Origin of the sequence: Actinoplanes sp. NPDC051861 (assembly GCF_040681145.1) — a bacterium.
Classification (GTDB): domain Bacteria; phylum Actinomycetota; class Actinomycetes; order Mycobacteriales; family Micromonosporaceae; genus Actinoplanes.
Window position 1 is genome coordinate 221,380 of sequence record NZ_JBFAYE010000001.1, and the last position, 55,815, is coordinate 277,194.

Here is a 55,815-nt window from a genome sequence, read left to right on the forward strand (position 1 = left end):
CACGAGGACCTGTGGGCCTGGCTGCTGCGGCGCAACGCCCGGATGTACGGCGTCGGGTTCTCCATCGACGCGGCCGGCGACGTGTACCTGACCGGGCGCGTCTCGCTCAAGGGCCTGGACGAGGACGAGCTCGACCGGCTGCTCGGTTCGGTGCTCACGTACGCCGACGAGTCGTTCGACACGATGCTGGAGATCGGCTTCGGCACGTCGATCCGCCGCGAGTGGGAGTGGCGGGTCAAGCGCGGCGAGTCACTGGCCAACCTGCAGGCCTTCAAGCACCTGGCTAGCGACGGTAAGTCCGCGTGACGCCGTAGCGGACGTTGCCCGCCCGGTCATACGCCCGGACCCGCACGGTGAACTTCTTGCCGTACTTCTTCGGGTTCACCGTGAACGAGTACGCCGCCGTCGCGTCGGTCGCCACCACCTTGCCGTTGACCAGCAGCTGAACCTTGGCAACGCCGTACGGGTCGCTCGCCTTCGCGGTGACCGTGAACTTCTTGGTCACCTTCGCCCTGTTCTTCGGCGCCTTCGTCAGCGAGACGGCCGGTGCGTGATTGTCGACGGTCACCGCCCGGGTCACCACGGTCGTGTTGCCGGCCGCGTCGGTGGTGCGCCAGCCGAGCGTGTAACGGCCGTCCGGGACCTGCGTGGTCTCGGCCACCACGCTGCGGGTGGCGTCGGCGTGGTCGAACCCGTAGTACTGCCGGGAGTTGACCAGCGTGCCCTGGAAGTCGCTCAGGGCGGTGGCGTCCCGGTAACCGGTCAGCGTGAGGGTGACCCGGCCGCGAAGGTACGCGCCCTGGCTCGCGCCGACGGTGACGACCGGGCGGTCGTTGTCGACGGTCACCGTGCGCCGCACCTCGGTGACGTTGCCGGCCTGGTCGCTGACCCGGATCGTGATCGGCACCGGCCCGTTCGCGAGGCGGGTGTCCCAGCGCAGGTCGAGCCGCCCGGTGGAGGCGATGTCGTTCCTGCTGATCACCTGGCCGCCGACGACCAGCTCGGAACCCCAGACCGAGAGGTCGTCGGTGGCGTCCACGCTGAGCAGCCCGCCCTGGCCGATGTAGCCGTCGGTCGCCGGGTATCCGACGGTGACCTTCGTGGGTGCCAGCTTGTCGACCGTGACCAGGGTCTCGGTGACCTGCACGTTGCCCACGGCGTCGTACACGTAGGCCCACAGCTCGACCAGCCCGCTGTGCGCGGTGGTGTCCCAGTCGACGGTCCAGGGCGCGGCGCCGGTCACACCGACGAACTCGCCGTTGGCGTAGTAGTAGACGTACTCCACATCCGACATATCCGCATTCGCCCACGGTTGGACCGTGAGCGGGACGATGCCGTTGCGGACGTAGTGCGCCGGCATGCGCAGTCCCACCCGGGGTGCGACGTTGTCGACGTGCACGGTGACCGTGGCCGCCGAGCTGTTGCCGGCCGCGTCGAAAGCGGTCAGCGTGACCGGGACGTCGGCCTCGCCCGCCGGAGTGAGCCAGTAGGGCCGCCAGGGCGCCTCGGTGCGGACGACGGTCTCGAAGCCGGGCCCGCTGAGCTCGAGGCGGGTCACGGCGGTGTCGTCGGAGACCTCGGGGGTGAGCAGGACGCCCTTGCGGACCCGCTGGCCCTCGGTCAGGCCGACGCTCGTGATGACCGGCGCGGTGGTGTCTTCCGCTCGGGCTGCCTGGGCCGGTGCGGGTGCGAGCGCGGCGGTCAACGTCAACGCCGAGATCAGTGCGGCGTGACGGAGTGCGAGAGCCATGACTTCCCCCATGATCGATGCGATCGCACTCTATATGATCCGCACCCGGGGTCCGATGTGGACGACGTCGCGGGAAACGGTTTTCACGGCCGGGATCGGGCAATCGGCGTAGTAATTTTTTCCGACCCGGGAAGCCCGGACGAGTGATTGGCGGATCAGCCGATCGGTTGGTTGTTGGGCAATGTGACCGTCGGAACAGATGTCGACACGGAATCGGGTTGTGAGGCTTGACTGCCCCAACTAGCGTGGTCGATGGACGCCGAACCGTAAGTTCGGGGAACGGGTCGATCGGCAACGATCGCCGCGGATCGGCGTTTGGGGACGGGTGGCATGAGCCGTTGGGGGACGGCGCGACCCGAGACCGGCGGTTAGTGCGGGCGGCGCCTATGGGGATGGGTGTCGTCCGCCGCCGCCGGCGCTTTTGTTTCTAGCTTGTTTCGTGCGCCGTTAACCGGATGATCATCCCGTAATTGGCGTCATATTTGATTGATGCGTTTCCATCTCGGCGGCTCGGCGCTGCTGCTCGGCCCTTCTCGCCCGAGCCGGACCGGCCAGCAGTTGCCCCACCGCGGCGATCGCGCACAGAGCGAAGCAGCCGCCCCAGAGCGCCGCGTCGCCCGCCTTCTGCAGCGCCAGGCCGCCGAGGATCGGTGCCAGTGCCGTCCCGAGTGACCAGATCAGCGAGTGCAGACCCTGGTAACGGCCGCGCAGTGCGGGCGGGGACAGGGCCGCGACGGTGGCCGCGTTGCTGGGTGACTGGAGCATCTCGCCGAGCGTCCAGATGATCACGGTGAGCACGTACATCCACGCGGACTCGGCGAGCGCCACCAGCCCGAACCCGGCGCCGATGATCAGCGTGGCCAGCGACAGCACCCGGGCGCTGTCACGTCCGCCGATGATCCGGGGCACGAAGAGCTGCCCGGCCACGATCAGCACGCCGTTGACGGCGATCACCAGGCCGAACGTGGACGCCGGGAAACCGTCGGCCAGCATCGCGATCGGCAGCGTCGACATGTGCTGCATGACCACCAGCACCGAGGCGAGGCTCAGCAGCAGGTAGACCAGGAACACCCGGTCCTTCAGGGCCGCGCCCATGCCCGGCGCGCGCACCGCGCTCCCGGTGCCGGTGCTGTGGGTGCGGGCCGGACGGGTCTCGGCCAGGAAGATCGCCGTGATGGTCGCGGTGATCACCGTCGTGCCCGCGTCGACCACGAACAGCAGCAGGTAGTCGAACTGCGCCGCGAAACCCGCCGCCACCGCGGACAGCGCGAACCCGAGGTTGATCGCCCAGTAGTTCAGCGAGAACGCGCGGACCCGGTCCTTCTCCGGGACGACGTCGACCATCATCGCCGAGAAGGCCGGGCGGACCGCCTCGGAGAAGAGGCCGAGCAGCAGGGTTGTCACGGCGATCTGCGCGTACGAGTGGGCGAACCCGAGCGCCAGCATCAGCGCCGCCGCGCCGAACTGGGCGGTCAGCATGGTCGGCCGGCGGCCCCACCGGTCGGCCAGGACGCCGCCGGTCATCGTGCCGACCGCGCCGCCAACGCCGTACAGCCCCAGGACCAGGCCGGCCTGGCTCTGCGTGAAGTGGCGGTCGCTGGTCAGGTAGATGCTGAGGAAGATCACCACGAACGCGCCGAGGCGGTTGATCAGGGTGCCGGTCCAGAGGAACCAGAACTGCCGCGGCAGCCCACCCGCCGCCTGACGCAGCCAACCCCGCACGACACCCTCCCCGTAAGTGCTGATCATCCCTGCTTTCCTTACAACCTAGGGCCGGGCGCAACCGGGTTTCCATGTGGCGGCGGCCACGTACCGGGTGGTCGCACGGGCACGGGCGCCACGAGGGAAGATGTGCTCATGACTGGAACCCTGGTGCTGCTGCGGCACGGCAACAGCGAGTGGAACGCCAAGAACCTCTTCACCGGCTGGGTCGACGTGGACCTGGACGCCAAGGGCGAGGACGAGGCGCGGCGCGGCGGCGAACTCCTCAAGGAGCAGGGGGTGCTGCCCGACGTGGTGCACACCAGCCTGCTGCGCCGCGCGATCCGGACCAGCGAGATCGCACTGCACATCACCGACCGCCACTGGATCCCGGTGAAGCGTCACTGGCGGCTCAACGAGCGCCACTACGGCGCCCTGCAGGGCAAGGACAAGAAGCAGACCCTTGAGACGTACGGCGAGGAGCAGTTCATGCTCTGGCGCCGGTCCTACGACGTACCGCCGCCGCCGATCGAGGACGACTCGGAGTACTCCCAGGCCGGTGACGCCCGGTACGCGGATCTGCCGCCGGAGATCCTGCCCAAGGCGGAGTGCCTCAAGGACGTGCTGGAGCGGGCCCTGCCCTACTGGTACGACGCGATCGTCCCGGACCTGCGCGCCGGCAAGACCGTGCTCGTCGCGGCGCACGGCAACTCGCTGCGCGCCATCGTCAAGCACCTCGACGGCATCTCCGACGAGGCGATCGCCAAGCTGAACATCCCGACCGGCATCCCGCTGCGCTACGACCTGGACGAGAACCTTCGCCCGATCACGGTCGGCGGCACGTACCTCGACCCGCAGGCGGCCAAGGAAGCCGCCGCCGCGGTCGCCAACCAGGGCCGCTAGCTCCTCTGTTGAAACGACGAAGGCCGGGACGCCCCCGTGGCGTCCCGGCCTTCGGATCCGCGGGCCACGACTGGCCCGGGATCGGATCAGTCGTCGGCGGCGACCGTGGTCTGCTCGCCGGTCACCAGATAGATGACGTGCTCGCCGATGTTCACCGCGTGGTCGGCGTAACGCTCGTAGAAACGGCCCAGCAGGGCGCCGTCGATGGCGGTCTCCGCACCGTACGGCCAGTCGTCGTCCAGCATGATCTTGAAGAGGTGGCGCTCGAGGTCGTCGATCGCGTCGTCCTCGCCCTCCAGTCCGGCGGCGACGGTGGTGTCCGGCTTCTGCAGCAGGCCGGTGATCTTCTCCGCCATCCGGTCCGCCACCTCCGCCATCTCCTTGAACGTCGGCCGCAGCTCGGCCGGAACAGCCGGCGACGGGTGCCGCCGCGCCGCGGTCTTCGCGACGTGCTCGGCAAGATCGCCCATCCGCTCCAGGTCGGCCGAGATGTGCAGGGCGGTGATCACCCGGCGCAGGTCACCCGCGACCGGCGCCTGCCGGGCGATGGTGTCCGCGACCTTCGCCTCGACCTGCTCATAGATCTTGTCAACCTCGACGTCACGCTCGATCACCGCTTCGGCGGCCTTGAGGTCCGCAGTCAGCAGCGCGGTCGTCGCCTTACGGAGCGCGGCGCGCACCGACTCCGCCATGGTCACCAGCAGGCGGCTCACCTCGATGAGGTCTGCCTGGTATTCCTCGCGCATGTTCTGGTCCCGGTAGCTCAGGGCCGGCCCGATCGCGGGCGTCGGCCGGTGTGTGCTGCCCACGCTAGGTCGACCCGGCAGCGCGAACATGAACAGCGGTGAACGACGCCGGGCGCGGTGGTGAACATTATTCGACGCGCGCCGGATTTGCCCCTTTGGCTCTGTGGTCCAGGTAAACAATGACCCTACGATCGCAGCGTGGAGTGGGAATATGCCGCCGGCCTCGTCACAGCTGCGCTCGCCGTCGGTGTCGGAGCGGGGCTGACCCTGGCCAGGGTCCGCCGGCCGGGCGACCAGGCTCGGCCCGGACCGCTGGAGGGGAGAGCCGCCATCGAACCGGACGACGACCGCCCGGCAGCAAAGAACAGCCTCAAAGGCCTGGGACGCAAGAGCCTCGACTCACTCCGCGTCGGCGTGGTCGTCCTCGACGCCGACGATTACCCGGTCCTCGTCAACCCGGCCGCACGAGCCATGGGCCTGCTCCGCTCCGGCGGCGCGCCCGGCACCATCGCCGCGCACCCCATCCTGCGAACCCTCGCCGGCCAGGTGCGCCGCACCGGCGTACGCCGTGAAGTTGAACTTGATCTTCCGCGCGGCCGGGCCGGCGGCGCGCAGGCACCGCTCGGCCTGCACCTGCGAGCCGTCGCCCTCAACGCCACCCACGTCGCCGTCGAAGCCGCCGACGTCACCGAGTCGCACCGGCTCGCCCGGGTCCGCCGCGACTTCGTCGCCAACGTCAGCCACGAGCTCAAAACCCCGATCGGCGCGCTCCAGCTGCTGGCCGAGGCACTCCTCGACGCCACACAGCTGCCCGACGGCACACCCGTCGCCCAGTCCGAGGACCTGCTCGCCGCCCGCCGCTTCGCCGAGCGCATCCACCACGAGTCCGCCCGGATGGGCCGGCTCGTCAACGAGCTGCTCGAACTCAGCCGGCTCCAGGGCGCCGAACCGCTGCCCAACCCCGAACCGGTCTCCGTCGACTGGGTCATCGCCGAGGTCGTCGACCGGACCCGGACCACCGCCGCGGCCAAACACATCGAGATCGTCTACGAGGGGCCCAAGGGCTCCACGGCGTACGGCAACGACAGCCAGATCGCCACCGCCGTCACCAACCTCGTCGAGAACGCCATCGCCTACTCCGGCAACGACACCAAGGTGTCGATCACGATGCGTCACAGCGAGGACTGGATCGAGGTCGACGTCACCGACCAGGGCATCGGCATCGCGCCCCAGGACGTCGACCGCATCTTCGAACGCTTCTACCGCGCCGACCAGGCACGGTCCCGCTCCACCGGTGGCACCGGCCTCGGCCTCGCCATCGTCAAACACATCGCCACCAACCACGGGGGCCGCGTCGACGTGACCAGTTCACTCGGCGACGGCTCTACGTTCACCCTGCGCCTACCGGCGCGACCCCCCGAATCCCCCTCGCCGTCACCGACGGCGATTGAGATCGAGTCCGGTGTGGCCGGGCGTTGACCCGGTTGCCGACGACGGAAGGAACTTCATTGGCCCGCGTGCTCGTGGTCGAGGACGAGGAGTCGTTCTCCGACGCCCTGTCATACATGCTGCGCAAAGAGGGATTCGAGGTCTCGGTCGCCGCGACCGGAACCTCCGCGCTCACGCAGTTCGACCGGACCGGTGCCGACATCGTGCTGCTCGACCTCATGCTGCCGGAGATGTCCGGCACCGAGGTGTGCCGCCAGTTGCGGCAACGCTCCGCCGTTCCGATCATCATGGTCACCGCCCGGGACAGCGAGATCGACAAGGTCGTCGGCCTGGAGATCGGCGCCGACGACTACGTCACCAAGCCGTACTCGCCGCGCGAACTCGTCGCCCGCATCCGCGCCGTCCTGCGCCGCCAGGGCACCGAGGCCGCCGAGGTGACCACCCCGACGCTGGCCGCCGGCCCGGTCCGGATGGACGTCGAACGCCACGTCGTCACCGTCGACGGCGCCGGAGTCCAGCTGCCCCTCAAGGAGTTCGAACTCCTAGAGCTGCTGCTGCGCAACGCCGGCCGCGTCCTCACCCGGGGCCAGCTCATCGACCGCGTCTGGGGCGCCGACTACGTAGGCGACACCAAGACCCTCGACGTCCACGTCAAGCGCCTGCGCTCCAAGGTCGAACCCGAGCCGTCCGCTCCGCGCTACATTGTCACAGTTCGCGGTCTAGGGTACAAGTTCGAGCCCTAAAATTCTATTTGTCCGTTTTTGCGAAGGCTGAGATGGACTTGCTCAACGCCTAGCTGTCGCTCGTAAGCTAGGCGCGTGATGCAGCGCTATCGATACCGGTTGTACCCGTCCGCCCAACAGGAGCAGATCCTGGCCAGGGCGTTCGGGTGCGCCCGGCGCGTCTACAACGACGGCCTGCAGGCACGGATCGAAGCCTTCGATGCGGGCCTTCCTTACGTGGACGATGCGGTGCTGTCCCGACGGGTGATCACGGAGGCCAAACGGACGGCTGAGCGCCGTTGGCTCTCGGAAGTGTCGACGGCGATGCTGCAGCAGGCACTTATCGATCTGAACACCGGCTTCCGTTACTTCTTCGCTTCCGTGGCGGGCCGGCGTCCGGGCCGGAGGTTCCATCGGCCGAGGTTCCGCTCCGCGAAGGATCGGCGGCAGCGGATCCGCTTCGCGCGGAACGCCAAGTTCCGGGTGCTGCCGAACGGGCGCCTGCGGTTGCCGAAGATCGGTGACATCGAGGTTCGCTGGTCACGTCCGCTGCCGTCGGATCCGACCTCGGTGAGCGTGATCAAGGATCGTGCGGGGCGGTATTTCGCCTCGTTCGTGGGTCCGCGTGACGGAGCAGCCGTTACCCCGGTGTGCGGGTGAGGTCGGCATCGATCTGGGGCTGACCTCGTTCGTCGCGCTGTCGGACGGCTCCAAGATCGCCGCGCCGAAATTTCTCCGTGGCGCGGAGCGGAATCTGCGGCGGCGGCACAAGACCCTCGACCGCAAGGTCAAGGGCAGCGCCAACAGGCACAAGGCCGTGGTCCGAGTGGCGCGTGCATACGCCCGCGTCGCCGACACGCGCCGGGACTGGCAGCACAAACTCTCGACGAGGATCATCCGCGAGAACCAAGCGGTGTACGTCGAGGATTTGAACGTCCACGGCCTGGGCCGTGGCCGGTCGCTGGCCAAGTCGGTACATGACGCGGCGTGGGCACAGTTCGTCCGCATGCTGGAGTACAAGGCTGCTCGTTATGGGCGGGAGTTCCGGAAGGTGGGCCGGTTCGAGCCGACCACACGCCGGTGTTCGGTCTGCGGGGTGGTGGGAGAGAAGAAGCCGCTCGAAGTTCGTTCCTGGCGGTGTGGTTGCGGTGCCGTGCACGACCGGGATCTGAACGCGGCGATGAACATCTTGGCGGCGGGGCGCGCCGACAAGTCAAACGCCTGTGGAGTGGGGGTAAGACCGGCGAAGTTGCCGGCGCCGCGCGGTGAAGCAGGAATCCCCTCGGGCGTCGTGTGATGCACGTCGCCGCGGGAGCTCCGGCGCAAGCCGGAGGAGCGCTACGGCTGCTGGGGTGGGGTGGCCGGCTCGCGGCCTCCCCGGCGGCGGGCCGGTGCCGCGTTGGCGGTGGCTGGGTGGATGGCGATCAAACCGGATTTGACGCGGGCGGCGCACAGTTCCGCCAGCTTTTCGTAGGCGGCCTGGCCGACCAGTTCGGTCAGTTCCGGGCCGTAGCTCAGGTACATCGGCTCGGTGCCGACGTGGGCTTCGGCTGAGGAGGTGCACCACCAGGCGAGGTCGTGGCCGCCCGGGCCCCAGCCTCGGCGGTCGAATTCGGTCAAAGTGGACTGGAGGAGTTTGGTGCCGTCGGGGCGGGTGATCCAGTCCTGTTCGCGGCGTACCGGTAGTTGCCAGCAGACGTCGGGTTTGTAGCGGAGTGGGTGGACGCCGTCGCGGAGGGCCTGGGCGTGCAGGGCGCATCCGCCGCCGCCGGGGAAGGTGGCGTCGTTGAGGAAGACGCAGGGGCCGTCACCGGATCGGGTGGCTGTACGCCGTGCGGGTTTCGTTCCGTCGACCGTGTCCACCGACGTGTAGTTCTTGAACCCTCGCCGGTAGTGTTGCCAGGTCTCCGGGGTCAGCTTCGCGGCGGCCGCTTTGACCCGGTTCTCGTCGTCGGCGTCGGTGAAGAAGGCGCCGTGCGAGCAGCAGCCGTCGTCGGCTCGTCCGGGGAGGATGCCGCGGCATGCGGAGCCGAACACGCAGGTCCAGCGGGAGAGCAGCCAGGTCAGGTCGGCGCGGACGAGATGTTGTTCGTCGGCTGGATCCAGGAACTCGATCCATTCCCGAGGGAAGTCGAGCGGTACTTCCCGGGGTGGCTGCGTGCGGCTCATCCGGGTCAGCGTACGCCCACCCGTGGATCATGACCGTTTAGAGCTGATATATCCGGGCGTGCCGGGCGCGGCTACCCTTGAGGCGTGAGTTCCCGCGTTCCCGTGCTTCTCTCCAGCTCCTCCGTCTTCCCGGAGCCGACGGCGGCGGCGTTCGAGATGGCGGCCACGGTCGGCTACGACGGCCTCGAGGTCATGGTGTGGACCGACGCCGTCAGTCAGGACGCCGGTGCGCTGAAAGGCCTGTCCGATCACTACGACGTGCCGGTGCTCTCGGTTCACGCGCCGTGCCTGCTGGTGACGCAGCGGGTGTGGAGCTCGGACCCGTGGGAGCGGCTGAACCGGGCGGCGCAGCTCGCCGAGACCCTGGGCGCGCCGACGGTCGTGGTGCATCCGCCCTTCACCTGGCAGCGCGACTACGCCAAGAATTTCGCCGAGGGCCTGGCCAAGGTGCAGGACCGGCATCGTGATCTGCGGTTCGCGGTGGAGAACATGTTCCCGGTGAGGATGGCCGGCCGCTGGTTCGTGCCGTACACGCCGGGATGGGATCCGACCGAGACCGGCTTCGACGCGTACACGCTGGATCTGTCGCACTGTGCCGCGTCGCGGATCGACGCGCTGGAGATGGCCGACCGGATGGGCGCGGGCCTCAAGCACGTGCACCTCGGCGACGGCACCGGTGAGGGCCGCGACGAGCATCTCGTGCCGGGCCGGGGCAACCAGCCGTGTGCCGAGCTGCTGCGGTCGCTGGCCGGCCGCGGGTTCACCGGTTCGGTGGCGCTGGAGGTGTCGACGCGCCGAGCGGCGAGCCGCCCGGCCCGTGAGGCGGACCTGCGCGAGGCCCTGGAGTTCGCCCGCCGCCACCTGACCCCGGCCGAAACCGCGATCACCCAGGCCTGAGGGGAAGCCGCGCCGGAGGAGCGAATCAGGCCGGGGTGAGGGTTGATCCCACTCCCGCAGCTCGTTTGCGGGCGCGGTGGGCCGCGACGTGCGACCGGGTCGCGCAGCGCTCCGAGCAGAAGCGGCGGCAGTTGTTGGACGACGTGTCGAGGTAGACGTTGCCGCAGCGCTCGTCGGCGCAGATGCCGAATCGGGCGCTGCCGTACTCGCACAACCACACGGCCAGGCCCCAGGTGGCGCCGGCAAGGTATTCCGCGCTGACCGAGGAGCCGCGGCTGGCGACGTGCATGTGCCAGTCGCTGGCGTCGTGCCCGGAGATGCGTGGCTGCACGGGGTGCGCCTCGAGCAGCGTGTTCAGCTCGCGGACCGCGTCGGTGTCGCGGCCGGACGTGCCGTACTCGAAGACTTCGCGAAGGCGCCGCTGGGCGCGGCGGAACACGGCGAGGTCTTTCTCCACGACCTGGTCCCGCATGTAGGCCTGTTCGCCGGAGAACAGGGCCCGTAACCCGGCGAGATCGTCCAGGCCGGCGTTGACGAGGTCGACCGCCGTCCGGGCGTACGCATCGAAGTTCACCCGACAACGGTAGCCGCACCTGGCCCCACTGGGCACGTATGTAGTGCCCGGGACAGGCGAATCGGGGCCGCGGCACAGGGTTCGGGCGGGTTACGGACGTTACGCTCGGCGCATGTTCCGTTCCCTTTTCCTCGCCGCGGCCGGCTCCTCCCGGCTTGAGCGGATGGTCGAGTCAGCGCCCGTTAGCAAGGGGATCGTCCGGCGTTTCGTCGCCGGTCGCAGCGTCGATGAGGCGCTGCGGGTGAGCCGGGAGCTGTCCGACGACGGCCTGGCCGTGAGCCTGGACCATCTGGGTGAGGACACTCGAACGGCGGACCAGGCAGCGGTCACCCGCGACGAGTACGTCGCCGCCCTGCGGCGGCTCCGGGACGCCGGGCTGACGCCGGCGGTCGAGGTGAGCGTGAAGCTTTCGGCTCTGGGGCAGAAGATCGACGAGAAGATGGCGTACGAGTACGCGCACGCGATCTGCACCGCCGCCTCGGAGACCGGTACGACGGTGACGCTGGACGCCGAGGATCACACCACCACCGACGCGACTCTGGAGACGCTGCTCGACCTGCGCAAGGACTTCCCGTCGACGGGTGCGGTGCTGCAGGCGTACCTGCGGCGGACCGAGGGTGACTGCCGTGAGCTGGCGACGGCCGGTTCGCGGGTGCGGTTGTGCAAGGGCGCGTACAACGAGCCCGAGTCGGTGGCGTTCCAGTCGGCGCTGGACGTCGACAAGTCGTACGTGCGGTGCCTGAACATCCTGATGTCGGGCGAGGGCTATCCGATGGTGGCGACGCACGATCCGCGCCTGATCGCGATCGCCGAGGACCGGGCGCGCTGGTTCGACCGTTCGACGGGGGAGTACGAGTTCCAGTTGCTCTACGGCGTGCGCCCGGAGGAGCAGGCCCGGCTGGCGGCGGTCGGCCACACCGTGCGGATCTACCTGCCGTACGGCGAGCAGTGGTACGGCTACCTGATGCGCCGTCTCGCCGAGCGCCCGGCCAACGCGGCGTTCCTCGCCCGTGCCGTCACCTCAAAGAAGTAACGCATTAGGGCGAAAACGGCCCGAACCTGGCGTGTCGTCCTTGACTTTTTGTGGTCATTTCACGGAACGTATCGCGTTGGTCACAGCCGTATCGATACCGTTCTGATGACACGCACGTCGTCCGCCGCGGCGCCACTGGGCCGGTCACGGCGGAGCGTGCCTGCGAAAGGATCGGTGCGACGCGATGACGGGTCCAGCCCAGACCGAGGAACGACTCTCCGAAGTCCGCTTCCTGACGGTTGCCGAGGTGGCGGCGCTCATGCGGGTTTCCAAGATGACCGTTTACCGGCTCGTGCACGGCGGTGACCTCACCGCGGTCCGGGTCGGCCGCTCGTTCCGTGTGCCCGAGCACGCGGTCCACGAGTATCTGCGCGGCGCCTTCTCGCAAAGCGCCTGACAACCGGGGTCGTGTTGGCCCGACAGGAGCATGCCGGTACGCTTGACCGGTTGGTTCCCGGGTCGCGCGCTGTGAGGCGCAGCCGCCCCGGGCTCCGTCCAGTTCCGGTTCCGGCCGCGCCCGCAACGGCGCGCGCCCGGTCCCTCCCAACATGGTTTCGAGAGGCATTTCGTATGGGCTCCGTGGTCAAGAAGCGCCGCAAGCGTATGGCGAAGAAGAAGCACCGTAAGCTGCTGCGCAAGACCCGCGTCCAGCGTCGCCGTCTCGGCAAGTGATGCACGGCCGGGCGCCCCGCCCGGCCTCCGTCATTTGCCGGCACCGTTGAAGGCTCCGCATCGAAAGGTGCACCCGTGGTGACCTCACCGCCAAGCGTCGTCGTGGTCACCGGAGTCAGCCGTTATCTCGGCGCTCGGGTGGCTGCACGTCTCGCCGCCGATCCCCGGATCGACCGTGTCGTCGGCCTGGATCCGCATGACCCTCCCGCGCGCCTTCTCGGCCTGCTCGACGGGGTGGAACGGATCCGGGCTGACGCGCGCGCGGCCACCGAGGCGATCTCCGAGTTGGGCGCCGAGGCGGTCGTGCACCTCGCCGTGACCAGCGTGCCCGACGCGCAGCACGGCGGACGCGCGGCCATGAAGGAACAGAACGTCATCGGCACCATGCAGGTGCTGGCCGCCGCGCAGGGTGCCGACCGGCTGCGCAAGCTCGTGGTGCGCTCCTCCACGGCTGCGTATGGTGCGTCGTTCCGCGACCCGGCCGTGTTCACGGAGGACACCGAGCCCCGCGCCGTGCCGCGTGGCCCGTTCGCCCGCGACATCCTCGACATCGAGGGGTACGTGCGCGGGTTCCGCCGCCGCCGTCCCGAGGTCGCCGCGACCGTCCTCCGGTTCGCCCCGATGATCAGTGAGTCCGCCGAGACGTCGCTGACGCGGTATTTCAACCAGCCGGTCGTGCCGACCGTGCTCGGCCGCGACGCGCGGCTGCAGTTCGTGCACGTCGAGGACGCGCTGGAGATCCTGCACCGGTCGGTGACCGAGGACCATCCGGGCACGTTCAACGTGGCCGGTGCCGGCGTGCTGATGCTGGCGCAGGCGGTCCGCCGGGCCGGGCGCATCACGCTGCCGCTGCCCGAGTCGGCGCTCTCCACCGGCGCGGCTCTGCTGCGCAATCTGGGTGTCGAGCAGATCGGCCTGGACCAGATCGATCTGTTCGTGCACGGTCGGGTGGTGGACACGACCCGGCTCATCCGTGAGTTCGGCTTCACCCCGCGCAGCACCGCGGAGGCGTTCGAGGAGTTCATCCAGGCGCACGCGGCCGGCTCCACGCTGACCGCCGACCGGCTGGCCGCCGCCGAGCGGGCCATCCTCGACGGCATCCGCAAGGTGAGGGCAGCGGCCGAGGTGGCGCCATGAGCCAGGACGAGTATCGCGAGATGCTGCCCGGGCACGCCGAGTTCCGGCTGCCCACGCCCGCCCCGGCGCAGCGGGTCAACGGGCGCCGGCCGATCCCGGAGGAACCCGTGGGACAGCAATCGGCACCGCGGCCGAACGGGCAGTCCGCGAACGACGCCCTGGACGTGTGGGACCGGCGGGTGGCGAAGGGCCTGGCGTTCCTGCGCAGGCGGCTGGCCGGGACGTACGAGGTGGACGACTTCGGGTTCGACCCGGAGCTGGCCGAGACCCTGTTCCACCCGATGCTCAAGGTCCTCTACCGCGACTGGTTCCGGACCGAGGTGCTCGGCATCGAGAACGTGCCGCTCGAGGGCGGCGGCCTGGTGGTGGGCAACCACTCCGGCACGATCGCGCTGGACGCGCTGATGCTGACCGTCGCGATGCACGACAAGCACCCGCGCCGCCGGCACCTGCGGCTGCTCGGCGCCGACCTGGTGTTCCGGGTGCCGGTGATGAGCGAGCTGGCCCGGGCGGCCGGCGCCACCGTGGCCTGCAACCCGGACGCCGAGCGCCTGATGACCGACAACCAGCTCGTCGGTGTCTTCCCGGAAGGCTTCAAGGGCATCGGCAAGCGCTTCGCCGACCGTTACAAGCTTCAGCGTTTCGGCCGCGGCGGTTTCGTCTCGGCCGCCCTGCGCACCGGCACACCGATCATCCCGGTGGCGATCGTCGGCGCCGAGGAGATCTACCCGATCCTGGCCGACCTGAAGCCGCTCGCCAGGCTGCTCGGCGTGCCGTACTTTCCGGTTACGCCGACCTTCCCGTTGCTCGGACCGCTGGGCCTGGTGCCGCTGCCGAGCAAGTGGCTGATCCAGTTCTGCCCGCCGATCCCGACCAAGCACCTCACCGAGTTCGCCGACGACCCGCTGGTCGTCTACAACCTCGCTGACCAGGTGCGCGAGACGATCCAGGCCACCCTGCACGAGCTGCTCGAGAAGCGCCCGGACCCGTTCGGGCCCTGACCGCACGACCGTGAAGGATCGGCGTGAATCACTGGAGTCACGTCCGCGGACCGTCCTATAGTGACGATTGAGGGGCGGCCCCGGAGTTACCTCCGGCACCGCCCCTCGCCACGTCGAAAGCCTCGCGGAACTAGAAGAGGTCTCCCAGCAGACCGCCCAGCGGGCCGTCCTTCTCCTCCTCGGCCGGCGCCGTCGTCGACGCCGGGACGGGAGTCGAGTCCCCGCTCGCCGGTAGCCTGATCGGCTCCCGGGACGTCCCGGTCGCCGGCTCGACCGCCTCGCCGCTCGCGCCCGGCTTCGCTCCGGTCCCGCTCCTGGCCGGCTTCGGCGCGTCGGTGGCACCGTCCTGCTTGTCCGTGCCCTTGCTGCCGTGTGCCGGCTGTGATCCGGAACCGGCGGTGGCGTCGGAGCCGTCACCGCAGCCCTTCAGCTTCGGCCCGAGCCGGTCCGACCCGGCCGGCGTGATCCGGTCGCAGCCGAGCCCCTCGCGCAGCATGGCGGTCCGCCCGGCCACGTCCTCGAGCAGCGACAGCGAGCCCAGCGCCCGCTCCCGGTTGCTCGTGGACAGCTTCTCCAGCGCCGGCCCGAAGGCCTCCCGCTGACCGGTGACGAATCCGTCCAGCGTGGTCAGCGGCTGCGGGTCCTTGTTGGACACCGCCGACGTGGTGAGCAGCCGTACGCCCTTGCGAGTGTCGGCGTCCATGTCGTCGAGCACCGCCCCGAAACTCGGGTCGGCGCCGTTCATGGCGACCGCCTCGGTCAGCCGGGTCTTCGCGAAGTCCAGCGACAGCTGACCGCGGGTCACGTCGGACCCGGCGATCGCGAGCTGTGCCCGCTCGGTGGACCGTTTGACGCTGTACAGGGCGTCGCCGGGCGACGCGCTCTCGCTCGCCGCGGAGATACCGGAGACGGCCATCGCGCCGGCGGCGACGCCGATCACGATCGCGCCGCGGGCCCGGATGCGGCGCCCGAAGATCGGCCGGCGGGCGCTGTCGGCGGTCTCGGTGACCGGTTCGAAGTCGTCGTCGGTGGCGGTCCGGCCGATGCCGTCCCGCTCGGCCGTCGCGACCAGCATGGCGCGCAGACCGACGCGGAACTCGGAGTCGACCGGCGCCCCGGGCCGCGCCGCGGAGAGGCGGTTGCCGATGGCCACCAGCCGGTCGAGCTCCGCGTCGGCGTGGCCGTGGGTGTGGTGCCGACGGGCGCCGCCGGTCTCGTCGAGTAGTTCCGCGAAGCGCTCGGCGCTCCGGCGGTCGAAGAATGCGAACTTCACCGTGGGCACCTCCCCTCGCTCGTGACTGTCTCGCCGGCCTGCGGGCCGGCTTCGGCGACCCGGCCGGAGACGGCCCGGGGTCGCATCCGGACAAACGCGCGACACGCGGCGCCGGTTACGGGTGTGCGGGGGTGCCATCGGGTATCGGAGATCGACATCCGAGAACGCTTGATCAAGACTGGAACCCTTCCGGCAGGAGCCGGTTGAGCGCGCGGACGGCCCGGTACTGCAGGGCCTTGATGGCGCCCTCGTTCTTGCCCATGGTCTGCGCGGTCTCGGCGACCGAGAAGCCCTGCAGGAACCGGAGGACGATGCACTCCTGCTGTTCCGGGTTGAGCTGCTTGACCGCGGTGAGCAGAGCGACGTTCGTGATGTGGTCGACCACCGCGGACTCCGGGCTGCCCTCGGGGCCCCGGTCCTCGCGGTCGGCGTCCAGGACGTCGCCGGTGGTCACCTCCAGGCGGTACCGGCCGGACTTGAAATGGTCGGCGACCAGGTTGCGGGCGATCGTGACCAGCCAGGCGCCGAGGTCACGGCCCTGCCAGGTGAAGCTGCCGATCCGCTTGAGCGCGCGCAGGAACGTGTCCGAGGTGAGATCCTCGGCGAGCTGGCGGTTGCCGACCCGGAAGTAGACGAACCGGAAGACGGTGTCCACGTACCGGTCGTAGATCAGGCCGAACGCCTCGGACTCGCCGGCCTGTGCCCGCTCGACCAGCGCCCACACCTCGGCCGCCGCGTCGCCGGGATCGGGCCGCGCCGGGTGTTTCGGCGGCGCCGACTCGGTCGGCGGGCCGGTGGTGCTCTGCGTGGGCAGTACCACGGTGTGGTCGGCGACCGTCTCCGCCTCGGGGAGGTTGGACCGCTGGCCCGCCGTCGGCTGTGCGGGTGTCCGCGGTGCGCCGACCCGGCCGCTGCCGAACTTGCCGTTGCCTCCGTTCGGCGTGGCGACCGCCGGCGGCCCGTTCGGCGTGCGGCGGCTGCCGGTCTGCTTCGGGCTGTCGCCGCGGATCGCGTTGACGATCATTCCGTCCAGTGACTCGCGCAGGGCGTTCATACCTCCGTTGAGCGCCAACCGGGCCGCGTACACATGAGTCACTTCGCCTCCTCAACCCGGCGGGCCTGTGACGTCCGCGAATCCGTCCCGCCAGACAGGGATTCGCCGTAATTCCGTGCTTTGTGTGGCACAGTGGCCTCCTCGGGATGAGGGTGGTCACTCACAACAAAAGGGGTGGGGCAACCCGCTGATTCGCCGGCCGACCTCACCCGTTGGTGTGGAACCCGTTACACAGACCGGAAGTATCACCGGCAACGGACACAGCGAGTCGCACACCGTGTGCGCTGCGCGCAAAGCCGCGAATCTGATCAAACGCGGCGCCCGGAGCCGTTCTCACCTTCTCCCGGATCGGTGCGCGCACATCGGACCGGCTGTCCGCCACCCCGGTGGGGGACGGTTTGTGCCAGACTCGGGCCTCGTGGAGGAACCCGCCCGTGATCCCGTCGCCGAGGCCGCCGCACGCCGTCCGGACAAGCCCGCGCTGATCGCCGGCGACATCGTCGTCACATGGGCGGAATTGGACACGCGGGTCACCGATGCCGCCCAGGCGGTGGCGTCCAGGACAGCCCCGGGCGACCGGGTCGCGCTGCTGCTCGGCAACACGGTGGAGTTCGCGGCGGCCTACTTCGGGGTGCTGCGCGCGGGGCGGGTCGCGGTGCCGCTCAATCCCGGGTACACGGCGGACGAGCGTGACCACGCGATCCGCGACTCGGGTGCGGTCCTGACTCTCGAGAGCGCTTTACCCGTACCCCCGGAAAAGACGACGCTGCCGGCGCCGGCTCCCGGAGATCTCGCGGTCCTGCTCTATACCTCGGGCACGAGCGGTCGCCCGAAGGGCGCGATGCTCACCCACGCCGCGCTGGCCGCGAACCATGACCAACTCGGCCGGATCGAGCCGCCGGTGGTCGGGCCGGACGACGTGATCCTGCTGGCCGTGCCGTTCTTCCACGCCTATGGCCTGAACACCGGGCTGGGCACGGTGGCGCATCACGCGGCGACCGGGGTGCTGGTCGAGCGGTTCGACGCCGCCGGTTCGCTGGAGCTGATCGCCCGGCACGGCGTGACCGTCACCGTCGGCGTCCCCGGCATGTATCTGGCCTGGACCAGGCTGCCGCAGGCGGGGGAGACGCTGAGCGGGCTGCGCACGGCCGTCTGCGGCGCGGCGCCGTTGGAGGCGGCCACCGCGGCGCGCTTCCGGGCCGCGACGGGCAAGAGCATCTTGATCGGGTACGGGTTGACCGAATGCGCTCCCGTCCTGACCACCACGGCGGTGAGTCACCGGGACAAGGTCGCCTCGATCGGCCGCCCGCTGCCCGGCGTCGAGTTGCTGCTGCGCACCCGCGGCGGTACCGAGCTGTGGCGTGACGGCACCCCGTCGGTCGAGGAGGATCTGGCCGAGCTGGACCTGGAGGTCGCCGTCTCGGCCGGCACCGACCCGGGCGAGATCGTGGTGCGCGGGCCGAACCTGTTCTCCGGGTACTGGCCGGACGGCAGCGGCGGCCCGGACGCGGACGGCTGGTGGCCCACCGGTGACATCGCGTACGCCGACGGGGACGGCGACCTGGTCCTGGTCGACCGGATCGGCGAGCTGATCCTGGTGAACGGCTTCAACGTCTACCCGGCCGAGATCGAGCGCGTGCTGGACGCGCATCCGCGGGTGGCCTCCTCGGCGGTGGTCGCGGTGCCCGATCCGGAGACCGGTCAGCGCCCGCACGCCTACGTGGTGGCGGCCGGCGATCCGCCGCCGAGCGCGACCGAGCTGCAGGTGTACTGCGCGACCCGGCTGGCCCGCTTCAAGCTGCCGACCGTCGAGCTGGTGGCTGGCCTGCCGCGCTCGGCGATCGGCAAGATCCGTAAGAGGGAGCTGTAGAGCGATGAACCGTCTCACCCTGATCAGCCGGGTGGGCTGTCACCTGTGCGAGGTGGCCGAGCAGACGCTGGACCGGATCGCGCCCGGCCAGTGGACGAAGGTCGACGTGGACTCCGACATCGAGCTGGAACGCGACTACGGCGACCGGGTGCCGGTGCTGCTGCTGGACGGTCGGGAACACGGGTACTGGCGTATCGAGGAGGAGCGCCTGCTGCGGGATCTGGCTCGACAGCCGGGTGAGCCCCGGCTGTAGGTTGGCTCCTCGTGACAGCAAAGCACCTGGTCTGGGACTGGAACGGAACCCTTCTCGACGATCTGCACCTGGTGGTGTCGTCGACCAACGAGGCCTTCGCCACGGTCGGCGGCCGTGCGGTCGAGGCCGACGAGCACCGGCGGGCCTTCCGGCGGCCGGTCGCCGAGTTCTACGCCGAGATGCTCGGCCGCGCGGTGGACGCCGAGGAGTTCGGCCGGCTGGACCGGATCTTCCACGACGCGTACCGGGTGGGGCTCACCGACATCTCCCTCGCGGCCGACGCGATGGCCGCGATCCGGACTTGGCCGGGCACCCAGTCGCTGCTGTCCATGTGGTTCCACAGCGAGCTGATCCCGGCCGTCGAGGGCCACGGGCTGTCCGGCGTCTTCACCCGCATCGACGGGCTGCGCACCGAGGTCGGCGGCGATCTGAAGGCCGGTCACCTCGCCAACCACCTGGCCGAACTCGGCGTGGACGGCACCGACGTCGTGCTGATCGGCGACTCGCTCGACGACGCCGCCGCGGCCGAGGCGAACGGTGGGCGGGCGGTCCTCTACACCGGTGGTTTCACCGACCCGGTCCGGCTGCGCGCCTCGGGTCTTCCGGTCGCCGACACGCTGGTCGATGCGGTAAAGAAGGCCATATCACTCTGAGTCAGGTGGCCCTGGTGCCCCGGGACCGGTAATACTCGACAGGTCGGCTCGGCTAACACAGCCGGGTCGATCTTGTCCAATTGTCCCGACAAGATCGCGATTTGTGCACGCCTTCACAAGCGCCTACTCTGTGACTCCGACGAGCCCCGCTACCACAGCCACCCCACGAGGGTTCCACCGGTATCGCACAGACAGGGCTCACCGCAGGTTCGCCTCGTCGGCACGGAGTCAGATGAGTCAGCAGCGTCACGGAAGCACGCCCGGCGATGCCGGTGGCGTCCCGGCCTTCCCGGAACTACCGGAAGCGACCATCGCGCGGCTTCCGGAGTACCTGCGTGCCCTCCACCACCTGGCCGAGACGGGCGCCGAGACGGTCTCCAGCGAGGGACTCGCGGCCGCCGCCGGGGTGAATTCCGCCAAACTTCGCAAGGACCTCTCCCACCTGGGGTCGTACGGTACTCGCGGGGTCGGGTACGACGTCTCCCTGCTCGTCGACCAGATCGAGTACATCCTCGGCCTGGACAAGAACCGGGCCGTCTGCCTGGTCGGGGTCGGCAACCTCGGGCACGCGCTGGCCGGGTACGCGGGTTTCGCCAGCCGCGGTTTCCGGGTCGTCGCGCTCTTCGACGCCGACCCGAACAAGGTCGGCGAGCGGATAAACGGTCTCACCGTGCAGCACATCGACGAGCTGGCCCGGATCGCGGCCGAGGAGTCGATCGCGATCGGGGTCATCGCCACACCGCCGGGCACCGCCCAGGCGGTGGCCGACGCCCTGGTCGCGGCCGGCGTGACCAGCATCCTGAACTTCGCGCCCGGAGTTCTCGCCGTCCCGCCGAACGTCGACGTGCGCAAGGTGGACCTGGCGATCGAGCTCCAGATCCTGTCGTTCCACGAACATCGCAAGGCGTCCCTGACCGCGCTGCCGGGTGGCCGGACCGCCAAGGCTGACAACCAGGAGGCGGTCGGCTCGTGAACCTGCTCAGCATCGGTGCCTCGTATCGCACCGCGGACGTCGCCGTCCTCGAACGGCTCGCCATCGCCGAGACGGCCGTGCCGGACCTGCTGCAGAGGCTGGTCGCCCAGCCGTACGTCGGTGAGGCCGTCGTCGTCTCCACCTGCAACCGGGTCGAGGTGTACGCGGCGGTCAGCGGCTTCCACGGCGGCCTCGGTGACATCTGCAACGTGCTCGCCGAGCACTCCGGCATCCCGGCCAGCGAGCTCGCCGGGCACCTCTACGTCCACTACGGCGAGGCGGCGGTCCGGCACTCGTTCCGGGTCTCCTCCGGCCTCGACTCGATGGTCGTCGGCGAGGCGCAGATCCTCGGGCAGCTGCGCGACGCGTACCACGCGGCGACCGAGGTCGACTCGGCCGGGCGGCTGCTGCACGAGCTGATGCAGCAGGCGCTGCGCGTCGGCAAGCGCGCGCACGCCGAGACCGGCATCGACCGGGCCGGGCAGAGCGTGGTCACGGCCGCCCTCGACGTCGCCGCCGACCACCTCGGCGGTGACCTCACCGGGCGGTCCGCGCTGGTCATCGGCGCCGGTGCGATGGGCGCGCTGTCGGTGGCGACGCTGACCCGCACCGGAGTCGGGCCGCTGCGGGTAACCAACCGCAGCCTCGAGCGGGCGGACCGGCTGGCCGAGGCGTACGGCGCGGTCGCCGTGCCGTTCGACGACCTCGCGGCGGCGCTCGCCGAGGTGGACATCGTGGTCAGCGCGACCGCCTCCACCGAACCGGTGCTCACCCGCGACCGTCTCGCCGCCGCCCTCGCCGCCCGGACCTCGGCGGACCCACTGATCGTCCTCGACCTCGCGGTGCCGCGCGACGTGGCCCCGGACGCCACCGGACTGCCCGGCATGGTCGTCGTCGACATCGACGGGCTGGCCGCGAGCCGGCGTGCCCTCCCGGCGGCGGCCGAGACCGCGGCCGTGGAGCAGATCGTCACCGGTGAGGTGGACAACTTCCTCGGCTGGCTGCGCGGAGCGGAGATCGCGCCCACAGTGGCGGCGTTGCGTACCCGAGCCGAGTCGGTCGTCTCGGCGGAGATGCGCAAGCTGGTCTCCCGGCGGCCGGAGTTCACCGAGGAGCAGCGGGCGGATGTTTCCCGTACCCTGCACCGGGTCGTCCAGCAGCTGCTGCACTCGCCGACCGTGCGGGTCCGGCAGCTGGCCGCCGAGCCCGGCGGAGATCAGTACGCGGCACTGCTGCGCGAGTTGTTCGACCTGGACGTGCCACTCGCCACCCACGCCAACGCCGTGCCCGAGATCGGAGGGAAACCGTGACCGCGCTTCGTCTCGGCACCCGGGGCAGCGCACTCGCGCTCACCCAGTCCCGGCTGGTCGCCGAGGAGCTGACCGCGGTCACCGGCCGCCCGGTCGAGCTGGTGCGCATCGTCACGCCCGGCGACCGTTCGTCGGCGCCGGTCGCCCAGCTCGGTGTCGGTGTCTTCGTCTCCGCGCTGCGCGACGCCCTGGTCGCCGGTGAGATCGACTTCGCCGTCCACTCGTACAAGGACCTGCCCACCGGCGACTTCCCGCGGCTGCACATCGCCGCGGTGCCGCGCCGGGAGGACCCCCGGGACGCGCTGATCGCCCGCGACGGACTGACGCTCACCGAGCTCCCGCCCGGCGCCACCATCGGGACCGGTGCGGTGCGCCGAATCGCGCAATTGCTGGCTCTCGGCCTAGAGTTGCAGGTCACGCCGATTCGGGGCAACGTCGACTCGCGCATCGCCCGGGTGCTCGGACCCGAGGCCGACCTCGACGCCGTCGTTCTGGCCCGGGCCGGCGTGGCGCGTCTCGGCCGCACGGCCGAGATCACCGAGACGCTCGACCCGATGCTCATGCTGCCCGCGCCGGCCCAGGGTGCGCTGGCGGTGGAGTGCCGGGCCGACGACACCGACCTGGTCGAGCTGCTCAGCACGCTCGACCACGCACCGACCCGCGCCGCCGTGCTGGCGGAGCGGTCGATGCTCGCGACGCTCGAGGCCGGGTGCTCCGCCCCGGTCGCGGCACACGCCGAAATCGCCGAGGGCGACGACGGTGACGAGATCTACCTGCGCGGTGCGGTGATCAGCCCGGATGGGGTTCGAGCCATCCGCCTGTCGCGCACCGGAACGCCCGCCGGCGCGGCGGAGATCGGCAAGGCACTCGCCACCGATCTCCTCGACGCCGGAGCCGATACCCTGATGGGGAGCACAGAATGACCACCCGCACCGCCCGTAAGCCAGCCGGACGCATCGCGTTCATCGGCGCCGGACCCGGCGACCCGGAGCTGCTGACCCGCCGCGCGTATGCGGCGCTGACCGATGCCGACCAGGTGGTCTACGACCGCGGCGTGCCCGATTCCCTGCTCAGCGCGATCCGCTCCGAGGCCAAGGAGGACGCGCAGTTCAGCCCGGCCGAGGGTGCGCCCGGCGACGTCGCCAAGGTGCTCCTCTCCGCCGCCAAGTCCGGGCTCTCCGCCGTCCACCTCGTCGCCGGTGACCCGTTCGGCCACGACTCGGTGGTCAAGGAGGTGCAGGCGGTCGCGCGGACCGCGGTGCACTTCGAGGTGATCCCGGGCATCGGCCAGGCCGAGGGCGTCGCCGCGTACGCGGGTGTGCCGCTGCCCGGCGTGCGCATCTCCGCCGACGTCGACGACATCACCACGCTGGACTTCGACGCGCTCGCCGCGGCCGCCCAGAAGGGTTCGTTCGCGGTCGCCGTGGACGCCGGTGACCTCGCCGCCGTCCGCGACGGGCTGCTGGCCGCCGGTGTCGAGCCGGGTGTGCCGGTCGGTGTGACCGGCGACGGCACCGGCGAGACGCAGTACACGACCACCTCGACCGTGGACAGCTTCGTCGCCGCGGCGCTCGGCTTCACCGGCCGGGTGGTCCTCACGGTCGGCGCCGAGGTCGCCGAGCGCGACACGCTGAGCTGGTGGGAGAACCGCCCGCTGTACGGCTGGAAGGTTCTCGTACCGCGGACCAAGGAGCAGGCCGGCGCGATGAGCGCGCGCCTGCGGGCGTACGGCGCGATCCCGTGCGAGGTGCCGACCATCGCGGTCGAGCCGCCCCGCACCCCGGCGCAGATGGAGCGCGCGGTCAAGGGCCTGGTCGACGGCCGGTACGCCTGGGTGATCTTCACCTCGGTGAACGCGGTCCGCGCGGTCTGGGAGAAGTTCGGCGAGCACGGCCTCGACGCACGCCACTTCGGCGGTGTGAAGATCGCCTGCATCGGCGAGGCCACCGCCGACGCCGTGCGCGCGTTCGGCATCCAGCCCGAGCTGGTCCCGTCCGGCGAGCAGTCCAGCGAGGGCCTGCTGGCCGAGTTCTCGCCGCACGACGAGATCCTCGACCCGGTCGGCCGGGTGCTGCTGCCGCGCGCCGACATCGCCACCGAGACCCTCGCCGCCGGGCTCATCGAGCGTGGCTGGGAGGTCGACGACGTCACGGCGTACCGGACGGTTCGCGCCGCGCCGCCGCCCGCCGAGATCCGTGACGCGATCAAGTCCGGTGGGTTCGACGCGGTGCTGTTCACCTCGTCCTCCACGGTGCGGAACCTGGTCGGCATCGCCGGCAAGCCGCACGCCCGTACGGTGGTCGCCGTGATCGGCCCGAAGACGGCCGAGACCGCTGTCGAGTTCGGCCTGCGGGTCGACACCCAGCCGCAGACCGCCTCGGTGCCGGACCTGGTCGAGGCGCTCGCCGAGTACGCCCTGGAGCTGCGCGAGAAGCTGGCCGCCATGCCGGCCAAGCAGCGCCGTGGCTCCAAGGTCCAGGGGCCGACGGCTCTCCGTTTCCGCTGACCTGTCCCGGGTGCGCCGGCCGCGTGCCGGCGCACCCGGTTCTTCCAGGAGGATCGATGGCCTTCCCCGCCGTTCGCCCGCGCCGCCTGCGGCGCACCCCGGCGATCCGCCGCCTGGTCGAGGAGACCCGGATCTCCCCGGCCGAACTGGTCCTGCCGCTCTTCCTCAAGGAAGGGCTCGCCGAGCCTCGGCCGATCAGCTCGATGCCCGGCGTGGTCCAGCACACCCGGGAGTCGCTGCTGAAGACCGCGCACGAGGCGGTCAGCGCGGGCGTCGGCGGCCTGATGCTCTTCGGCGTCCCGGACGACGCCAACAAGGACGAGACCGGATCGGCCGGTCTCGACCCCGACGGCATCCTCAACGCCGGCCTGCGCGACCTGCGGACCGAACTGGGCGACAGCACGGTCATCATGGGCGACCTGTGCCTGGATGAGTTCACCTCGCACGGTCACTGCGGCGTGCTGGCGGCCGACGGCTCGGTCGACAACGACGCGACCCTCGCGATCTACGCCGAGATGGCGGTGGCCCAGGCCGCCGCCGGCGCCCACATGGTCGGCCCGTCCGGGATGATGGACGGCCAGATCGGCGTGATCCGCAAGGCCCTGGACGCCGCCGGCCACCAGGACGTGTCGATCCTCGCCTACTCGGCGAAGTACGCGGGCGCCTTCTACGGCCCGTTCCGCGAGGCCGTCGAGTCCACGCTTCAGGGCGACCGCCGCCAGTACCAGCAGGACCCGCCGAACCTGCGCGAGGCGCTGCGCGAGGTCGAACTGGACGTCGCCGAGGGCGCCGACATCGTCATGGTGAAGCCGGGCCTGCCCTACCTCGACGTCATCGCCGCGATCCGCGACCGGGTCACCGTTCCGGTCGCCGCCTACCAGGTCTCCGGCGAGTACGCGATGGTCGAGGCCGCCGCCGCCAACGGCTGGATCGACCGGGAACGCGCGATCCTCGAATCGCTCACGTCGCTCAAGCGAGCCGGCGCCCAGATCACCCTGACCTACTGGGCTGATGAAGTGGCGGCTCTGCTCGCGGGGTGAGTCGGCTGAGCTTGCTGGCGTCGCTTCGCTCCGCGGCAAAAACGCCTTCTCGCCGGCGGCGTTTTTGCGGGCCGCTCTGCGTGTGGGCTGAACTGCCGGAATGGGTTAGTCGGTCGGTTCTAGGGACTGGACCAAGGTGGCTACGTCGGCGATGTATTCGAACCAGTCGCGGTCGGACTGGTAGCCGAGTTCGGCGTTGACCTTCAGCATGGATTCGTTGTGCTGGGCGTTCCAGGTCTGCACCTGGCGCAGGTCGGGTTCGGCGGTGCGCAGTTCGAACAGCATGCGGGCCTTGATCGCGCGGTCGATGCCGTAACCGCGGTGTTCGCGCACGACGATCGTGTCGTACTGGTCGGCGCGCTCCGGGTGCTGCGCCGGGACGACCACCTCGGTCAGGCCGGCCACGGTGCCGGTCGCCTCGTGGATGGCGAGCACGATGTACGGCTTCAGCCCCCGCTTGTGCAGCGTGTTCAGCGAGTCACGAAGCCGCTGCGGGTCGGACGAGCGCGGCTGCAGGTCCAGATCGTCGTCGTCGTGCTGCGCCTCGGTCTTGGCCTGCGCGTAAGCGTCCAGAAGCGAGTCCGGCGGCCCTCCCGGGTGGTACTCGATCCGGTAGCCGGCGCTGATCCCACCGGCCATCGCGCTCAGGGTCGGCCAGTCGACGCCGTCGAGATTGAGCACGCTGCGGGTCTCCACATACTCCCGTTCGAAGCCGAGCGCCTCGTAGAACGGGATCGCCGTGGTGCCGCCGATCGCCTCCACGCCGATCGACGAGAAACCCTCCAGATAGGCCCGTCGCGCCGCCATCGCGACCAGCTGCCGTCCCAGGCCGCGGCGCCGCAGCTGCGGGCGGACCAGCACCTCCAGCACGCCGATGTCGCCGAGCAGCAGGATGTTGACGTGGGCGAAGATCTGCCCCTCGCCCTCGGGCAGGCGGTCGTCCTCGGCGATCCAGGTTATCCGCCGCTCGCCCGGCATGGTCTCGGCGAGGTAGTCGCCGATCTGCACGTCACGCCAGGGTGGATCATCGGGGAGATCGGCGGCCATGACCGCGTTGACCATCTCCACGAGCGAGTGGATCTCGGCCGCGGACGCGGAGCGGGGATCCCATTCACGCACCCTCACCCGTACATCGTGCCGTTTAGCGGACCTTCAGGGAAGTGCTGACCACGCAAAAGTACAGGTACGCTCACCCAGAGTCGCGATCAAGCTCAGGTACGGCTACGAAGCCCGTAGTCGTTGGCGGCGGTGAAGACGTCCTGTGCGTACTGCCGAACGTCGTTGTAGGTCAGCACCGCGTCCCACCACGAGTCGGCTCTGGACAGATCACGGCCACCCTTGCAGAGGTACGCCGCGGCGGTCATCGCGGCGTCGTCGATGTCGTTCGGATCCTTCACGCCGTTGTTGTCCGCGTCGATCGCGACGGTCTGCCAGGTGGCCGGGATGAACTGCATCGGCCCGACCGCCCGGTCGAAGGCGGTGTCGCCGTCGATCGTGCCCTGGTCCGAGTCGCGGATCAGCTGGCGCCCGCCCTGCCCGTCGAGCGGCAGCCCGCGGATCGACGGCTGGGTCACGCCGTCGACGCCGAGCACCGCGCCCTCGTGGCTGCCGTGCCCGGACTCGATCTTTCCGATCGCGGCGAGCGTGGTCCAGCTCAGGTGGCAGGAGGGAGTGGTCTTCGCGGTGACGAGTTCGGCGTACCCGTAAGCCTGCACGGCCACCACCGGGATGCCGACGCGCGTGCCGACCTGCGAGGCCCAGCCGGACAGGGCGTCGGCCGGGCGCGCGCCGGTCACGCCGGGCTGCCCGGTGGGGAAGCCGGTCGCCGGGTTGGCCGGGAGGGTTCCGGCGGGCGGAATGATCCCGCTCACGGCGGGCGCGGCGGCCGGGTCGCTCCAGTTGGGCACGGGTCCGGCGGACTGGCCGGCGAAGGTCGGGGTGGCGGTCGGCGTGCCGGCCTCCAGGGCGCGGGGGACCAGGTAGGCACCGGAGGTCGCGGCGAGCACGACCAGGCCGACCACGACGAAACCGGGCAGGATCACGCGGCCGACCGGTCCGCGGGCCCAGGAGGCGGTGGCTCGCCCGGCGCGTCCGGCTGCGGCCAGTGGGCGGAGACGTCGCTTCTTCTTCTGTACGGCACCAGTGACAACCGGGGCGGCTCCCGCCGCGCCGTCCTTCTTCTCAGCGCCGTCCTTGCTCTCGGCGCCGTCCTTCTTCTCGGCCGCGTCCTTGCCGAGATCGACCTTCGTGGCGTCGAGCTTCTTGTCCGCTTCAGCCTTCTTGTCCGCCTCGGCCTCGGCAGGCTTCTCCTCCTTGCCGGGCTCAGGGGCGGCGGTCTCGGCGGGCTTCTCGTTCGCGGGCGGCGGCACCTGCTTCGCATCGGCAGTCTTGTCCGCGACGGCAGCCTCCTCGGGCGCCTTGTCCGCGACGGCAGCCCTCTCAACGGCAGGCCGCTCGACGGACAAATCCGACTTATCCGGAGCGTCTGAATCGCCGGGAGCCGCACCGGAACTGCCCAGCGGCCCACGCTGATGTGGTGCCGCGGACCGCAACTCCGGCACCTCTCCAGGACTCTTGCGCGCCTCCGCCACGCCCCGACCCTACCCGTCCGTGTCACCCGGGCGTGAGGTCGCTCCGGCCTCCCGTGCGACTCCCGGTGCGCGGAACACAGCAGGGGCCCTACGCTGGTCGGATGCCGCGCTATGAATACCGGTGCCGCGCCTGCGGCGCCACCTTCGAGATCAGCCGCCCGATGCGGGACGCCGCCGCACCGGCCGCCTGTCCGCAGGGCCACGACGACACCGTCAAGCTGCTGTCCACTGTCGCTGTCACCGGCCGTGGCGGCGGCGCCCCGGCCGCGCCCTCCGGCGGCGGTGGCTGTTGCGGCGGCGCCTGCGGCTGCTGACCACCACGCGCGGCTGCCCCGGCCCCCCGGGCTCGCTCGCGCGATCAGTCGACTTCGGCCAGTGAGCCCCCGCTCGCGGGCCGTACCGATTTCTGTGCCTCGTACGGGTACACCCGAACGGCCTGGCGATTTTGGCCGAGAGCGGCGTTTCCGCGTTCGATCTCTTTCGTTACGAGACGCGTAGTCCCGTATGCCATCGTCGATGTCGCGATCTTTCCCGTCATCCTTAAGGGGTCGGTCGTGGCGGGCAGATGATTACTGTCCGTTTCTACGATGGGCGGTGACGCAGAGATACGGCAGCATGAGGCGCGACTTCCACAAAGGGGGCGGAGGTTCCACCGTGTCGGCACGGAGCGAGCTACCTAGCGGTCTGGTGACCTTTATGTTCACCGACATCGAGGGCTCGACGCGTCTCGCCCGCATGCTCGGCGAGGCGTACCGCGATGTGCTCGGAGCGCACCGTTCGGTGCTACGCGCTGTGCTTAGAGACTACGACGGTGTCGAGCTGTTAACTGAGGGTGATTCTTTCTTCATCGCCTTCTCGAACGCCGACTCCGCCGTCGCCGCGTGCGTCGAGGCGCAGCGGCGACTGTCCGCATACGACTGGCCACGCCGGGACGCGGTGCCGAGGGTCCGGATGGGACTGCACACCGGCCGGGCCACCCCGGTCGGCCGGGAGTACGCGAGCGCCGAGGTGCACCGCGCCGCTCGTGTCTCCGCCGCCGCGCACGGTGGCCAGGTGCTCTGCTCCGAGGCGACCACGCTCGCGGTGACCGCCGCCTACGCCGCCACGTCCGGTTCGATCGAGGCGGCCGCCACCCTGGCCACCGTGGACATGCTCGACCTCGGTGCGTTCCGGCTGCGCGGCTTCGACGACGACGAGCGGATCTTCCAGGTCGTCGCGCCCGGCCTGGACCGCGACTTCCCCCGGCCGCGCACCGCCGAGGCGCCACGCCACAACCTGCCGGCCGAGCACAGCGCCTTCGTGGGCCGGCGCGCCGAGTCCACCGAGCTGGCCGAGCTGATCAGCCACCACCGGCTGGTGTCGGTGGTGGGACCCGGTGGTGCCGGTAAGACCAGACTCACTCTCGCTGTTGCCGAACGCCTGCTTCCCGCGTACCCCGGTGGTGTTTGGACGATCGATGCCGCAACCGCGGCGAATGGCCTGCCCACCGCCTTGGCCGCGGCTCTCGGCCTGCGTGCCGAACCGGGCCGCCCGATGATCGACACCCTCGTCGAGCAGTGCGCCGAACGCCGGATGCTGGTCCTGCTGCAGACCTGCGACGCCGCGCCCGCACTCACCACGAACCTGGTGCACCGCCTGCTGAGCCGCTGCCGCCGGCTCGATGTCGTGGCAACCGGTCGCGCGCCGCTCGGACTGGCCGGTGAGACCGTCTGGCGGATCCCGCCGCTCGCGCCGGCCGACGCGTTCGCCCTGCTGAAGGACCGCGCGGCAGCGGCGCAGGGCGGGCGTTCCGGTGACGGTGAGCATCAGCTCGCGCGGCTCGCGGCCCGGCTGGAGGGCTCGCCGCTGGCGATCGAGCTGGCCGCGGCCCGGCTCCGCCTGCTCCCCGCCGAGCAGCTCGCCCGGCGCCTGGACGACCCGCTCGGCGCTCTGGACAACGACGCGGCCGGCGACGGGCGGCACGCGAGCCTGGCGAACAACCTGGCCTGGTCCTACCGGACGCTCGGCAGCCGCGCGGCGGGCCTGCTGCGGCGCCTCGCGGTCTTCGCCGGGCCGGTCGATCTCGAGACCGTCGAGTCGTGCGGCACCGAGGAGCTCGGCGCGCTCTCCGAGCTCGCCGACAAGTCGCTCGTCGAGGTGGTGCCCGGCCCGCGTTACCGGCTCACCGACCAGGTCCGCTCCTACGCGCTGCGCCAGCTCATCGTGGCCGGTGACGAGCCGGCCGTCCGCGACCAGCACCTCTCCTGGTCGCTGCGGACACTGGACACCGTCACCGTGGACACCGACGATCAGGCGCGCACGGTCTCACTGACCGAGCTGGGGCCGTTCGTCCCGGAGTGGGAGTCCGCGCTGCGCTGGGCCGCGACCACCGGTGACGTGCACGCCGGGCTGCGCCTGGCCGGCGTGCTGGACCCGTGGTGGCGTGAGCACGGTGGCGCCGAGTCCGGCCGGCGGCTGCTGGCGCTGCTCTACGAGCGGATCCGTGAGGACGAGACGGCACCCGCCGAGCTGGCCGGTGGCTATCTGGTGCACGCCGGCCTGACCGAGGACCGGGCCGAGCGCGAGCGCTACCTGGACCGCGCCGAGGCCGCCGCCGGCGAGTCCGGCGACCCGGCGCTGCTGATCCGGGCCCGGGCCGCGCGCCTGGGCCGGCTCGACGGTGCCGCCGACAGCACCGAGCTGGCCTGCCGTGACGTGATCACGCAGGCGGAGACGTCCGGCGCACCGGCCGCCGCGCTGCCCGCCGTGCTCGGCCTGGCCGAGCTGCTCTGGCGCCGTGACGCGCTGGTCGAGGCCGCCGACCTGCTCGGCGCGGCGCGTCAGCTCGAGGCCGGGCATCCGGAGGACCGTGGCCGGCGGGCCGTGGACTGGCTGCTCGGCATGGTCGCGCTGCGGCGCGGTGACCTGGTCGCCGCACACGATCACCTGGCGGTGGCGCTCCGCTCGCGGTTGCGGCACGGGTTCCGTGGCGCGGCGGCGGACGCTGTCGCCGCGATCGCGGTGCGATGTGCCCTCGGCGGCGACGCGGTGACCGCGGCGGTGCTGTTCGGCGGGGCGGAGACGGCACGCGGCGCGCGGCGGACCGAGTCGTTCGGCGCGTTCTGGTCGACCCAGCAGGCGGCGTTGCGCGCCGCGCTGGGCGACGGGGCCTTCGATGTCGCGTACGCCGACGGAGCCGCACTCCAGTTCGACCAGATCGTGGCGATGGCGCTGGCCGTCGAGCACCCGGACCTGGAGGACGGCGCGGCCCGCTTCGCGCAGATCGTGCGCTAGGTGTCTCCGAAGAACACTGTGGCCTGGTAATAGCCCCAGGCCACGGTGTTGCAGACGGGCTGGACCAGTACGCGGTACCCGTCGCACGTCCGCTGCAGATCGGCCTTGAACACCTCGTCGAGCCGCTGCTTGTGGACGGCGAACGTCCCCGCCGCCCGGTAGTTGCGATAGCCGAAGTCGTGGTGCCGGCACGCCTCGCGGAAGTCGAACCCGAACGGATCATCCAGCCCGCGGGTGCAGTCGTCCGTGGACCAGTCGAAGCCGTACGCCGCCCACTTCCCCGGCTCGCGCCGCGCCTCGGTCCACTCCGCCGTGCTCGCCGCGTTCGGCTGGGTCCACCGCAGGAGCAGGGTGGCCTTGTCGGGTACCGCCCCCCAAGACGGCGCGCTCGGCAATATCATCGTGCCGGCCAGCACGGCCCCCGCCACCGCGGCGCGGCAGATAGTCATCGTGCCTCCTGAAGGGTGCGCCCTTCAGCTTGACCGTTAGGGTGTGTTCGTGCAGGCGGTTCCATGATTCACCTACCGCTGGTCCGACAGGGACCGCTCCGGGCGCTCGGCCTTCGGGTCGTGATGGCGTGCAGCCTGGTGCTGCTCGCGGTCACGGTGATCTACGCGGACCGGGAGGGCTACCGGGACGTCAACGAGGACGGTCTGACCCTTCTCGACTGCTTCTACTACGCCGTCGTCTCCCTCTCCACCACCGGCTACGGCGACATCACCCCGGTGACCCAGGGCGCGCGCCTGGTGAACGTCCTGTTCATCACGCCCGCCCGGGTGCTCTTCCTGATCATCCTGGTCGGCACCACACTGGAGGTGCTGACCGACCAGTACCGCAAGGGCCTGCGGGTCACCCGGTGGAGGCGGAAGTTGAAGGATCACGTGATCATCTGCGGTTACGGCACGAAGGGCCGGGCCGCGGTCGCCGCGCTGCTGGAGACCGGCTACGACAAGTCCCGCATCGTGATCGTGGAGAACCGTGAGGCCGGCGTCCGGCAGGCCGCGGCCGGCGGGTTCGTCGTGATCGAGGGCGACGCCACGCGGTCCGCGGTGCTCAACGAGGCGGACGTGAAGAACTGCAAGTCCGTCATCATCGCCACCGACCGGGACGAGGCCTCGGTGCTGATCACGCTGACCGTGCGCCAGCTGACGGCCGGCCAGGTCCGGATCATCGCGGCCGTCCGCGAGCAGGAGAACGCCGCCCTGCTCAAGCAGAGCGGCGCCCACCACGTGATCGTCTCGTCCTCTACAGCGGGCCGGCTGCTCGGCCTGACCACCACCGCGCCGCCGCTGATCGACGTGGTGGAGGACCTGCTCACCCCCGGCCAGGGCATGGCGCTGGCGATGCGCTCGGCCGAGCGGGCCGAGGTGGGCCGCAACCCGCGGGAGCTGCCGACCCTGGTGGTCGCGCTGATCCGCCGGGGCAAGGTGCTGCCTCTCGGCGGCGAGCAGGCGGTCACCATCGAGACCGGCGACCTGCTGGTCTACATCCGCGACGACGAGAACGCGACCAACGGCGTCACGGTCTGAGGGGCTAGTTCTTGCGGCCGACTCCGGCGAACTCGGAGACCTTGTCGGTGATGCCAGGGTGGGCCGGGTCGGGCCGCCACGCCGAACACGTCACCACGCCGGGATCCAGCAGCTCGAGGCCGGTGAAGAACGAGGCGATCTCGTCGCGGCCGCGTGCCACGATCGGCGCGGCGCCGCTCTCGTTCCACTGCTTCATCGACTGCTCGACCGCGGCGCCGTTGACCTCCTTGGTCGGATGCGAGATCACCAGGTAGCTGCCCGGCGGCACCGCGTCGACGAGCGTGCGGACCACCTCGAACGCCTCGGCGTCGTCGACCACGAAGTTCAGGATGCCGAGCAGCATGATCGCGATCGGCTGCCCGAAGTCGAGCGTGCCGCGGGCCTCCTCCAGGATCCGGCCGGTGTCCCGGATGTCCGCGTCGATGTAGTCCGTGGCGCCCTCGGATGTGCTGTTCAGCAGGGCCCGGGCGTGCACCAGCACCATCGGGTCGTTGTCGACGTACACAATCCGGCTCTGCGGCGCGACGCCCTGCGCGACCTCGTGCGTGTTGTCCGCGGTGGGCAGGCCGGTGCCGATGTCCAGGAACTGCCGTATCCCGGCCTCCCCGGCGAGGTGGCGCACCGCCCGGCCGAGGAACTCCCGATTGGCACGGGCGGACTGCACCAGCTCCGGCATGAGGGCCAGCGCGTATTCCGCGGCGGCCCGGTCGGCGGCGAAGTTGTCCTTGCCGCCGAGCAGGAAGTTCCACAGCCGTGCGGAGTGTGCCACCTCGGTGTTGAGCGAGGCGCGCACCTCCGGGTCGAGCCCGTGCGAGTCCGTCACAGACCGAACCCTATCGATCAGCTCACATAATCGTCCAGGTGTCACCCGCGCTGAGGAGGTCGCCGAGCATCTCCTCCGGAGTGCCGGTGGCCTGAGCCTGCGCGTCCAGTACCTGCTTGCGGACGATCTCGTCGTACGACGGCCGGTTCACGTTGCGGAACACGCCGATCGGAGTGGTGTTCAGGTCCGAGCCGGAGAGCCGGCTGAGCGCGAAGGCGTACGCCGGGTCGTCGACGGTCGCGTCGTGGACCATCGGGGTGCCGCCCTCCTGCACCTTGAGCCCGAAACTGCCCTCGGGGTGCACGACCGAGAACCGCCCGTCCGCGCCGAACGTGATCGGCTGACCCTGCTCCAGCCGGATCAGGTGCTCGTCGCGGGAGGACGGGTCCTTGATCAGGTCGAACGCGCCGTCGTTGAAGATGTTGCAGTTCTGGTAGATCTCGACGAACGCGGAACCCTCGTGCTCGGCGGCCGCGCGCAGCACCGACTGCAGGTGCTTGCGGTCCGAGTCGATGGTGCGGGCGACGAACGTCGCCTCGGCGCCGAGCGCGAGCGAGAGCGGGTTGAACGGCGAGTCCGCCGACCCGGCCGGCGTCGACTTGGTGATCTTGCCGATCTCCGAGGTCGGTGAGTACTGACCCTTGGTCAGGCCGTAGATCCGGTTGTTGAAGAGCAGGATCTTCAGGTTCACGTTGCGGCGCAGCGCGTGGATCAGGTGGTTGCCGCCGATCGAGAGCGCGTCGCCGTCGCCGGTGACCACCCAGACGCTGAGGTCGGGGCGGGACGCGGACAGGCCGGTCGCGATCGCCGGGGCGCGGCCGTGGATCGAGTGCAGCCCGTACGTGTTCATGTAGTACGGAAAGCGCGACGAGCAGCCGATGCCGGAGACGAAGACGGTGTTCTCCCGCGCGATGTTCAGCTCCGGCATGAAGCTCTGCACCGCGGCCAGGATCGCGTAGTCACCGCAGCCGGGACACCAGCGGACCTCCTGGTCGGACTTGAAGTCCTTCATGGTGAGCTTGAGAGTGACCGGGCTAGCCATTCTTGACCACGTCCTCCAGCATGTTCTCCAGCGTCGCGGCGGTGAACGGCAGGCCGCTGACCTGGTTGAAGGGAACCGCGTCGACCAGGTATCTCGCCCGGATCACGGACGCCAGCTGGCCGAGGTTCATCTCCGGCACCACCACCCGGTCGTACCCGGCGAGGACCTCGCCGAGGTTGGCCGGCAGCGGCGCCAGATGGCGCAGGTGGGCCTGCGCGATCGACAGGCCGCGCTGGCGCAGCGCGCGGCACGCGGCACCGATCGGCCCGTACGTCGAACCCCACCCGAGCACCAGGACCCGCGCGTTCTCCTCCGGGTCCTCGACGTCCACGTCCGGCACCGGGATCGCGTCGATGCGCTCCTGCCGCATCCGGACCATGAACTCGTGGTTGGCCGGGTCGTACGAGATGTCGCCGGTCTTGTCCGCCTTCTCCAGGCCGCCGATGCGGTGCTCCAGGCCCGGGGTGCCGGGGATCGCCCACGGCCGGGCCAGCGTCTCCGGATCCCGCAGGTACGGCAGGAAGCGCCCGTCCTCGGTGTTCGGCTCGCGGGCGTACTCCACCCGCAGGTCGGGCAGCTCGTCGACGGACGGCAGCAGCCACGGCTCGGAGCCGTTCGCCACGTAGTTGTCGGACAGCAGGATGACCGGGGTGCGGTAGGTCAGGGCGATCCGGGCCGCCTCGATCGCCGCGTGGAAGCAGTCCGACGGCGACTTGGGCGCGATCACCGCGAGCGGCGCCTCGCCGTGTCGGCCGTACAGCGCCATGTTCAGGTCGGCCTGCTCGGTCTTGGTCGGCATGCCGGTGGACGGGCCGGCCCGCTGCACGTCGACGACGACCAGCGGCAGCTCCAGCGCGATCGCCAGCGAGATCGTCTCGCCCTTGAGCGCCACGCCCGGGCCGGACGTCGTGGTGACGCCGAGGGCGCCGCCGTACGCCGCGCCGAGCGCCGCACCGATCGCGGCGATCTCGTCCTCGGCCTGCATGGTCGTCACGCCGAACTTCTTGTGCTTGGAGAGCTCGTGCAGGATGTCCGAGGCCGGGGTGATCGGATAGGCGCCGAGGAAGACCGGCAGCTTGGCCCGGACCCCGGCGGCGACCAGGCCGAGCGCGAGCGCCTGGTTGCCGGTGATGTTCCGGTACGTGCCGGGGCGCATCCTGGCGGGCTTCACCTCGTATCGCACCGAGAAGGCCTCGGTGGTCTCGCCGTAGTTCCACCCGGCCTGGAACGCCGCCTTGTTCGCCGCGACCAGGTCGGGGCGCTTGGCGAACTTGCGCTCCAGGAACCGCAGGGTGGACTCGAACGGCCTCGAATACATCCAGCTGAGCAGGCCCAGCGCGAACATGTTCTTGGCGCGCTCGGCGTCCTTCTTCGAGAGGCCGGAGTCGGCCAGCGCGCCGACCGTCATCGAGGTGAGCGCGACAGGGTGCACCGCGTAGTCACCGAGCGACCCGTCCTCGAGCGGACTGGTCGCATATCCGACCTTCGCCAGATTTCGTTTGGTGAACTCGTCGGTGTTCACGATGATGTCGGCGCCGGCGGGCAGCTCGGCCAGGTTGGCCTTGAGCGCGGCCGGATTCATCGCGACCAGCACGTTCGGCGCGTCGCCGGGGGTCAGGATGTCGTAGTCGGCGAAGTGCACCTGAAAACTGGAGACGCCGGGCAGCGTGCCGGCTGGCGCGCGGATCTCGGCGGGGAAATTCGGAAGGGTAGAGATGTCGTTGCCGAGCTGGGCGGTCTCCGAGGTGAACCGGTCCCCGGTGAGCTGCATGCCGTCGCCGGAGTCGCCGGCGAAACGGATGACTACTCGGTCCAGCTGTTCGACTCGCTTCGCGGAAGCGGCCACGTTCAACCTCCAAAGGACGCGGCCCGGCGGCTCACGGTGGTCGATCTGCCGGCCCGCACATCGTCACTTCCACAGTACGTCGCCGCTCCTTACGAGGCGGCCCCGAACCGTTGCCCACAGTAGCTACGTCGGGAAAGGTCCAGCCAGCAGAGTCCACCATGCGGCACGTTGGAAGCTGTCCGCCGTCCGTTAGGCTCCCCGATCGTGGACGGATATCTCGGTTCGTACGCCACGCTGGGCCTTGTGCTCGCCGCCGGTGTGCTGCTGTTCGTGGCCGCGTTCGGTGCGAACAGGCTGCTCCGGCCCGCCACTCCGGCCGAGCCTGCGGGCAAGCGGATCGCGTACGAGAGCGGCATCGACCCGGTCGGCGGCGACTGGGCGCAGGCGCAGATCCGGTACTACGTCTACGCGTACCTCTATGTGCTCTTCGCCGTCGAGGCGGTGTTCCTCTTCCCCTGGGCGCTGATCTTCGACCGGCCCGAGTTCGGTGGCCTCGCCGTCGCTGAGATGGGTGTCTTCGTCGCGGTGCTCGCGCTCGGCATCCTGTACGCCTGGCGCAAACGCATCCTGACCTGGACCTGACCCTCCACAGCGCGGCGGCGGCGGGCAACCGTCCGGGTGGCGGGCTCGCCACCGGAAAGCGGACATGCCAACATCGTGCGCATGGGTCAGCTTCTGCTCTTCATTGTCGTGGCACTCGTCGTCGCGACGATCGTCTTCGGCGTGACCGTTCTGTTGAGCGGGGGAGACCCGGGACTGACCCCGGTCGAGCCCGACGGGCGCTCGGTGCCGCTGCCGAGTGATCGCCCGCTCGGGGAGTCCGACATCGTCGAGACGCGGTTCGACACCACCTGGCGCGGCTACCGGATGGCGCAGGTGGACCAGGCGTTGCAGCGCGCGGCGTACGACATCGGTTACAAGGGCGAGCTGATCGGCGTCCTCGAGGCCGAGGTCGCCGCGCTGCGCGAGGGCCGCATCGACGACGCCGACCAGCTGCGCAGGGCCCGTGAGGTCGCCGCCGCGCCCTCCGCGCCGTCCGCACCACCGCCCACCGACGGGAAACCGGCCGGCGAGCCGGCCATCGAGGTGGGCGACGCGCCCGCGGCCGACGGGGAGCCGGCGGATCGCCGATGAGCGAGGGTCCATCCGCCGGACTGGGCGACGCCGCCCGGCCCGGCTCCGGTGAGTTCACCGCCACCGTGATCGTCAACGCGCCCGCCGACCGGGTCTTCTCCGCGTTTCTGAACTGGGAGAAGCAGTCCGAGTGGATCCCGTTCACCCGGGTCAGGGTCGTCGAGGGCGACGGTGGCGAGGGCAGCCTGGTCGAGGCGGTCACCGCGCTCGGACCGGCCGTGCTCCGCGACGAACTGCGGGTGGTCAAGGTCAACGCGCCGTACGAGGTGCGCGTCGTGCACTGCGGCAAGGTGCTGCGCGGCCCCGGGTCGATGCGGTGCACGGCGATGTCCGGGGACCGTACGCAGATCGTGCTCCACGAGTGGTTCCATCTCCCGGCCGGAGCGGTCGGGAAGATCGCCTGGCCGGTGCTCTGGCCCGGCTCGAAACTCGGCTTCACCGGCGCGCTCAAGCGCTTCGGGCGGCTCGTCGAGCAGGGCCGGCTCCCGTGACCGATCTGGTGATCGGCCCGGACGGGCAGCCGCGCTGTTTCTGGGGCGGCAGCACGCCGGAGTACATGGCGTACCACGACGAGGAGTGGGGCAAGCCGGTCCGCGGCGACGACGCCCTCTTCGAGCGGCTCACCCTGGAGGCCTTCCAGTCCGGCCTCTCCTGGATCACCATCCTGCGCAAGCGACCGGCCTTCCGCGCCGCCTTCGACGGCTTCTCGATCGAGAAGGTGGCGCAGTACACCGAGGCCGACGCGACCCGGCTGATGGCCGACCCCGGCATCGTCCGCAACCGGATGAAGGTGGACGCCGCCCTGCACAACGCCCGGGTCGCCGCCGACCTGCCGGACGGGATCTCGGCGCTGCTCTGGTCGTTCGCGCCGGCGGCCCGCCCGCGCCCGCGGACCCGCGCCGAGGTGCCGGCGCTCACCGACGAGTCCAAGGCGCTGGCCAAGGATCTGAAGAAGCGCGGGTTCAAGTTCGTGGGCCCGACGACGGCGTACGCGATGATGCAGGCCACCGGCATGGTGGACGACCACCTCGCGGACTGCTGGGTCCCACCGCTGTGATGAGATGAGCCCATGGCGCAGTGGTCGATGATTCTTCCGGACGAGCAGTGGGCGACCGAGCGGTTGTTCCAGCACGACGTGGTGACCGTGGCGGGCGCTCCGGCGGATGCCTCCGCCGGCGATGACGTGCTCGTGGTCGCCGAGGACAACGTCGTCGCGCTTGCCCGGGTGGAGAAGATCGACGGCGGTGACCTGGTGCTCGGCTATCAGCGCCGGGCGTTCGACGAGCCGCTCCCGGCCGAGGGCCTGACCGGCGGCCCGGTGGACGCGACCACGTTCCGCCGTCTGGCCGAGCGGCTCGGCGCCGCGGCGGACCGCAAGCCGTGGCTGGTCAGCGTCGCGATGCCGATCGAGGCGAGCAACCCGGCCGAGGCGGTGCGCCAGTTCTGGTCGCACGTGCTGGAGCTCGGCCCAGCCGAGCTCCCCACGTACGTCTGGCCGTCGGGTGATGAGCTTGCGATGCAAGCCTTCGTCCTCGGTGCCGAGGCGAACCAGGACCCCGAAGAGGAAGACGAGGAATAAGCGCCGATTTGGCTTGCGCTTGGCTTCCAAGCGCAAGCTTGGCCTATGGGCACGCTGGAGCTCCCAGCCATACCGGGTGCCACGCCGAGTTCGACTCGGCAGGACGATTAACGGCCCTCGTAAACGGGCTTCTGCTTGTTCAGGAAGGCCGTGACCGCCGCCTTGTGGTCCGCGGTAGCCCCACAGATCGCCTGGGCCTGAGCCTCCGCCGCAAGGGCGTCCGACAGCGTCCCCGCGTCACCGATCGACAGCTCCCGCTTGATCGCCCCATAGGCCACCGTCGGACCGGCCGCGAGCCGCGCCGCCAGCTCCTGGGCGACCGGCAGCACCTGCTCGTCGTCGTCCAGCAGCCGGGAGAGCATGCCGATCCGGTTCGCCTCCTCGGCGTTCACCGGCTGGGCGAGCAGCAGCAGCTCGAGCGCCCGTGCGTGCCCCACGATGCGCGGCAGCGACCAGGAGACGCCGCTGTCGCCGGCCAGGCCCACGTTCGCGAACGCCATCAGGAACCGGGTCGACGGCCCGCCGATCCGGAAGTCGGCCAGCAGCGCGAGCGACGCGCCCGCGCCGGCCGCCATCCCGCGGACCGCCGCGATCACCGGCTTCGGCATGCTCGCCAGCCGCTGCGCGATCGGGTTGTAGTGCACCTGGACGGTGTTCAGATCGGTGGACCCAGCCTCCAGCAGGGTCGCGTGCTCCTTGAGGTCCTGACCGCCGCAGAAGGCGTTGCCCGCGCCGGCCAGCACGATCGCGCGGCATGACCGGTCCGATTCGAGCGTGGCGAGGGTGTCCCGCAGCGCCTCCTTGAGGTCGACGGTGAAGGAGTTCATCGCCTCGGGACGGTTCAGGGTCAGGGTGACGACGGCATCGGTGCGGTCGACGAGGAGCGAGTCGGTCATGTGTCTGAGAATCCCACACGTCCTCCACGTGTGGCCGCTTGCAAGCAACGTTCGACATAGCGGTCAGCAGCCGGGCGCAACCGGGTCGCGTGCTTGTCGAAGAAGCCCGCGGCGGTCGTGCCCGGCCACCGTGGTGGCAGCAGAGCCGCAGGTAGTTGTGGGTCCTGGAAGAGGAACGACCGCCACGCGTGCACGAGGCGGAACCGTGCCGCGTACGCCTCCTCATCGGAGCTGCGCGGTGTGACCGCCTTGACGACCGGGCGCAGCGACGTGACGAAGTCCTCGTACGACTGCCCGATCCGCTCCAGGTTCCACGCCCGGCCGACCACCTCGAGAGCACCCGGCGAGCCGGCGGCGTGACTGGCACTGAACCGCTCGAACCCGGTACCCGCCTCGGTCAGCACCGCGTCGATCTCCTCGGAGGCGCGCGGTGCCACCCAGACCAGTTCGTTGAGCGGCCCGTAACCCAGATAGGCGAGCCGGGCGGCATCCCGCCGTGCCAGCGACCCGCTCAGGAGGATCATGTCGAAGCGGCCGTCCCAGCCGCCGCGACCGGTTCGGTACACCCTGGTCGCCGCTTCGTCGAGCCGCCGGGCGGCCTTCGGCGTGAGCAGATAGCCCGGCCCGGATGCCAGACGAAGGGGGTGCAGCCATCCTTGTCGCACCATTCGCGACACTGCGGTGCGGACCGCGGGCGCCGCGATGTCCAGCGGAGCGAGCAGCCGCACCAGGGCCGCGACCGGGGCTCGCGAGCCGCGAGCGCGCAGGTAGTCGCCGTACAGGTCGAAGAGTGCGGACCGCGCCTGCATGACCGCACATTGTGACAGCAGGAAAGGCTATATGCTAGATGCTGTCACATCCGCCCGGGCTGGGTTTGGGTTCGCCGGTGTTCATCAGGGAAAATGTTTGATCGGCACGGTGGGTCGCATCGCGTGAACACGTGAAAACGGCCTGAGCGGGCCGCCGGTCGGAAACGAGCACCGCGTCGCGTGGGGCTGAGCACGTGACGAGGCTGCTGGCATTCCAGGAGCAAGTGGCTGTGGGGCAACCCACCGACCCTGACGTAGGTCTGAGGGGAGACAAGATGGCGGCGATGAAGCCGCGGACGGGCGATGGTCCGCTGGAGGTCACCAAAGAGGGTCGTGGCATCGTCATGCGCGTCCCGCTGGAGGGTGGTGGCCGTCTCGTCGTTGAGATGACTCCGGACGAGGCCAACGCGCTGGGTGACGCGTTGAAGTCGATCGCCGGCTGACGTTTCACGCGAGCCCGCCGGTAAGGTACCGCCCTTACCGGCGGGCTTTCCACGTCTTACGGAAAGGTCATCCTCCCGTGTTCGCAATCCGCTTGACCGAGACTCCCGACGACGCGGCCACCTGGGTCGTTCCGGTGGGTTCCGGCGAACCGCAGGCTCCCGGTGACGTGGGCGCGGAGGTGGCGGCGCTGGCCGCCGGGATTGCCGAAGCGGGCCAGGCCGGGCACATCGAGCCGCTGCCGCGTCCGCTGCGGAGCCCGGCGAGAGTGCTGCTGGCCGGGATCGGTGACGGCGACGAGGCGGGCTGGCGTGCGGCGGGTGCCGCGGCTGTCCGGGCCGCCGCCGGTGACGAGACGCTGGAGGTGCTGCTTCCGGCCGACGCGGGCCAGGCGGCGCTGCGCGGCCTGGCCGAGGGCCTCTGGCTGGGCGGATATCGCTATCGGGACGCAACCTTGGCGGCCCGGTCCGGCGAGGTGCGGGTCATTGTCTCAACCATTGAGGGGTACGCGGAAAGCCTCACCGACGCCCGCGTGACAGCCGAGACGACGTGGCTGGCCCGCGATCTGACCAACACACCGTCCTCGGTGAAGAACCCGGCCTGGTTCGCCGATCAGGTCGTCGCCGAGGCCGCCGGGCGCACCGGCCTGACCGTGACCGTCCGCGCCGGCGACGACCTGCTGCGCTTCGGCGGCTTGCGGGCGGTCGGCGGCGGTTCGGCGACACCGCCCCGCTTCGTCGAGGTGTCCTGGCAGCCGCCCGGCGCGACCACCCACGTGGTCCTGGTCGGCAAGGGCATCACGTTCGACACGGGCGGCATCTCGATCAAGTCCCGCGAGGGCATGAAGCTGATGAAGAAGGACATGGGCGGCGCGGCGGCGGTCGTGGCCGCCACGCTGGGCGCCGCGGACCTGAACCTCCCGGTGCGCGTCACCGCCCTCGCACCGCTCGCCGAGAACGCGGTCAGCGGCTCGGCCTTCCGCCCCGGCGACGTGATCACCCACTACGACGGCTCGACCAGCGAGAACACCAACTCCGACGCCGAGGGCCGGATCGTGCTGGCGGACGCGCTGGCGTACGCGTACGAGCAACTGAACCCGGACATCGTCCTCGACCTGGCCACTCTGACCGGGGCGAACGCGGTCGCCCTCGGCAAGCGGACCGCGGCCCTGTACAGCCCCGACGACGACCTGGCCCGGGCGCTGACCGAGGCCGGCGCGGCGGCCGGCGAGAAGATGTGGCGGCTCCCGCTGGCCGACGACTATGTGGAGAACCTGCGCAGCGACATCGCCGACCGCGTCAGCGCGCCGTCCGGGCCGGGCTCGGTGATGGCCGCCCTGTTCCTGCGCGACTTCTTCGGCGACGGCCGCTGGGCCCACCTGGACATGTCCGCGCCGAGCTGGGCCGAGGCCGACGACCTGGACCTCTCCAAGGGCGCCACCGGCTGGGGCACCAGAACTCTGCTTCGCTGGCTCTCAGCGCTTCACAGCGGTCAGTAAACCGGCACCGGAGGGGATCACCGCGGGGATCCAGTCCTCGGACTCACGGATCGCCTTGACGGTCTCCCGGATGGTCAGCGTGTCCACGTCACGGGCGGACGGGTCGGTGATGCGGCCGCCCGCGTGCGCGCCGTTGACGATCAGCACGCCTCCGGGACGCAGCAGGCGCAGCGCCGCCTCGGTGCACGCGGCGAACTCCGTGGTGTCCGCGTCCACGAAGATCAGGTCGTAGGCGCCGTCGGCGAGGCGCGGCAGCACGTCCAGGGCGCGCCCGCTGATGATCCGGGTGCGTGACGAGGCGAAGCCGGCCTCCAGGAACACCCGCCGGGCGATGCGCTGGTGCTCGGGCTCGACGTCGATGGTGGTGAGGACTCCGTCCGGGCGCATGCCGCGGAGCAGCCAGACGCCGCTCACACCCGTACCCGTGCCGATCTCCACCACCGCCTTGGCGCTGCCCGCGGCAGCGAGCAGGCGCAGCACGGACCCCGCGCCGGGTGAGACGCAGGGCAGGCCGAGCTCGTGCGCCAGGGCACGCGCGGTCTGCTGGACCGGGTCCTCGGTGGCGTAGGTCTCGGCGAACGGCGTTGATTGCGGCGCCGGCTGACCGAATGAACGAGCGGGACCGATGATGACGACCTCCGGACGAAGGGGTGATGGTCGCGGCGCAACCACGCACATCGGATAAGAGAGTAGAGCGATGCTCTCCGGTGATGCACTGCGCCGTCGATGGATAAACGGCCCAGCGGTACCTACGGGGGCATCGGTGGGAGGGCGGGATCCGGGAAATCCGTGTCATCCTGGAGGCTCGGAGCCGGGCGAGAACGAGTGGAGGCACCGACGTGACCGACGGCTGGAACTGGCGCCGGCCACCGGCGTCGCCTGTTTCTCCCGTGCCCGGGCCCGCCTCTCCGCCGCCGCATGATTCCCCGTGGTGGACCGATGCGGCCGGTGATCCCTGGCGAGATCCGTATGCGCCTTCGGCCGTGGTGGTGACCGCCGCCCCGACCGGTGGCGGACCCGCTCTGGAGCCCGTGACCGACCCCGACGCGCCCCGCCGCTCACTCGCCCCGGTCCTGTTGATCTGCCTGGTCACGGCCCTGTTGGCGGGTGGTCTCGGCGGCACCCTCGGCTTCGTCTTCGCGGTCCGTGGCGGCTTCGCCCCGGCCGGTGGCACCCAGCTGGGCGCCGCACCGCAGCAGGCCCCGGAGTCGGTCCAGCGGGCGCCCGAGACGATGGCCGGTGTCGCCGAACGGGTGGCGCCGAGCGTGGTGACGGTGCACGTGACCGGGGCGATCGGCTCCGGTTTCGTCGTATCCACCGACGGTTACGTGATCACCAACGACCACGTCGTGGAGAGCGCCGACGACGTCCTCTCGGTCTCCTTCCGGGACGGCACGACGGCCTCGGCCCGGGTGGTCGGCCGCGATCCGGAGTCGGACATCGCCGTGATCAAAGTCGCAAAGTCCGGTCTCACCCCGGTCGAGCTGGGCGACTCCGACGCGATCGCGGTCGGTGACCCGGTGCTCGCCTTCGGTTCACCCCTGGCGCTGAAGAACACCGTGACCCAGGGCATCGTGAGCGCCCTGGACCGCACGCTGGAGGCCGGCGATCCGGGCGGCACCACGCGCTACTACGCGGCCATCCAGACCGACGCCGCGGTCAACCAGGGCAACTCCGGCGGGCCGCTGGTCAACTCGGCCGGCCAGGTGATCGGGGTGAACTCGGTGATCCGCTCGGTGGGCGGCGCCGACACCGAGGCGGGCAACATCGGCCTGGCCTTCGCCATCCCGATGAACCAGGCGGAGCGGGTCGCCAAGGACATCATCGACACCGGCAAGCCACGGCGGACCGTGATCGGCGCCGAGGTGGTCACCGGCGAGACGGCCGGCGGCGCCCGGCTGCGCTCGGTGGAGTCGGCCGGTCCGGCCGCCACGGCCGGTCTGAAGAGCGGTGACGTGGTCACGAAACTGGACGGGCACGTCGTCGAGGAGGGCACCGACCTGATCGCGCTGGTCCGCAAGTACGCACCGGGCTCGACGGTCGCGGTCGAATATCGCCGGGGCACCAGGGCCTCGTCGGCCTCGGTCACGCTCGCGGCGGACACCAACTGATCACCGGACGGGGTGTCGTTCGTTCCCGGGACGTGCGTACGCTTGGCTCCGGACGCCTGGGAGGCCGTACGTGTTCGAGAATCTGAACTGGTGGGAGATCGGCGCGCTGCTCATGCTGGCGCTGCTGATTTTCGGGGAACGCCTGCCCAAGGTGATCGGCGACGGGCTGCGCATGCTGCGCGGGCTGCGCAACATGGCGCAGAGCGCGACGACTGACCTGAGCCGTGAGCTCGGCACCGACATCCAGCTCGAGGACCTGCACCCGAAGGCCTTCATCCGCAAGCACCTGCTCAGCGAGGAGGACGAGGCGGCGATCCGCAAGCCGCTGCAGACCCTCTTCGACGACGTGAAGCAGGACCTCAACGGCGTCAAGACCGAGCTCAACGAGGTCGCCGCCGCCGCCGACTTCAAGAACAACGGCAGCACCCCGAAAACAGCGGAGCCGGTCGAGGCACCCCGACCGGCTCAGCAGCGTTACGACCTCGACGCGACTTAGGCTTTCCTGGCGTTGACCATCAGGCCGAGGGGCTTGCCGACCAGGGACTCGCGGCGGATGGCGAGGCCGTCGGCGACCGCGTCGAGTGCCTTTGCCGCCGGTGCGGCCGGGTCGGCCAGCACGATCGGGGTGCCACCGTCGCCGGCCTCGCGGACGCGGGTGTCGAGCGGGATCTGACCCAGCAGCGGCACCCGGGCGCCGACGGTCTTCGTCAGCGACTCGGCCACGGTCTCGCCGCCGCCGGCGCCGAAGACCTCCATGCGGGAGCCGTCCGGCAGCTCCAGCCACGACATGTTCTCCACCACACCGACCAGGCGCTGGTGGGTCTGCAGCGCGATCGCGCCGGCCCGCTCGGCGACCTCGGCGGCGGCCATCTGGGGTGTGGTGACGACCAGGATCTCCGCGTTCGGCAGCAGCTGGGCCAGTGAGATGGCCACGTCACCGGTGCCCGGCGGCAGGTCGAGCAGCAGGACGTCCAGGTCGCCCCAGTACACATCCGCGAGGAACTGCTGCAGGGCCCGGTGCAGCATCGGGCCGCGCCAGACCACAGCGGCGTTGCCGGCGGTGAACATGCCGATCGAGATCACTTTCACACCGTGCGACTGCGGCGGCATGATCATGTCTTCCACGCGAGTGGGCTTGCCCTCCACGCCGAGCATCCGCGGCACCGAGTGGCCGTAGATGTCCGCGTCGATGACACCGACCGACAGCCCCCGCTTGGCGAGAGCCGCGGCCAGGTTGACGGTGACGCTGGACTTGCCGACACCGCCCTTGCCGCTCGCCACCGCGTACACCCTCGTCCGGGAGCCCGGCTGGGCGAAGGGAATGACCGGTTCGGCAGCGGCGCCTCCACCGCGCAGCGTGGCCTGCAGCGCCTTGCGCTGCTCCTCGGTCATCACCCCGAAGTTGATCTCGACGCGGTCGATCCCGGGGATCTTGGTGAGGGCGGCGGTGATGTCGGCGTTCAGCTTGTCCCGCAGCGGACAGCCGGAGACGGTGAGCAACAGGTCGACCTTGACCAGGCCGTCGCTGACGGTGAAGCCCGAGACCATGCCGAGGTCGGTGATCGGGCGGCGGATCTCGGGGTCGTCCACGGTCGCCAGAGCGGCCTGGATGGCGTCCTCGAGCGTGGAAGCAGGAGCGGACATGCAGCCCATGCTACGTCGAGGTCAGGGGTGCTCTTCCTCCCAGTCCATACGGGCGCGTTTCTCCCGTCGAAGTGCCGCCTCGTCCAGTTCGTCAGCGAGCCGGGTCAGCTCCGAGCGCAGGAAATCCCTGGTGGCGACGTCACCCAGTGCTATCCGCAGGGCAGCGATCTCGCGGGCCAGGTACTCCGTGTCGGCCTTCTGCATGGCCGCGCGCCGGCGGTCCTCCTCCATCGCCAGCCGGTCCCGGTCAGCCTGGCGGTTCTGCGCGAGCAGGATCAGCGGGGCTGCATAGGACGCCTGCAAGGACAAGATCAAAGTCAAGAACGTGAAAGTGTACGGGTCGAAGCGCATATCCTCCGGCGCCAGCGTGTTCCACGCGAACCAGGCGGCGATCAGCACGGTCATGTAGACGATGAACTTCGCCGTACCCATGTACCGCGCGATGCCCTCCGACCACCGGCCGAACGCCTCCGGGTCGAATTTCGGCAGCTTCATCCGCCCCGGGTCCCGGGGCTGATCCAGACGGTCCCGCCGACTCTCGCTCACGGGACCTCCTGCTCGTCGTAGGCGTCACGGTCACGCCAGTCCCGCGGCAACGTGTGGTCCAGCACGTCGTCGACCGTCACCGCGCCGAGGAGCCGGTGCTGCGGGTCGACCACCGGCATCGCGATCAGGTCGTACGTCGCCATCCTCCGGGTGATCTCGGTCAGCCCGGTCTCCGTCCGCAGCGGCTCGATGTCGGCGTCCACCAGCCCGCCGACGAGGGTGGACGGCGGTTCCCGGAGCAGACGCTGGAAGTGCACCATCCCGAGATACTTCCCGGTCGGCGTCGCGCTCGGCGCCCGCGCCACGAAAACCTGGGCGGCGACCACCGACGAGAGTTCCGGCTCCCGGATCCGCGCCAGCGCCTCCGCGACCGTGGTGTCCGGGGTGAGGATCACCGGCTCCGAGGTCATCACGCTGCCCGCGGTGCCCGGCCGGTAGTTCATCAGCTGCCGGACCGGTGACGCCTCCTCCGGCTCCATCAGGTCCAGCAGCACCGCCTGCTCGCTCTTGGGCAGCTCGGCGAGCAGGTCGGCCGCGTCGTCCGGGTCCATCCGCTCCAGCACGTCGGCGGCGCGCTCCCGGTCCAGGGCGACGAGGATCTCCACCTGGTCGTGCTCGGGCAGCTCCTCCAGCACGTCGGCGAGCCGCCGGTCGTCGAGGGCGGCCGCCACCTCGTTGCGCCGGGCGTCGGGCAGGTCCTGCAGTGCGTTCGCCATGTCCGCCGGTCGCATCTGGTCCAACAGGGCGATCAGGTTCGAGGTGCCCTGCGTGTCGGTCGGGCCGACCAGACCACGGACCCGGTCGTACTCGGCCTGATACACATGACCGCGCCGAGTCAGCCGCCCCGGGTGCTCCCGGATCGCCACCCGAGTGATGATCCACTCGGTCCGGCGGTTCTCCTCCATCCCGATGTCCACCACCGCACCGGCGTGCTCCCGGCCGCCCTCGTTCTCCGGCGCCACCGTCACCCGGCGGTCCAGCAGGTCCTCCAGGACCAGCAGCTCGTTGGGGCGCTTCTCGAAACGGCGCAGGTTCAGCGTGCCCGTGCTGAGCACGACCGCCTCCGCGTCCATGCTGGTCACCCGCCCGATCGGCAGGAAGATCCGGCGGCGCAGCGCCATCTCCGCGACGAGGCCCACCACCTGCGGCGGCCGGTTCGTGGTGCGCAGCCGCACGACCGCGTCACGCACCCGTCCGACGCGGTCGCCGTTGGGGTCGAACACCGGCAGCCCGGACAGACGAGCCAGATAAACCCTCGTCCCCATGGTCACATGCCAAGGTTAGGTTAGGGTCCGGACATGTCCACCGTGCCCTACGAGATCGTCGACGTGTTCACCGATCGTCCGTTCGCCGGAAATCCGCTCGCGGTGGTCTTCGAGGCCGAGCATCTGGCTGCCGATCAGATGCAGACACTGGCCCGCGAGTTCAACCTCGCCGAGACGGTCTTCGTGCTGCCGCCCACCGCGGACGGCGCCACCTACCGGGCCCGGATCTTCACGACCGAGACCGAGCTGCCGTTCGCCGGTCACCCCAGCGTCGGCGCCGCGGTCACCTCGATGCGCCGGGGGCTCTTCCAGGCCGGGCGGGTGGTTCAGGAGTGCGGCGCGGGCCTGCTGCCGATCGAGGTCACCACCGCGGGCCGGGCCACGCTCACCGGCGGCGAGCCCCGGCTGGGCGATCCGGTCACCCCGGGTCCGTTGCTGGACATGCTCGGCCTGACGGCCTCGGACTTCGCCGGTGGAGACCAGGCTGCCGCACGTTTCGCCGGGTGCGGCTTGGACTGGCTTTTTCTTCCGGTACGCAGAGAAGCACTCGCCCGCATACGCCTCAACGCCCCCGAGGCCGAACGGCAGGGCGTGACCGACATCAGCGTCTTCTCCTGGGCCGACGGCGAGGCACACGCGCGCGTCTTCGTCCCCGGCACCGCCGTCTGGGAGGATCCCGCCACCGGCTCCGCAGCCCTGGGCCTGGGCGTCTGGCTCGTGGCAGCGGGCTGGCTCCCACCCGACGGCACCACCTCTTACCGAGTCCACCAGGGCGTCGAGATGAAACGCCCCTCCCAACTCGACTGCACCGTAACCGCCAAAGCCGGCACCACGACCTCCGCCACAGTCGCCGGCCACGTCCACGCCATAGCCGAGGGCAAAATCTCGGTCCCGCCCTTCATCGGCTGACTCGCCCGCTCCCGCCCTCCCACGTCTCGCCCCCACAGACCTTGGGCGCGCGAACCGCCCCCGCCCGCCCCCATCGCCCATGATTGCCACGTGCTCTGGGACCTTGGGCGCGCGAGGCGTCCATGACCGGCTCAGGCGTCCAAGATGCGAGGAACAGTGCCTTGGTCAGCGCTTGCGGACTCGGTGGAGGCGGAAGGGGCGGCGGGTTTCGACGCGGGCGGGGGTGTCCCTCGGTGGGGCGGCGGCGGATTCGGCGGGGAGGTCGGGGCTGCCGATCGCGGAGTCGTCGGCCGGTGTCAGGCGGACCAGGGCGCAGCCGGTCTCCACCCAGCGGGTCACCAGGTCGTCGGCTGTTCCGGAGGCGTTGAGGCGTTTCGTTGCCAGCTGGGGTGCGATCTCGTCCCACTCGGGGCTGCCCGGCAACACCCGGCTGACCACCGCGTCGGCCTGCACGATCAGCCCGCCGTGGTCGCCGCGCAGGCGCATGACGGCGCGTTCGGCCTGGGCCAGCCCCGGAGCGAACTGCTCACCGGGCCCACTCACCACGGCCAGCGAGTTCTCCACCGGCATGCACCAGAGCCCGTAGGCCGGTCCGTCGCCCACCGAGACCCAGGCGATCGCCGCCTTCTTGATCGCCTCTTCCAGCACGCCAGCACTCACCGAGCCATCCTCGCACGCCGATCACCCACCACACCGGCGCCAAACGCCCACCGGGACGCAACCTCTCCGCTGGACCGGCGTCTCCGGATGCCTGGCGCGTAAGGCGCCGGGCGGCCCGGTGTTGCAGCGGGCCGCGGTGTGGGTACGGGACGCGCCGATGCGGTTGGGTGCGGGGCTTGCACGTACCCTTGCCTGATTTTGATCAGACCAGAACCGGAACCGAATCGATCAGCCGGATCACCTCGGTGAGGGATCTGACCGTGCGGCCGGCGAAGTTCGTGTCCGCGTCGAAGACCAGGTGATTGGCCAGGTCAGGGGCGGCTAGGCGGACCGGCGTCATGCCCACCGCAGCCGCGCCGGTCAGCTCGTGGCTGCCGCCGTCGCCGACGTAGAGGCAGTCGTGAGGGGCTACGTCGAGGGCGGCGCAGGCGGCCAGGTAGATCTCCGGGTCCGGTTTGCAGACGCCGAGTTCGACCGAGTAGATCTGGGCGTCGAGCAGCGGTGCCACCGGGAGGCCGGGCAGGAAGGCGGGGAGTTCGTGGGTGCAGTCGCTGATCAGCGCGGTGCGCATGCCCCGGTGGCGGATGGCGGTGAGAGCGGTCACCGCGTCCGGGCGCAGCTGCGTGTCGGCGCGCAGGGCGTCGACGCGGGCGGGCATCGCGGCCTGGATGACGCTCGGGCGGGGGTCGCCGCCGGCCTGTTCGATCACCCAGCGCAGGGTGGCCTCGGCCGAGCCGTAACGGCCGCAGGCGCGAGCGCGGAACGTGCGGTCCAGCACGCCGACCAGGATGTCCGGGTCGGTGCCGAGGGCTCGGGCGATGTCGGCGTGCTGCGGGCCGCGCTGGACGGAGCGGGTCAGCGTGCCAAAAAAGTCAAAGACCACCGCACGGTATGCGGGCACGTAAATCGGCCTCCAGGGCATCGATCATCGGAAACGGCCCACGGGCCGTTCGGAACTGTATCGACTCCGTCACTCTCCGCCAATAGAGGTCGGCAAACTGTGGCGCGTGACTATGCAAGAAGCGACTGCCGGGGATGAATATGCGCTCACCGCACACAGTGCCGCCGCTGACGGCGATCGCCCTGGTCGTGGCCGTGCTGTCGGTCTCGTCGTCGGCGCCGCTGATCGCGTTCGCGGCGGCGCCGGCGCTGGCCGTGGCGTTCTGGCGCAACAGCCTCGCCGCGGTCGCGCTGACACCGGTGGCGTTGATCTCGCGCCGCGAGGAGGTACGCGGAATCCACCGCCGCCCCGAGGGCCTGTTCTGCGTCCTGGCCGGCGTGGCGCTCGCGGCCCACTTCGCCACGTGGATGCCGAGCGTGCAGCTGGGCTCGGTGGCGACGGCGACCGCGCTGGTGGCGACCCAGCCGGTGTGGCAGGCACTGATCGCCTCCGCGCAGGGCAGGCGGCCGTCGACGACCGGCTGGATCGGGATCGGGCTGGCCGTGGCGGGCGCCGCGGTCGCCACCGGCGCTGACTTCGGCGTGTCCCGTCAGGCCGTCCTCGCCGACCTCCTGGCCGTGCTGGGCGCGATCTTCGCGGCGGTCTACACCGCCCTGGGTGAGCGGGCGCGGGTCACGTTGAGCACGACCACGTACACGTGGATCTGCTACGGCACCTGCGCCCTCCTGCTGCTCGCGGTCTGCCTCGCGTTCCGGGCCGATCTCGTCGGATACGACGGCCGGACCTGGGCGGCGATCCTGGCGATCGTGGTGGGGGCGCAGCTGCTCGGGCACTCGATGTTCAACTACGCGCTGCAGCACACGTCGGCCACCACGGTCAGCGTGCTGATCCTGCTGGAGGTCCCGGGTGCCGCGCTGATCGCGTGGGCCTGGCTCGGTCAGGTGCCGCGGTGGGAGTCGCTGCCCGGTCTGGCGCTCCTCATGGCCGGCGTCGTCGTCGTGATCGTCGGCGCGGCCCGCCGGGGCCGGGTCGTGACCGAGGTGCCGTCGCTTTAGTCCCCTTCCGGGGGAATCCTGCGGACCTGGGCGACGCGCCCCTGTTCGATGGTGGCTCGTTGGATCAGGAGCACGTCTTCAGGGGGATTGTCTTGCGACGCGATCGGGTGGTCCGGCTGCTGGCGACGGCGACGTTCGCTCTCACCGGCACCGGCTGCGCGGAGATCACCGGTGAGGCCGCTCCGGATCGCGCGGCGCCGGCCGGTGCCTGGCGCACCGCCGGGTGCGAGTTCAGCCGGGCGCCGCGCGAGGTCCGTGCACCGGTCACCCCGCGTCTGGGCGCCGCCATCGAGCGGATCCAGCGGGGCGGGCACGATCGTTTCGCCGCCAGCTTCGCGGGTCTCGAGGTCGACCGCATTCGGGTACGGGCAACCGTCTACCGAGTCCCCTCATCCGACTTCGACGACTTCGTCCGGCGGGCCGCCCAGGACTCCTGCATAGTCGTGCGCGACGCCGCCCACACCGCCGCCGAACTCGACGACTGGCACGACAGGGTGGTCGCCGACCTGGCGTATTGGGACGAGCACGGCATCCGGATCGCCACCGTGGGTAGCCGGCACGACGGTGTGGGTGTGGAGATCGGCACACGTGACTTCGACCGCGCCCGCCGTCAACTTCCCGGCCGCTACGGATCCGGCGCCCCTCTGGTTTTCCTCGAAGAGCGGCGCTGAGCCCCGTTGACCAGCGGTGGACCTTGTCGGAAAGCCGTCGGTTGCGCCCATGCCGGGTACGCCACAGTGAAGCGATGTTTGCCCCGGCTTGCGGGAGAAGGCAGGATCGCCGCATGGTCTTCGACGCCCGTTCCGCCGGGGGAAATCCGTCCCGGCGAGACGCCACCCGACCCGCTGATGGCCGACCACCCCGTTCCGGCGCTCCCGGATCGGACCCCGAGCGCTCCGGGCAATCTGAGATGGTGGAAGTTGTGGAGGCCGAGATCGAAGAAGCGAACGGGGCCGTGACGCTCCGACTGGACGGCAAGGTCGCGCTGGTCACCGGCGCCGGAAGCCCAGACGGCATCGGGTACGCGACCGCGCGCCGCCTGCGCAACCTGGGCGCCCGCGTCGCGATCGTGTCGACGACGCGCCGCATTCACGAGCGTGCCTCGGAGCTCGGCGTGACCGGCTTCGTCGCCGACCTGACTGACGAGTCCGAGGTCGGCGCCCTCGCCGACGCGATCTCCGACCAACTGGGCGACGTCGAGGTCCTGGTGAACAACGCGGGCCTGGCGAGCCGGGCCAGTCCCGAGGTGCTGCGGCCGGTCGCCCAGCTCACCCTCGACGAGTGGAAAGCCGAGATCGACCGGAACCTGAGCACCGCTTTCCTGTGCAGCCGCGCCTTCGTCGGCGGCATGTCGGAACGCGGCTGGGGCCGGATCGTCAACCTGTCCGCCACCGCCGGCCCGGTCAACGCCCTGCCGACCGAGGCGGCGTACGCGGCGGCGAAGGCGGGCGTGGTCGGCCTCACCCGGGCGCTGGCCATGGAGTTGGTCGCCGACGGCGTGAACGTGAACTGCGTCGCCCCCGGCACGATCTACACAGCCGCGTCCACGGTCACCGAGATCAAACAGGGCCTGGGCACCCCGATCGGCCGCCCCGGAACCCCGGACGAGGTGGCGGCGGCGGTCGCGTTCCTCTGCTCGCCGGCAGCGTCCTACATCACCGGGCAGATGCTCGTGGTCGACGGCGGCAACAGCGTCCGAGAGGCCCAGTTCCGCTGACCTCCGACGCCGGCCGGCCCGCTTCACACCGGGCCGGCCGTCGCGGCCCGACCCGCTGTCACTCGGCTGGCGGTCGCGCGCGGCCCGGCCCGCTGTCACCCGGCTGGCGGTCGCGCGCGGCCCGGCCCGCTGTCACCCGGCTGGCGGTCGCGCGCGGCTCGACCCGCTGTCACCCGGCTGGCCGTCTGGCGCGGGCCGACCCGCTTCACCCGGGCCGGGCCGCCTGTTCCCCCCGGGGCCCGACCCGCTTCACCCGGGCCGGGCTGCCCGTTCTCCCGGGGCCCGACCCTCTTCACCCGGGCCGGCCGTCTGAGCTGGCCGACGAGCTTGAGCCGGCGCCCCAGCTGGTTTCAGCCCGTTGGAACGAGCTGTCAGCTCAGCTTGGTCAGCTGCCCGACCGCGCGCTCGACGGCCAGGCACCGGTCCTCCACGTAGTCCATGCCCGCCTCCTCCGCGATCCGCCGCGCCTCGGCCGAGACGATGCCGCTCTGGAGCCACACCGCCGGCGCCTTGATCGCGGCCGCCTGACGGACGATCTCCACCGCGTCGGCGGCCGGCCGGAAGATGTCGACCAGGTCGATCGGCTCGCCGATGTCGGCGAGTGTCGCCACGGTCTTCACCCCGAACACCTCGTCCACGAACGGGTTCACCGGGATGATCCGCCACCCGTGCCGGAGCATCTGCAGCGGAACGGTGTGCGAAGGTTTGTACGGGTCTCGTGACGCTCCCACCACGGCGATGACGTTCGCCTCGGCCAGGATCTGCTGAGCGCTGCGCATGCGCCAACGGTATCTCCAGCGCCGGGCACGCCCATCACTCGCGCCAGGTCGTGAACGGCGTGTTCGGCGGCTTTCCTGGTCCTTCCCCGCTGGTCAGATCGGCCTCCCTCATCTCTCACAGGAGCGTGAGCTGCTGTGACTCCCGCTCTCGTCGCGGCTCGGTGCTCGTGACCCGCCGCGCTTCCGCCGCCTCCGGCCGGTGCAGGCCGTGCCGGCGGGCCGCCATGCGTACCCGAGCGCCGATCTCGTCCTGATACGCCCTCGGCATGTACGACCCGTTGCCGAACAACTCGCGATATCGCGGACGCAACTGCGGGTACTCCTTGCCGATCCACGCCGCGTACCACTCGCGGGCGCCGGGACGCAGGTGCAGGGCGAGCGGCGTGACGCTGGTGGCTCCGGCACTCGCGATGGCGGCGACCGTCTCGCCGATCGACTCGTCGGTGTCGGTGAGGCCGGGCAGGATCGGCGCCATCAGGACGCTGACCGGGAAGCCCGCGTCGGTCAGGCGGCGGATCATGTCCAGCCGGCGGCGCGGGCTCGGCGTGCCCGGCTCGGCCGCTCGCCACACGGTCTCGTCCACGAAGCCCACCGAGACGGCCAGTCCGACCGTGGTCACCTCGGCCGCCTGCTGGAGCAGCTCCAGATCGCGCAGGATCAGCGTGCCCTTGGTGAGGATCGAGAACGGGTTGGCGTGGTCGCGCAGCGCCGCCAGGATCTCCGGCATCAATCGGTAACGCCCCTCGGCCCGCTGATAGACGTCCACGTTGGTGCCCATCGCGATCGGCGCGCCGGACCAGCGCGGGTTGGCGAGCTCGCGGCGGATCAGCTCGCCGGCGTTCACCTTCACCACGATCCGGGTGTCGAAGTCGTTGCCGGCGTCGAAGTCCAGATAGGTGTGCGTGTTGCGGGCGAAGCAGTTGTGGCTGACCACCCCGTCGGCGATGAAGTCACCGGTGCCGGTGGAGATGTCGAACAGCGGCAGGGTGAGACCCAGGTCCTCGATGTCGGCCACGGCGAGCCGCCGGGCGGTCCGCACACCCACGCCGGAGGCGTCCAGCGGCAGCTGCGAGGCGCCGGT

General features: G+C 70.6%; 58 protein-coding genes and 1 pseudogene (2 of these 59 cut by a window edge). 36 read left to right on the forward strand and 23 right to left on the reverse strand.

Annotated elements, in window-relative coordinates:
* Positions 1-306, forward strand: the 3' portion of a protein-coding gene (locus AB0M02_RS01215) for a YbjN domain-containing protein (RefSeq protein ID WP_364222446.1). The gene continues 183 nt to the left of window position 1, outside the view; 306 of the gene's 489 nt are visible here — the last part of the coding sequence; its start codon lies beyond the left edge, outside the window; its stop codon occupies positions 304-306.
* On the opposite strand, the gene AB0M02_RS01220 is transcribed toward AB0M02_RS01215, so the two are convergent.
* Positions 284-1,750 carry an Ig-like domain-containing protein gene (locus AB0M02_RS01220; protein ID WP_364219568.1) on the reverse strand — a complete coding sequence of 489 codons (1,467 nt, stop codon included), beginning with the start codon at positions 1,748-1,750 and terminating at the stop codon, positions 284-286. The genes AB0M02_RS01215 and AB0M02_RS01220 overlap by 23 nt on opposite strands.
* Before the next feature lie 459 nt (positions 1,751-2,209).
* Positions 2,210-3,472 carry an MFS transporter gene (locus AB0M02_RS01225; protein WP_364222449.1) on the reverse strand — a complete coding sequence of 421 codons (1,263 nt, stop codon included), beginning with the start codon at positions 3,470-3,472 and terminating at the stop codon, positions 2,210-2,212.
* Between the two features lie 135 nt (positions 3,473-3,607).
* Here AB0M02_RS01225 and AB0M02_RS01230 point away from each other — a divergent pair, with 135 nt between their 5' ends.
* Positions 3,608-4,354: a phosphoglyceromutase gene (locus AB0M02_RS01230; protein ID WP_364219571.1), complete on the forward strand. Its 747-nt coding sequence runs from the start codon at positions 3,608-3,610 to the stop codon at positions 4,352-4,354.
* An 86-nt stretch (positions 4,355-4,440) separates the two neighbouring features.
* Here the strand turns inward: AB0M02_RS01230 and phoU are convergent, their stop codons facing one another.
* Positions 4,441-5,100, reverse strand: a complete 660-nt coding sequence (gene phoU, locus AB0M02_RS01235) for a phosphate signaling complex protein PhoU (RefSeq protein WP_364222452.1) — start codon at positions 5,098-5,100, stop codon at positions 4,441-4,443.
* Positions 5,101-5,298: 198 nt separating this feature from the next.
* On the opposite strand from phoU, the gene AB0M02_RS01240 reads away from it, so the two are divergent.
* From AB0M02_RS01240 to AB0M02_RS01255, 4 genes are all read left to right on the forward strand, one after another.
* Positions 5,299-6,579: an ATP-binding protein gene (locus AB0M02_RS01240; RefSeq protein ID WP_364219574.1), complete on the forward strand. Its 1,281-nt coding sequence runs from the start codon at positions 5,299-5,301 to the stop codon at positions 6,577-6,579.
* 29 nt (positions 6,580-6,608) lie between these two features.
* A complete protein-coding gene (locus AB0M02_RS01245; protein WP_014447701.1) occupies positions 6,609-7,292 on the forward strand; it encodes a response regulator transcription factor in 684 nt (227 codons plus the stop codon).
* A gap of 99 nt (positions 7,293-7,391) precedes the next feature.
* Positions 7,392-7,931, forward strand: coding sequence for a transposase (locus AB0M02_RS01250; protein ID WP_364219577.1), 540 nt, complete (start codon positions 7,392-7,394; stop codon positions 7,929-7,931).
* Complete coding sequence (locus tag AB0M02_RS01255) at positions 7,897-8,568, forward strand: transposase (RefSeq protein ID WP_364219580.1); 672 nt, start codon at positions 7,897-7,899, stop codon at positions 8,566-8,568. The genes AB0M02_RS01250 and AB0M02_RS01255 overlap by 35 nt, the downstream gene beginning before the upstream one ends.
* 41 nt (positions 8,569-8,609) lie before the next feature.
* On the opposite strand, the gene AB0M02_RS01260 is transcribed toward AB0M02_RS01255, so the two are convergent.
* Complete coding sequence (locus tag AB0M02_RS01260) at positions 8,610-9,440, reverse strand: hypothetical protein (RefSeq protein WP_364219583.1); 831 nt, start codon at positions 9,438-9,440, stop codon at positions 8,610-8,612.
* Positions 9,441-9,524: 84 nt separating this feature from the next.
* Between AB0M02_RS01260 and AB0M02_RS01265 the strand changes: the two genes are divergently transcribed.
* Positions 9,525-10,337 carry a sugar phosphate isomerase/epimerase gene (locus tag AB0M02_RS01265; RefSeq protein WP_364219586.1) on the forward strand — a complete coding sequence of 271 codons (813 nt, stop codon included), beginning with the start codon at positions 9,525-9,527 and terminating at the stop codon, positions 10,335-10,337.
* 25 nt (positions 10,338-10,362) lie between these two features.
* Here the strand turns inward: AB0M02_RS01265 and AB0M02_RS01270 are convergent, their stop codons facing one another.
* On the reverse strand, positions 10,363-10,911 hold the full coding sequence (locus tag AB0M02_RS01270; protein ID WP_364219589.1) for a CGNR zinc finger domain-containing protein: 549 nt from the start codon (positions 10,909-10,911) through the stop codon (positions 10,363-10,365).
* Between the two features lie 112 nt (positions 10,912-11,023).
* Between AB0M02_RS01270 and AB0M02_RS01275 the strand changes: the two genes are divergently transcribed.
* The 5 genes from AB0M02_RS01275 (at position 11,024) to AB0M02_RS01295 (ending at position 14,754) form a co-directional block, all read left to right on the forward strand.
* Entirely contained in the window at positions 11,024-11,944 is a 921-nt protein-coding gene (locus AB0M02_RS01275) for a proline dehydrogenase family protein (protein ID WP_364219592.1), read from the forward strand.
* Positions 11,945-12,128: 184 nt separating this feature from the next.
* Positions 12,129-12,341 (forward strand): helix-turn-helix domain-containing protein, encoded by a 213-nt coding sequence (locus AB0M02_RS01280; RefSeq protein ID WP_014447695.1) that lies wholly within the window; start codon positions 12,129-12,131, stop codon positions 12,339-12,341.
* A 173-nt stretch (positions 12,342-12,514) separates the two neighbouring features.
* Positions 12,515-12,616 carry an AURKAIP1/COX24 domain-containing protein gene (locus AB0M02_RS01285; RefSeq protein ID WP_007465623.1) on the forward strand — a complete coding sequence of 34 codons (102 nt, stop codon included), beginning with the start codon at positions 12,515-12,517 and terminating at the stop codon, positions 12,614-12,616.
* 75 nt (positions 12,617-12,691) lie between these two features.
* Positions 12,692-13,753, forward strand: a complete 1,062-nt coding sequence (locus tag AB0M02_RS01290) for an NAD-dependent epimerase/dehydratase family protein (RefSeq protein WP_364219595.1) — start codon at positions 12,692-12,694, stop codon at positions 13,751-13,753.
* Positions 13,750-14,754 (forward strand): lysophospholipid acyltransferase family protein, encoded by a 1,005-nt coding sequence (locus tag AB0M02_RS01295; RefSeq protein ID WP_364219598.1) that lies wholly within the window; start codon positions 13,750-13,752, stop codon positions 14,752-14,754. Before AB0M02_RS01290 ends, AB0M02_RS01295 begins: the two co-directional genes overlap by 4 nt.
* 130 nt (positions 14,755-14,884) lie before the next feature.
* On the opposite strand, the gene AB0M02_RS01300 is transcribed toward AB0M02_RS01295, so the two are convergent.
* Positions 14,885-16,027, reverse strand: a complete 1,143-nt coding sequence (locus tag AB0M02_RS01300) for a DUF5667 domain-containing protein (RefSeq protein WP_364219601.1) — start codon at positions 16,025-16,027, stop codon at positions 14,885-14,887.
* 172 nt (positions 16,028-16,199) lie between these two features.
* A complete protein-coding gene (locus AB0M02_RS01305) occupies positions 16,200-17,081 on the reverse strand; it encodes an ECF subfamily RNA polymerase sigma factor, BldN family (protein WP_364222455.1) in 882 nt (293 codons plus the stop codon).
* A 418-nt stretch (positions 17,082-17,499) separates the two neighbouring features.
* Between AB0M02_RS01305 and AB0M02_RS01310 the strand changes: the two genes are divergently transcribed.
* The 8 genes from AB0M02_RS01310 (at position 17,500) to hemB (ending at position 25,686) form a co-directional block, all read left to right on the forward strand.
* Positions 17,500-18,951: an AMP-binding protein gene (locus AB0M02_RS01310; protein WP_364219604.1), complete on the forward strand. Its 1,452-nt coding sequence runs from the start codon at positions 17,500-17,502 to the stop codon at positions 18,949-18,951.
* Between the two features lie 4 nt (positions 18,952-18,955).
* Entirely contained in the window at positions 18,956-19,204 is a 249-nt protein-coding gene (locus AB0M02_RS01315) for a glutaredoxin family protein (RefSeq protein WP_364219607.1), read from the forward strand.
* An 11-nt stretch (positions 19,205-19,215) separates the two neighbouring features.
* Entirely contained in the window at positions 19,216-19,857 is a 642-nt protein-coding gene (locus tag AB0M02_RS01320) for an HAD hydrolase-like protein (RefSeq protein WP_364219610.1), read from the forward strand.
* 232 nt (positions 19,858-20,089) lie between these two features.
* Positions 20,090-20,830 (forward strand): redox-sensing transcriptional repressor Rex, encoded by a 741-nt coding sequence (locus AB0M02_RS01325; protein WP_364219613.1) that lies wholly within the window; start codon positions 20,090-20,092, stop codon positions 20,828-20,830.
* Positions 20,827-22,140, forward strand: a complete 1,314-nt coding sequence (locus tag AB0M02_RS01330) for a glutamyl-tRNA reductase (RefSeq protein WP_364219616.1) — start codon at positions 20,827-20,829, stop codon at positions 22,138-22,140. The genes AB0M02_RS01325 and AB0M02_RS01330 overlap by 4 nt, the downstream gene beginning before the upstream one ends.
* A complete protein-coding gene (hemC, locus tag AB0M02_RS01335) occupies positions 22,137-23,063 on the forward strand; it encodes a hydroxymethylbilane synthase (RefSeq protein ID WP_364219619.1) in 927 nt (308 codons plus the stop codon). The genes AB0M02_RS01330 and hemC overlap by 4 nt, the downstream gene beginning before the upstream one ends.
* Positions 23,060-24,646, forward strand: a complete 1,587-nt coding sequence (locus AB0M02_RS01340; protein WP_364219622.1) for a uroporphyrinogen-III synthase — start codon at positions 23,060-23,062, stop codon at positions 24,644-24,646. Before hemC ends, AB0M02_RS01340 begins: the two co-directional genes overlap by 4 nt.
* A gap of 56 nt (positions 24,647-24,702) precedes the next feature.
* Complete coding sequence (gene hemB, locus AB0M02_RS01345) at positions 24,703-25,686, forward strand: porphobilinogen synthase (RefSeq protein WP_364219625.1); 984 nt, start codon at positions 24,703-24,705, stop codon at positions 25,684-25,686.
* A 105-nt stretch (positions 25,687-25,791) separates the two neighbouring features.
* Here the strand turns inward: hemB and AB0M02_RS01350 are convergent, their stop codons facing one another.
* A complete protein-coding gene (locus tag AB0M02_RS01350) occupies positions 25,792-26,811 on the reverse strand; it encodes a GNAT family N-acetyltransferase (protein WP_364219628.1) in 1,020 nt (339 codons plus the stop codon).
* Positions 26,812-26,897: 86 nt separating this feature from the next.
* Entirely contained in the window at positions 26,898-28,151 is a 1,254-nt protein-coding gene (locus AB0M02_RS01355; protein ID WP_364219631.1) for a lytic murein transglycosylase, read from the reverse strand.
* Positions 28,152-28,378: 227 nt separating this feature from the next.
* Here AB0M02_RS01355 and AB0M02_RS01360 point away from each other — a divergent pair, with 227 nt between their 5' ends.
* Both AB0M02_RS01360 and AB0M02_RS01365 read left to right on the forward strand, forming a co-directional pair.
* A complete protein-coding gene (locus tag AB0M02_RS01360) occupies positions 28,379-28,591 on the forward strand; it encodes a zinc ribbon domain-containing protein (RefSeq protein ID WP_364219634.1) in 213 nt (70 codons plus the stop codon).
* Positions 28,592-28,973: 382 nt separating this feature from the next.
* The gene (locus AB0M02_RS01365; protein ID WP_364219637.1) at positions 28,974-31,550 is read left to right on the forward strand and encodes an adenylate/guanylate cyclase domain-containing protein; all 2,577 of its coding nucleotides are present in this window, start codon (positions 28,974-28,976) and stop codon (positions 31,548-31,550) included.
* Here AB0M02_RS01365 and AB0M02_RS01370 read toward each other — a convergent pair.
* Positions 31,547-31,999, reverse strand: a complete 453-nt coding sequence (locus AB0M02_RS01370; protein ID WP_364219640.1) for a phospholipase — start codon at positions 31,997-31,999, stop codon at positions 31,547-31,549. The genes AB0M02_RS01365 and AB0M02_RS01370 overlap by 4 nt on opposite strands.
* A gap of 63 nt (positions 32,000-32,062) precedes the next feature.
* On the opposite strand from AB0M02_RS01370, the gene AB0M02_RS01375 reads away from it, so the two are divergent.
* Positions 32,063-33,079 (forward strand): potassium channel family protein, encoded by a 1,017-nt coding sequence (locus AB0M02_RS01375; protein WP_364219642.1) that lies wholly within the window; start codon positions 32,063-32,065, stop codon positions 33,077-33,079.
* A 4-nt stretch (positions 33,080-33,083) separates the two neighbouring features.
* On the opposite strand, the gene AB0M02_RS01380 is transcribed toward AB0M02_RS01375, so the two are convergent.
* From AB0M02_RS01380 to AB0M02_RS01390, 3 genes are read right to left on the reverse strand one after another with little or no spacing between them, the layout of a single operon-like run.
* Complete coding sequence (locus tag AB0M02_RS01380) at positions 33,084-33,902, reverse strand: SAM-dependent methyltransferase (protein WP_364219645.1); 819 nt, start codon at positions 33,900-33,902, stop codon at positions 33,084-33,086.
* Positions 33,903-33,924: 22 nt separating this feature from the next.
* Positions 33,925-34,944: a 2-oxoacid:ferredoxin oxidoreductase subunit beta gene (locus AB0M02_RS01385; protein WP_364219648.1), complete on the reverse strand. Its 1,020-nt coding sequence runs from the start codon at positions 34,942-34,944 to the stop codon at positions 33,925-33,927.
* Positions 34,937-36,790 (reverse strand): 2-oxoacid:acceptor oxidoreductase subunit alpha, encoded by a 1,854-nt coding sequence (locus AB0M02_RS01390; protein ID WP_364219651.1) that lies wholly within the window; start codon positions 36,788-36,790, stop codon positions 34,937-34,939. Before AB0M02_RS01390 ends, AB0M02_RS01385 begins: the two co-directional genes overlap by 8 nt.
* 204 nt (positions 36,791-36,994) lie before the next feature.
* On the opposite strand from AB0M02_RS01390, the gene ndhC reads away from it, so the two are divergent.
* The 5 genes and pseudogenes from ndhC (at position 36,995) to AB0M02_RS01415 (ending at position 39,503) form a co-directional block, all read left to right on the forward strand.
* A complete protein-coding gene (gene ndhC, locus AB0M02_RS01395) occupies positions 36,995-37,372 on the forward strand; it encodes an NADH-quinone oxidoreductase subunit A (RefSeq protein WP_364219653.1) in 378 nt (125 codons plus the stop codon).
* Between the two features lie 81 nt (positions 37,373-37,453).
* Positions 37,454-37,993: pseudogene (locus AB0M02_RS01400) on the forward strand (DivIVA domain-containing protein).
* A complete protein-coding gene (locus tag AB0M02_RS01405; protein WP_364219656.1) occupies positions 37,990-38,415 on the forward strand; it encodes an SRPBCC family protein in 426 nt (141 codons plus the stop codon). Before AB0M02_RS01400 ends, AB0M02_RS01405 begins: the two are co-directional and overlap by 4 nt.
* On the forward strand, positions 38,412-38,981 hold the full coding sequence (locus AB0M02_RS01410; protein ID WP_364219659.1) for a DNA-3-methyladenine glycosylase I: 570 nt from the start codon (positions 38,412-38,414) through the stop codon (positions 38,979-38,981). Before AB0M02_RS01405 ends, AB0M02_RS01410 begins: the two co-directional genes overlap by 4 nt.
* Positions 38,982-38,993: 12 nt before the next feature.
* Entirely contained in the window at positions 38,994-39,503 is a 510-nt protein-coding gene (locus tag AB0M02_RS01415) for a hypothetical protein (protein WP_364219662.1), read from the forward strand.
* A 107-nt stretch (positions 39,504-39,610) separates the two neighbouring features.
* On the opposite strand, the gene AB0M02_RS01420 is transcribed toward AB0M02_RS01415, so the two are convergent.
* Positions 39,611-40,399, reverse strand: a complete 789-nt coding sequence (locus AB0M02_RS01420) for an enoyl-CoA hydratase-related protein (RefSeq protein WP_364219665.1) — start codon at positions 40,397-40,399, stop codon at positions 39,611-39,613.
* Positions 40,396-41,208, reverse strand: a complete 813-nt coding sequence (locus tag AB0M02_RS01425) for a PaaX family transcriptional regulator C-terminal domain-containing protein (protein ID WP_364219668.1) — start codon at positions 41,206-41,208, stop codon at positions 40,396-40,398. The genes AB0M02_RS01420 and AB0M02_RS01425 overlap by 4 nt, the downstream gene beginning before the upstream one ends.
* A 275-nt stretch (positions 41,209-41,483) precedes the next feature.
* On the opposite strand from AB0M02_RS01425, the gene AB0M02_RS01430 reads away from it, so the two are divergent.
* Positions 41,484-41,651, forward strand: a complete 168-nt coding sequence (locus AB0M02_RS01430; RefSeq protein WP_014447667.1) for a DUF3117 domain-containing protein — start codon at positions 41,484-41,486, stop codon at positions 41,649-41,651.
* 77 nt (positions 41,652-41,728) lie between these two features.
* Positions 41,729-43,147 carry a leucyl aminopeptidase family protein gene (locus tag AB0M02_RS01435; protein ID WP_364219671.1) on the forward strand — a complete coding sequence of 473 codons (1,419 nt, stop codon included), beginning with the start codon at positions 41,729-41,731 and terminating at the stop codon, positions 43,145-43,147.
* On the opposite strand, the gene AB0M02_RS01440 is transcribed toward AB0M02_RS01435, so the two are convergent.
* Positions 43,124-43,825 carry an O-methyltransferase gene (locus tag AB0M02_RS01440; RefSeq protein WP_364219674.1) on the reverse strand — a complete coding sequence of 234 codons (702 nt, stop codon included), beginning with the start codon at positions 43,823-43,825 and terminating at the stop codon, positions 43,124-43,126. The two genes, AB0M02_RS01435 and AB0M02_RS01440, sit on opposite strands and share 24 nt — an antisense overlap.
* Positions 43,826-43,986: 161 nt before the next feature.
* On the opposite strand from AB0M02_RS01440, the gene AB0M02_RS01445 reads away from it, so the two are divergent.
* Together AB0M02_RS01445 and AB0M02_RS01450 are read left to right on the forward strand one after the other, a co-directional pair.
* A complete protein-coding gene (locus AB0M02_RS01445; protein WP_364219676.1) occupies positions 43,987-45,258 on the forward strand; it encodes a trypsin-like peptidase domain-containing protein in 1,272 nt (423 codons plus the stop codon).
* 70 nt (positions 45,259-45,328) lie between these two features.
* Positions 45,329-45,754, forward strand: a complete 426-nt coding sequence (locus AB0M02_RS01450; protein WP_364219679.1) for a preprotein translocase subunit TatB — start codon at positions 45,329-45,331, stop codon at positions 45,752-45,754.
* Here the strand turns inward: AB0M02_RS01450 and AB0M02_RS01455 are convergent.
* From AB0M02_RS01455 to AB0M02_RS01465, 3 genes are read right to left on the reverse strand one after another with little or no spacing between them, the layout of a single operon-like run.
* Positions 45,751-46,902 (reverse strand): Mrp/NBP35 family ATP-binding protein, encoded by a 1,152-nt coding sequence (locus AB0M02_RS01455; RefSeq protein WP_364219682.1) that lies wholly within the window; start codon positions 46,900-46,902, stop codon positions 45,751-45,753. The two genes, AB0M02_RS01450 and AB0M02_RS01455, sit on opposite strands and share 4 nt — an antisense overlap.
* Before the next feature lie 21 nt (positions 46,903-46,923).
* Positions 46,924-47,397 (reverse strand): DUF1003 domain-containing protein, encoded by a 474-nt coding sequence (locus AB0M02_RS01460; protein WP_364222458.1) that lies wholly within the window; start codon positions 47,395-47,397, stop codon positions 46,924-46,926.
* 47 nt (positions 47,398-47,444) lie between these two features.
* Positions 47,445-48,719, reverse strand: a complete 1,275-nt coding sequence (locus AB0M02_RS01465) for a CBS domain-containing protein (RefSeq protein WP_364219685.1) — start codon at positions 48,717-48,719, stop codon at positions 47,445-47,447.
* Positions 48,720-48,746: 27 nt separating this feature from the next.
* Here AB0M02_RS01465 and AB0M02_RS01470 point away from each other — a divergent pair, with 27 nt between their 5' ends.
* Positions 48,747-49,622 carry a PhzF family phenazine biosynthesis protein gene (locus AB0M02_RS01470; protein WP_364219688.1) on the forward strand — a complete coding sequence of 292 codons (876 nt, stop codon included), beginning with the start codon at positions 48,747-48,749 and terminating at the stop codon, positions 49,620-49,622.
* 165 nt (positions 49,623-49,787) lie between these two features.
* On the opposite strand, the gene AB0M02_RS01475 is transcribed toward AB0M02_RS01470, so the two are convergent.
* Positions 49,788-50,282, reverse strand: a complete 495-nt coding sequence (locus AB0M02_RS01475; RefSeq protein WP_364219691.1) for a hypothetical protein — start codon at positions 50,280-50,282, stop codon at positions 49,788-49,790.
* Positions 50,283-50,484: 202 nt separating this feature from the next.
* Positions 50,485-51,183: an HAD family hydrolase gene (locus AB0M02_RS01480; RefSeq protein WP_364219694.1), complete on the reverse strand. Its 699-nt coding sequence runs from the start codon at positions 51,181-51,183 to the stop codon at positions 50,485-50,487.
* Between the two features lie 140 nt (positions 51,184-51,323).
* Here AB0M02_RS01480 and AB0M02_RS01485 point away from each other — a divergent pair, with 140 nt between their 5' ends.
* The 3 genes from AB0M02_RS01485 to AB0M02_RS01495 all read left to right on the forward strand — a co-directional run bounded on the left by AB0M02_RS01485 (position 51,324) and on the right by AB0M02_RS01495 (position 53,955).
* Complete coding sequence (locus AB0M02_RS01485; RefSeq protein ID WP_364219697.1) at positions 51,324-52,238, forward strand: DMT family transporter; 915 nt, start codon at positions 51,324-51,326, stop codon at positions 52,236-52,238.
* Positions 52,239-52,330: 92 nt separating this feature from the next.
* The gene (locus AB0M02_RS01490) at positions 52,331-52,909 is read left to right on the forward strand and encodes a hypothetical protein (RefSeq protein ID WP_364219700.1); all 579 of its coding nucleotides are present in this window, start codon (positions 52,331-52,333) and stop codon (positions 52,907-52,909) included.
* Positions 52,910-53,022: 113 nt separating this feature from the next.
* On the forward strand, positions 53,023-53,955 hold the full coding sequence (locus AB0M02_RS01495) for an SDR family NAD(P)-dependent oxidoreductase (protein WP_364219703.1): 933 nt from the start codon (positions 53,023-53,025) through the stop codon (positions 53,953-53,955).
* A 371-nt stretch (positions 53,956-54,326) separates the two neighbouring features.
* Here the strand turns inward: AB0M02_RS01495 and AB0M02_RS01500 are convergent, their stop codons facing one another.
* Positions 54,327-54,734 carry a CoA-binding protein gene (locus tag AB0M02_RS01500; protein WP_364219706.1) on the reverse strand — a complete coding sequence of 136 codons (408 nt, stop codon included), beginning with the start codon at positions 54,732-54,734 and terminating at the stop codon, positions 54,327-54,329.
* A gap of 115 nt (positions 54,735-54,849) precedes the next feature.
* On the reverse strand, positions 54,850-55,815 hold the 3' end of the coding sequence (locus AB0M02_RS01505) for an intein-containing Rv2578c family radical SAM protein (RefSeq protein WP_364219709.1). Its footprint extends 1,029 nt past the window's final position; 966 of the gene's 1,995 nt are visible here — the last part of the coding sequence; the start codon falls outside the window, past its right edge; it ends in the stop codon at positions 54,850-54,852.

Coding starts and splice junctions, on each gene's coding strand:
- AB0M02_RS01220 (WP_364219568.1), bottom strand. CDS start 1,750: ATGGCTCTCGCACTCCGTCACGCCGCACTGATCTCGGCGTTGACGTTG.
- AB0M02_RS01230 (WP_364219571.1), top strand. CDS start 3,608: ATGACTGGAACCCTGGTGCTGCTGCGGCACGGCAACAGCGAGTGGAAC.
- phoU (WP_364222452.1), bottom strand. CDS start 5,100: ATGCGCGAGGAATACCAGGCAGACCTCATCGAGGTGAGCCGCCTGCTG.
- AB0M02_RS01260 (WP_364219583.1), bottom strand. CDS start 9,440: ATGAGCCGCACGCAGCCACCCCGGGAAGTACCGCTCGACTTCCCTCGG.
- AB0M02_RS01275 (WP_364219592.1), top strand. CDS start 11,024: ATGTTCCGTTCCCTTTTCCTCGCCGCGGCCGGCTCCTCCCGGCTTGAG.
- AB0M02_RS01280 (WP_014447695.1), top strand. CDS start 12,129: ATGACGGGTCCAGCCCAGACCGAGGAACGACTCTCCGAAGTCCGCTTC.
- AB0M02_RS01285 (WP_007465623.1), top strand. CDS start 12,515: ATGGGCTCCGTGGTCAAGAAGCGCCGCAAGCGTATGGCGAAGAAGAAG.
- AB0M02_RS01295 (WP_364219598.1), top strand. CDS start 13,750: ATGAGCCAGGACGAGTATCGCGAGATGCTGCCCGGGCACGCCGAGTTC.
- AB0M02_RS01305 (WP_364222455.1), bottom strand. CDS start 17,081: ATGAACGCCCTGCGCGAGTCACTGGACGGAATGATCGTCAACGCGATC.
- AB0M02_RS01315 (WP_364219607.1), top strand. CDS start 18,956: ATGAACCGTCTCACCCTGATCAGCCGGGTGGGCTGTCACCTGTGCGAG.
- AB0M02_RS01325 (WP_364219613.1), top strand. CDS start 20,090: ATGAGTCAGCAGCGTCACGGAAGCACGCCCGGCGATGCCGGTGGCGTC.
- AB0M02_RS01340 (WP_364219622.1), top strand. CDS start 23,060: ATGACCACCCGCACCGCCCGTAAGCCAGCCGGACGCATCGCGTTCATC.
- hemB (WP_364219625.1), top strand. CDS start 24,703: ATGGCCTTCCCCGCCGTTCGCCCGCGCCGCCTGCGGCGCACCCCGGCG.
- AB0M02_RS01360 (WP_364219634.1), top strand. CDS start 28,379: ATGCCGCGCTATGAATACCGGTGCCGCGCCTGCGGCGCCACCTTCGAG.
- AB0M02_RS01365 (WP_364219637.1), top strand. CDS start 28,974: ATGTTCACCGACATCGAGGGCTCGACGCGTCTCGCCCGCATGCTCGGC.
- AB0M02_RS01370 (WP_364219640.1), bottom strand. CDS start 31,999: ATGACTATCTGCCGCGCCGCGGTGGCGGGGGCCGTGCTGGCCGGCACG.
- AB0M02_RS01375 (WP_364219642.1), top strand. CDS start 32,063: ATGATTCACCTACCGCTGGTCCGACAGGGACCGCTCCGGGCGCTCGGC.
- AB0M02_RS01385 (WP_364219648.1), bottom strand. CDS start 34,944: ATGGCTAGCCCGGTCACTCTCAAGCTCACCATGAAGGACTTCAAGTCC.
- AB0M02_RS01415 (WP_364219662.1), top strand. CDS start 38,994: ATGGCGCAGTGGTCGATGATTCTTCCGGACGAGCAGTGGGCGACCGAG.
- AB0M02_RS01420 (WP_364219665.1), bottom strand. CDS start 40,399: ATGACCGACTCGCTCCTCGTCGACCGCACCGATGCCGTCGTCACCCTG.
- AB0M02_RS01425 (WP_364219668.1), bottom strand. CDS start 41,208: ATGCAGGCGCGGTCCGCACTCTTCGACCTGTACGGCGACTACCTGCGC.
- AB0M02_RS01430 (WP_014447667.1), top strand. CDS start 41,484: ATGGCGGCGATGAAGCCGCGGACGGGCGATGGTCCGCTGGAGGTCACC.
- AB0M02_RS01440 (WP_364219674.1), bottom strand. CDS start 43,825: ATGTGCGTGGTTGCGCCGCGACCATCACCCCTTCGTCCGGAGGTCGTC.
- AB0M02_RS01455 (WP_364219682.1), bottom strand. CDS start 46,902: ATGTCCGCTCCTGCTTCCACGCTCGAGGACGCCATCCAGGCCGCTCTG.
- AB0M02_RS01460 (WP_364222458.1), bottom strand. CDS start 47,397: ATGAAGCTGCCGAAATTCGACCCGGAGGCGTTCGGCCGGTGGTCGGAG.
- AB0M02_RS01470 (WP_364219688.1), top strand. CDS start 48,747: ATGTCCACCGTGCCCTACGAGATCGTCGACGTGTTCACCGATCGTCCG.
- AB0M02_RS01485 (WP_364219697.1), top strand. CDS start 51,324: ATGCGCTCACCGCACACAGTGCCGCCGCTGACGGCGATCGCCCTGGTC.
- AB0M02_RS01495 (WP_364219703.1), top strand. CDS start 53,023: ATGGTCTTCGACGCCCGTTCCGCCGGGGGAAATCCGTCCCGGCGAGAC.
- AB0M02_RS01500 (WP_364219706.1), bottom strand. CDS start 54,734: ATGCGCAGCGCTCAGCAGATCCTGGCCGAGGCGAACGTCATCGCCGTG.